Genomic DNA, 55,099 nt, shown 5'->3' on the forward strand with positions numbered 1-55,099 from the left:
CCGCCGCTTCGGGCCTTCGCCATGCGCGAGGGCGTCCAGCCGGGCGGCGCGCTTGCGGCGCTCGCGCGCGACCTACGGGAACGGATCGGCCGGAAGCAGGCCTGACGTGACGAGATAGAGGAAGCCGGTGACGGTCGCCACCGACAGCACCGTCGTGATCAGCACCGAGGCCGAGGCCCGCTCCTGCCAGACATGGTATTGCTGGGCGATGACGAAGACATTGGTCGCCGTCGGAAGCGCGGCGAGAAGCACGGCGGTATGGACCCAGACCGGGTCGAAACTGCCGGCGGCGCCGAGGGCAAGATACATCAGCAGCGGATGGACGACGAGCTTGGCCGGCACGATCACGCCGATCTCCACCGGCACGCGCTTCAGCGGGCGGAGCGCCAGCGTCACGCCCATGGCGAAGAGGGCGCAGGGTGCGGCGGCCTGCGCGAGCGAATCGACGAGCCGCATCATCGCCAGTGGCGGCTGCCAGCCGGCAAGGGCTGCGGCGACGCCGACGAGGGTCGACAGGTTGAAGGGGTGGAGCAGCACCTTGCGTCCGACGTCGCGGGCGAGCGCGAGCGGCGGGCGCCGGTCGCCGCCGGCAAAGGCCATCATCGCCGGCGCCACGGTGAAATGCACCGCATTCTCGAAGCAGAAGATCAGCGCGAGCGGCACCGCCGCCTTCTCGCCGAAGGCGAGCAGGGCGAGGCCGGGACCCATGAAACCGATATTGCCATAGGCGCCGGCGAGTCCCTGCACCGTCGATTCCGCGACGCCGCTGCGGCGCACGAGAAAGGCGATCAGGAAGACGGCGGTGAAGACGACATAGGTCGTCGCGACCGCGGTGACGATGAAGTCGAATCGCTTGAGCTGGTCGACCGGCGTCTTCGACACCAGCTTGAAGAACAGCGCCGGCAGGGCGACATAGATGACGAAGGTGTTGAGCCAGCCGAGCGCCTCGGCCGGCTGCCGGGTGATCCGCGCCGCCGCGACGCCGAGCAGGATCAGCCCGAAGAACGGCAGCACCAGTCCCATCATCTGCGCCATGTCCTGCCGCCCCGTCGTCAGCCGATCTGCATCAGGATCGGAAAGGTCTGCTGGAACCAGATGGCGATGACGCTGACGAGGCCGGAGAGGAAGACGAGGCCGGAGACCACCAGGAGCGCGCCGATGATCTTCTCGACGAGGCCGAGATGGCGGCGGAAACGGACGAGGAACCGCATGAAGCGCGACGAGAAGGCGGCGGCGATCCAGAACGGCACGGCGAGGCCGAGCGAATAGAGCGCGAGAAGCCCCGCCCCCTCGCCGACCGTCTGGCGCGAGGCGGCGACGCCGAGGATCGTCCCGAGCACGGGGCCGATGCAGGGCGTCCAGCCGAATGCGAAGGCAAGGCCCATGACATAGGCGCCGGACAGCGTCGCGGGCTTGCCGCCGCCCTGGAAGCGCGCCTCCCGGCCGAGGAGGCCGATCCGCACGATCCCGAGGAAATGCAGGCCCATGAGGATGATGACGATGCCGCCGATGCGCGAGAGGATATCGGCATACTGGCGAAGCGTCTGGCCGATGGTGGAAGCGCCGGCGCCGAGCGCGACGAAGACGGTGGCGAAGCCGAGCGTGAAGAAAAGGGCCGCGAGGACCACCGCGCGGCGTGCCGCCCGGTCGGCCCTTTCCGCCTCGCCTTGGCGGAACTGGTCGACGGAAATGCCGGCCATGTAGCAGAGGTAAGGCGGCACCAGCGGCAGCACGCAAGGCGAGAGGAACGACAGCGCGCCCGCAAGGATCGCAGTCCAGACGGATATATCGGCAATCGACAACGACACCTCCTTGATGCGCTGCGGACCGCCCTGCCTGGCGCACGGCCCGTCCGAGGCTCTGATAGCGGCAAAGCGTGCGCCGCACCAATCATCTTTTGGCGATGGCGCGATCGCCCAAGGAGACGCGCAGACGCAAGGCGCCATTTTTCGGTTGACCGGGCGGCGTCGAGAATGCATATCTCCGCCCGCTTCCACCAGCCCGACCCGGCTGCCTGAACGGGAGCGCGTAGCTCAGCCGGTAGAGCAACTGACTTTTAATCAGTAGGTCCCGGGTTCGAACCCCGGCGCGCTCACCAAAAAATGAAGTAAAATCAGATATTTATTTAGAATCTTCTACTGATATTGCGACGTGGTGTCATATTGGGTTCCGTATGGGTACAAAAAGGCCGAGCGATCGCGACGGGCACCCTGAGTCGAACTTTTTTGCTTAACGCGCCCCTCCGATCGCGGTTGAGGATATGCCAGCGTGCCGGTCGACGATCCAGTCGGCGGCACAGCCGAGGGCGTTTGCGGTCCTGTAAAGCGAGATCGCGAGGCGCAAGGCGAGAAGACGGCGCAACAGCCAAACGGCCCGCGCGACAACAACGCAGAGGAGGAGAGCGGCTACGGCGGCACGTCGGGGATCATGAATGTCGGGATCTCCCTCCGTTTCGCTTCGCCCATAGCGAACTCGACAATCCTCGCCGCCGCAACTCAGTTCGATGAACGATCCGAACATGCTTTGGCCATGCGCCGGGATGCTGCGGAACGCGGCCAGGCGCGCCCGGGAGAGGGCGCGCGCATTTTGCCTCCTGCATCTCAACGTCGATAGCCGAGGTGGTTGCACCGATGCCGGCAGCGGAATGGCTGGTGGTCGCGAGAACGAGCCTGCCCTTGAGAAGGGTGCGGCGTTTCATCATTGTGCCGCCAGCTTGTCTCGCTCGATAACGGCCGCACCAGCAACAGAATTCGGGCCGCGGTTGCCTCCATCACCTCCGTCACCGATTTGAAGGAAGCCATGGTACCGATAAAGCTCTCCATCAAGTCACGGCCGGCATCGTCGTCCAGCCCGTCCAGTAGCTCCATGACTTCCGGCTTCGTTTTTTGGACAATCAGCCAGGCCATGCGGATTGTGAACGAATATATATTTGCAAGCCCCGGTCATTCGGACTTCGACGTCGGCGTCCGGGCGCGCCACGCCGATGGCGCTGTTCCTAAAGTGACGGCATCTTGACGCCGCTGCCCCGTTCAGGCGGTAGAGGTGTTGATTTCGAGTGGGGACTACCCGGCATCTCCGGCGAGATGTGAGCTGTGTTTAGAGATGTCCCGGGTCTGCGGCGCTGGTCAAGGCCATGCTTTTCTCCTTTCTGCGCCGTGATTCCTCGACATTTCTTCCTTCTGCAGGAAACTCCGGGTGGCCGTTTTCAGTCGCATCGGCAAGCGGTGCATCATGTCCCGGTCGCTTCAATGCGCATCATGTCATAGCCGGGCTCCACATGGTCGGGTGTCTCCGCCATGACGCGGTCGTAGTCGAGGGGGACGTGCATGTGGGTCAGGATTGCCCGTTTCGGGCCGATGCGGTCGATCCAGGAAAGCGACTGCTCGAGCGACAGGTGGCTCGGGTGGAAGGCGTATTGCAGCGTGTCGATCACCAGCGTGTCGAGGCCTGCAAGGCGGGCGAGCGTCGGCGCGGGAAAGTCGCTGACGTCGCTGCAATAGGCGAAGCTGCCGACGCGGAAACCGAGCGAGGTGATGCTGCCATGGATCTGCAGCAGCGGCTCGATGTCGATCGCGCCGCCGGCGCCTTTAATGGTGAGCGGTACTTCTAGATCGTCGATCAGCCGGGCGCTGACGATCGGCGGATACTGGCTGCCGGGCGGCGTGTGCAGGCAGTAGCCGAAACCCTCGCGGATCCGCTCCATCGTTTCCGGCGTCGCATGGATCGGCACCTGACGCTTGTTGTGCAGGACGAAGCCGCGAATGTCGTCGATCCCGTGCAGGTGATCGGCATGGGCGTGGGTGTAGAGCACCGCATCGATATGGCGGACGCCGGCCGACACCATCTGTTCGCGGAAATCGGGGCCGGTGTCGACCACCACCGTCGTGCGTCCGCCGTCCTCGCCGATCCGCTCGATCAAGAGCGAGGCGCGGCGGCGCCGGTTCTTCGGATTGTCGGGATTGCAGGCGCCCCAGTCGCCGGTGATGCGCGGCACGCCCGGGGACGAACCGCAGCCGAGGAGGGTGAAGACCGTCAGGACGGGCACGTCAGACCCTCGGCATCTTCGCGTAGATGCGCAGCGCGTTCTCCGTGGTGATCGCCGAAACTTCGTCGAGGGGCAGGCCCAGCGTTTCGGCGAGAACGCCGGCCGTGTGCGCCACATAGGCCGGCTCGTTGCGCTTGCCGCGATAGGGTTTCGGCGCGAGATAAGGCGCATCCGTCTCGACGAGCAGGCGGTCGCGCGGCAGCCCGCGCGCGATCGCCCGAAGCGCCTCGGATTTCGGAAAGGTAAGGATGCCCGAGAACGAGATGTAGCCGCCGAGCTCGATCCCCGTCCGCGCCAGTTCCTCTCCCGCCGTGAAGCAATGCAGCAGGAACGGGAAGGTACCCTTGCCCGTCTCTTCCTTCAGGATGTCGGCCATGTCGGCATCCGCATCGCGGCTGTGGATGACGAGCGGCAGGCCGGTGCGGCGCGCCGCCTCGATGTGGACGCGCAGGCCCTGCGCCTGGGCTTCGCGCGGCGCGTTGTCGTAGAAATAGTCGAGGCCCGCCTCGCCGATCGCCACCACTTTCGGATGGGCAGACAGCGACTCGAGCTCGTCGGCCGTCACGTCCCCTTCCTCGTCGGCATTGTGCGGATGGGTACCGACCGAACAGTAGACGTCGTCATAGGCCTCGGCGATCGCGCGGATCGCGTCGAAGCGGCGCACGCGCGTCGAGATCGTCACGAGGCGGATGACGCCGGCGCCGCGCGCCCGCGCGACGATCTCGTCCCTCTCGGCGGCGAAATCCGGAAAGTCGAGGTGGCAATGCGTGTCGATCAGCACGTCACGCCTCCGGGGCGATATAGCGCGGGAAGACCGGCGTCGGTGCCGAAAGCGCCGTTCCCGCGACGAGACGGCCCGCTTCGCCGAGCGCGGCGAAACTGCGCCGGTCCGCCGGAACGGCGACGAGGTCGAGCAGCTTGCCTGCCGATTCCGGCATGAAGGGCTGGAGAAGGATGGCGATCTGGCGCACGGTCTCGGCGGTCACGTAGAGGACGGTCGCCATGCGCGCCGGATCCGTCTTCTTGAGCGCCCAGGGCGCCTCGCCGGCGAAATAGCGATCCGCCTCCGAGACCACGGCGATGATGGCGGCCAGCGCGCGGTGGATCTGGAAGCGGCCCATCTCGTCACGCGTCAGCGCATGGAGGGCATCGACGGAGGCGAGCATCGCCGTGTCAGCCGCCGTCAGGCTGCCGCAGTCCGGGATGCGGCCGTCGCAGTTCTTGACGATCATCGAAAGCGAGCGGCTGGCGAGATTGCCGATGCCGTTGGCGAGGTCGGAATTGATGCGGGTGGCGATCCCCTCCTCGCTGTAGCTGCCGTCCTGGCCGAACGAGACCTCGCGCAGGAAGAAGTAGCGGATCGGATCGAGACCGAAATGGGAAACGAGGTTGACGGGATCGACGACGTTGCCGAGCGACTTCGACATCTTCTCGCCCTTGTTGAGCAGGAAGCCGTGGGCGAAGACGCGCTCGGGCAGCGGCACGCCGGCCGACATCAGGAAGGCGGGCCAGTAGACGGCGTGGAAACGGATGATGTCCTTGCCGATGATATGGACATTGGCCGGCCAGTATTTCGCCCGCGGCCCCTCGGGATCGGTGAGGTATCCGGTCGCGGTGATGTAGTTGGTCAGCGCGTCGACCCAGACATACATCACATGGGCGGGATCGTCCGGCACCGGAATGCCCCAGTCGAAGGTGGTGCGCGAGACGGACAGGTCCCTGAGGCCGGAGCGGACGAAGGACAGGATCTCGTTGCGCCGCTCGGCCGGACCGATGAAATCCGGATTGTCCTCGTAGTGCTTCAGCAGCCGGTCGCCATAGGCGGAGAGACGGAAGAAGTAGCTTTCCTCCGCGACCCATTCGACGGGCGTGCCCTGCGGTCCGTAGCGCACGCCGTCGGCGCGCACCTCCGTCTCCTCCTCCTGATAGTAGGCCTCGTCGCGCACCGAATACCAGCCGGCATAGCTGTCCTTGTAGAGATCGCCGGAGGCGACCATGCGCCGCCAGATCTCGGCCGAGGCCTCGTAGTGGCGCGGCTCGGTCGTGCGGATGAAATCGTCGTTGGAGGCGTTCAGGAGCCGGGCCATCTCGCGGAATTCGGCCGAGTTGCGGTCGGCGAGCTCCTGCGGCGTGATGCCTTCCCGCCGCGCGGTCTGCTGCATCTTCTGGCCATGCTCGTCCGTGCCGGTCAGGAAGAAGACATCGCGGCCGTCGAGGCGCTGGTAGCGCGCGATCGCGTCGGTGGCGATCAGCTCGTAGGCATGGCCGATATGGGGCTTGCCGTTCGGATAGGAGATCGCGGTCGTGATGTAGAAAGGCGACGTGTCAGGCATGGCAGGATCGATCCGTCGGGGTCTGTTCGTGTGCGTCCCGTGCTCTTATCGCATTGCAGAAAAGGAGGAAACCGGCCACTGCCAGAAAAGCGGCCGATGCCCGCCTTCCCGTCTCAGGAGGCGAGATCCTGGAGGATGGACATCACCGTCTGCTTGCGGTCGAGATTGTAGGCCTCGGCGATGGAGAGCCGTTCGGTGATGGCGGAGGAGAGACTGGCGAGGCGGCCGGCGCGGTCGAGGTCGCCCGAAAGGGCGGCCTGCCTCGCGGCGGCGGTCAGATGGGTGTCGGCGAGGTCGGTGAAGAAGCCGTGGACGATGTCGTTGTCCTTGGCCGACACCACGTCGGCCAGCGCCAGCATTGCCTTGCGCTGGGCCGGTCCCTCGCCCGCCAGCGCCTTTTCGAACGCCTCGGCGATCTCCAGGCCGCCATGGTTGACGAGCGTCAGCAGCCTTGCGACGCTGCCGCCGGCAGCCGAAAGCGCCCGCCGGACCGGCGCGCGGGCCGTGTCGATGCCGAGATGGGCGGCGGCGGCTTCGAGCGCAGGCGGGGCCAACGGCTCGAGCCGGAGCGGCAGGCAGCGCGAGCGGATCGTCGGCAGCAGCTTGCCGGGCGCATGGGTGATGACGAGGAACATCGCCCGCTTCGGCGGCTCCTCCAGGATCTTCAGGATCGCGTTGGCGGCGCTGCGGTTGAGATCGTCGGCGGGGTCGATGACGACGATCCGCCAGTTGCCGGTGCCGGAGGTCTGCGAGAAGAATTTTCCGGCCCTGCGCACCTCGTCGACCGAGATCGCGCTTTTCGCCTTGCCGGTCTTCGGGTCCACCAAGCGGGTCAGGTGCAGAAGATGATGCGAGGCGCCGGCGACGATCTGGCGCGTCACCGCCGCGTCCGGATCGGGGTCGGTGATGGTCTCCGGGGCGCGGCCCGGGTCGGGATGGTTGAGGACATGGTTGGCGAAGCGGAAGGCGAGCGTCGCCTTGCCGATGCCCTTCGGCCCTTCCAGGAGCAGCGCGTGGTGCCCCTTGCCCGACCGATAGCTCTGCGCGAGGAAGCGCTCGGCCGCCCCATGGCCGAACAGGCGGGTGTTTTCCGCCGGCGCGATCGCGCCGTCGATCAGATCCTGCGCCTCGCCGCTCATTGCGCCGCCTTCGTCGCCGCTTCGCGCATCAAGACCCGTTCGAGCAGCGGCCGGACGACCGCCATCACGCTGTCCGCCACGACGGCGGGAGGAGCTGTCGCGTCGATGACGGCGCAGCGGTCCGGCTCGCGGGCGGCGATGTCGAGGAAGGCTTCGCGCCGCTTCTCATGCGTGTCGAGTTCCTCCTTCTCGAAACGGTCGAGCCCCCCCTCGCCGCCCGTCACGGCCGTGCCCAGCCGGCTTCGGACCCGCTCGAGGCCCTCGGCCGCCGGAAGGTCGAAGATCAGTGTGCAGTCCGGCCGGACGTCGTCGACCGCGACGCGCTCGAGCGCATCGATGAAGTCGGGATCGAGATTGCCGGTCACGCCCTGGTAGACGCGCGAGGAATCCATGAACCGGTCGCAAAGAACGATCTTGCCGTTCTCCAGCGCCGGGCGGATGACCTCCTCGATATGGTCGTTGCGCGCGGCAGCGAAGAGAACGGCCTCCATGCGGACGCCGCAGGCCTGTGCCGCGCCGGAGAGCAGCACATGGCGCACCGCCTCGGCTCCTGCCGATCCGCCGGGTTCGCGCGTCGTCAGGACGTCGTGGCCGAGCGCGCGCAGGCTCTCGCCGAGCAGCCGGATCTGCGTCGACTTGCCGGCGCCCTCCCCGCCCTCGAAGGTTACGAACAATCCGTTATCGACCGGCACATCGGCTCCCGTGGCTGGCGGAGGATGCCTTCCGCCGCAAACGTCATCCATCACCACCGCCAGAAGGCGGCAAGCTCGACCAGCGCGTCGACCGCGCGGCGGGTCAGCGACCCGGCCTCCACGGCTGCCGCCGCCTGCAACGGCGTCTCCTTCAGAAGCCGCTCGCCGCTGTAGATCCGCAGGGCTCCGACCTTTTGGCCCGCGGCGACCGGGACGGTCAATGGCCCGCGATAGACGATCTCGGCGCGAAGGCCGCCGGATGCGCCGCTCTCGACCAGGACATCGACCGGCTCCGGCGACACCAGCGCCACGCTGCCGGAGGCTCCGCCATAGACGCTCGCCTCGCCGATCACCTCATTGGCGGCAAAAACCGTCTTTTTCGTGAAGCCGGTGAAGGCCCAGTCGAGCAGTTTGCGCGTGTCGCCGAGGCGGGCCTTCTCGTCCGGAAATCCGGCGAGGGCGGCAAAGACCCGCCGCCCGCCGCGCTCCGCCGAAACGACGGTGGAATAGCCGAAGCCCTCCGCATAGCCTGCCGCAAGCCCGTCGACGCCGGTCGTCCCCGCAAGCAGCGGATTGCGGTTGCGCTGGCGGATGCGGTTCCACTCGAAATCCGGCTCGGCATAGTGCGCGTAACCCGCGGGAAAGTTCAGCCGGATGTGTTGTGCCAGCGTGACGAGGTCGCGCATGGTGACCGCATTGCCGTCGGCCGGCAGCCCGGTTGCGTTGACGAAACGGGCGCCTTCCAGCCCGAGCGCGCGCGCCTCCTCGGTCATGCGCGCGGCAAAGCGCGTCTCGTCGCCTTCCATACCCTCGGCAAGGATGATGCAGGCATCGTTGGCGAACTGGACCGTCACGGCGCGGACGAGATCGGCCACCGCGACATCGGAGTTGAGCTTGGCGAACATGGCGGCGGTCCCCGAGGGCGCCCCGCCCGTGCGCCAGGCATGCTCGCTGACCCGGAAGGCCGTTTCCGGCGTGATCTCACCCTTGTCGATCGCGGCAAAGACCACGGCCATCGTCATCAGCTTGGCGAGCGAGGCGGGCGGCACGACTTCGGTTTCGGCGCGGGAAAAAAGCACCGTGCCGCTCTCGTCGTCGATGACATAGGCCTGTTTCGCCCTGATCTCCGTCAGCGGAGCGACCGTGGCGGTCTGGGCGGCGGCGCCACTGGCGAGCCCCAGGCCGAGGACGGCGATCGAGAGCAATGTTGCGGCCCGCATGGGACGTCGTTCCCCCGTCTTCGCATCCCGCCTCCGGCGCAAAGGCACGGCCGCGCGGGAAACGCAACTTTCGTCACGCGCGATCAGCGCGCGCCGTCGCGCTTGGAAAGCTGCCTCAGGCCGAATGCCGCAACGCCCGCCGAGGTCAGAGGATCGGCGGAAACGAGCACGGCATCAAAGGCGTCGCCGCCCGTCGCGACGCGGGCATCGAGTTCGACATAGGCGGACGCATAGGCGGCACCGCCCGGCACCGGCACGAATTGCGGACGCGGCGCCGGGACAGGACCGATCTCGGGCAGGCTGATCGTCATCACGGCGCCCGCCGCCATCGCTTCGGTCGCCCGGACGGCCGGGGTCGGCACCTCGTCGACCAGCGCCGTGACCGGCACGCCGCTCTCCAGCATCGATTTCGGCGGGATCGTCAGCACGTCCTCGCGCGGCGCCATGCGCGCGACCTGCTTTCGCAAGGGCTCGTTCGAGGCCACCATCACGCCGGTCGCGATCTGGCCTTCCGGAATGACCGAGGGCGTGCGGTCGCCCTTCTTGACATAGGACGCCATCAGGTAGGGCATGTCATGCCCGTCGAGCGGCGCGCGGCCGACATACTGGACCCGGACCTTCGCCGTCCCTTTACGCTTCATGTCGAGGAGATCGGCGGTTTTCGACGACACGTCGATCACGCGGCCATATTCGTAAGGGCCGCGATCGTTGACGCGTACGACGACGGAGGCGCCGTTTTCGAGATTGGTGACGCGGGCATAGCTCGGCAGCGGAAAGGTCGGGTGGGCGGCCGAGAGATGATACTTGTCGTAGACCTCGCCATTGGCGGTGAGCCTGCCGTGGAAGGCCGAGCCATACCAGGAGGACATGCCGACCCTGTCATAGCCGGGCTCCTCCTTCGGCGTATAGGTCTTTCCCTTGACGACATAGGGCTTGCCGACCTGGAAGCGCCCGCCGCCCTTCGGAATGTTCTTGCCGTCGGCCACCCGGGGGCTTGCCTTCACGCCATAGATCGATTCCGCGAAATATTCCTTCGACCGCTTCTTCGGCGGTGCTTCCACGGCCTGCTTGGCGGATCCGCAGGCCGCCAGCGTCATGCACATTGCCGGGATGGCCACCAGGCGCAGACCGTTCGCCACCATTACCCTGCCCCTACTCGATACCATTTGCCCCACGCGCCACTCGATACTCTCGCCGCCCGGCAACGAGACCCGCGATGCCGGCAAACTGCCGGACGTCCGCATGGCCTGCGCCACGAACCGTAACATTTGACTAAAAATGACAGCTTCATGGCCGAAATGCGAACGGCGCCGCGCCGGCACGACCGCAATCTTATCGTATGGTTACTAAAGGGTTAACGGGGGGCTCCGCCCATAACCGCAAACCGGGAGCCGCTACATCCACCCGCCTCGACGGGGAGGCCTTAACCATCCGTCCCCTCCGCGATCCTTTCCGGCGTCCCGTCGACGGAAGACCGGGTCGTCCTTCGTCTCTTCGCGTCGACCCGCCTATCGCTCCCAGTCCTCCGGCGCCGGCTTGTCCACGAGGCCGAGCTTGCGGTCGAGTTCGATCAACTGCTGTTCGGAAAGCCGCAGGTCGAGGCTGACGGAGCCGTCCTCGTTGTCGTCGCGATGGTCGACGATGGCGTTCGAATAGATCCAGGAGAGATGCTGCATCGCCTCCGGCGCGAGCCGCACCGTGGTCTGCGTCAGCACGCCCGACATCCGCCGGCCGACCTCGTCCATCAGCGTCTCGATCCCCTCGCCGCTGATGGCGGAGACGGCGATCGTGTTGCCGCTCGCGTCTGCCTTTTCCATCAGCGCATCATGCTGTTCCGGCTCCAGCCGGTCGATCTTGTTCCAGACCTCGATCATCCGCTCGCCGCGCGCCTTCTCGTCGATGCCGAGATCGGCGAGGATGCGGGTGACGTCGGTCGCCTGGGCGATGTTGTCGGGATCCGAAAGGTCGCGCACATGCAGGATCAGGTCGGCCTCCAGCACCTCCTCGAGCGTGGCGCGGAAGGCCGCGACGAGATGGGTCGGCAGGTCCGAGATGAATCCGACGGTGTCCGAGAGGATCACCGTGCGCCCGTGCGGCAGCTTCATTCGGCGCAGCGTCGGGTCGAGCGTGGCAAAGAGCATGTCTTCGGCCAGCACACCTGCCCCGGTCATCCGGTTGAACAGCGTCGACTTGCCGGCATTGGTATAGCCGACCAGCGCCACGATCGGGTGCGGCACCTTGCGGCGCTTGGCGCGGTGAAGCTGGCGCGTCCGGCGCACCTGCTCAAGTTCGCGCTCGAGCCGGACGATCCTGTCCTGCAGGAGCCTCCGGTCGGCCTCGATCTGGGTTTCGCCCGGGCCGCCCATGAAGCCGGCGCCGCCGCGCTGGCGTTCGAGGTGGGTCCAGCTGCGCACCAGCCGGCCCTTCTGGTAATTGAGATGGGCAAGCTCGACCTGCAGCGTGCCTTCCTTGGTCGAAGCGCGCCGCCCGAAGATCTCGAGGATCAGTCCGGTGCGGTCGATGACCTTGGCGTTCCATTCCTTCTCGAGGTTGCGCTGCTGTACCGGCGTCAGCGGATGGTCGACGATGACGAGGCCGCAATCGCCCTCGACCAGCGCGTGGCCGATCTCCTCGATCTTGCCGGAGCCGATAAGCGTGCCGGGCTTCGGCTGGGCAACGGGGACGATCGCGCCGTAGACGACCTCGAGATCGATCGCGCGCGCAAGGCCGACCGCCTCTTCCAGCCGGCTCTCGTCGGACCGCAGCGTCACCGTCTCCGCCGCCTTCCGTCCAGACGGCTTCACCACCGGGACGATGACCGCGGCGCGCATGTCGTCGCGCTTGCGTTCCAGTTCAGGAATGATGGAGGCTAGCGTCTTCTGCGATGCCTTGCTCACGAAGCGCTGTCTTCAGCCTCGAACATCTGCAGCGGCTGCCCGGGCATGATGGTCGAAATGGCATGCTTGTAGACGAGCTGCGAATGGCCGTCACGGCGCAGAAGCACGCAGAAGTTGTCGAAAGATGTCACGACGCCCGTCAGCTTGACGCCGTTGATGAGGAAGATCGTGAGGGAAATTTTCTGCTTGCGGACCGTGTTGAGAAAGAGATCCTGCAAGTTCTGAGAACGTTCCGCCATGGCGCCGCTTCTTTCTTATTGAAGCCGGCCTGGAACGACCGGTTGTTCATGTCAAAAAATCCGGCGCATCCAGCCGTCCCCGAGCGCCGGACTCTTGGGTATCAAATCGTCAAGTTTTCCGCAATGTCGAAAACGGACATCGATGGCATGCGATAGAAATCGCGGAGTTGCGGCAAAGGGCGGATTCCCGGCCTGAGCACCGGTTACACGCCGAGCGACTTCAGCTTCCGGTGCAGCGCGGAACGCTCCATGCCGACGAATTCGGCGGTGCGGGAGATGTTGCCGCCGAAACGGTTGATCTGCGCGATCAGATAGTCGCGCTCGAACATTTCCCGCGCCTCGCGCAGCGGCAGCGTCATGATGTGCTGGTGGCCCTCGGAAGAAATTTTCGGCAGGGTGTCGCCGACCTCCGCCGGCAGCATGTCGGCGCTGATCGGTGTCTCCGGCCCGTCGCTGCGCGCGAGAATCATCAGCCGCTCGATATTGTTGCGCAACTGCCGGATGTTGCCCGGCCAGTCATGCGCCTGCAGCACGGCGAGCGCGTCGTCGCCGATCTTGCGGCCGCGGATGCCGGCCTGCTCGCTGATCTGCCGCATGAACATGTCGACGAGGAACGGGATGTCCTCGCGCCGCTCGGCGAGCGCCGGCACGCGGATCGGGATCACGGCGAGGCGATGGTAGAGGTCCTCGCGGAAGGCCCCTTCCGCGATGTGGCTTTCGAGGTTGTAGGCCGTCGACGAGATGATGCGCACGTCGACCTTGACCCGCTTCGAGCCTCCGACGCGCTCGAACTGCTGGTCGACGAGCACGCGCAGGATCTTGTTCTGCGTCTCGCGCGGCATTTCGCCGACCTCGTCGAGATAGAGGATGCCGCCATGGGCCTCCTCCAGCGCGCCGGTGCGACGCGGCTGCCCGGACGTCCCTTCCGTGCCGAAGAGGGCGATCTCCATGCGCTCGGGCGTGATCGCCGCGGCGTTGAGCGCCACGAAGGGTCCGCCGGCGCGCGACGACTTGCGGTGGATCATCCGCGCCACCAGTTCCTTGCCGGAACCGGACGGCCCGTGGATCATCACGCGGCTGTTGGTCGGGGCCACCTTTTCGATGTTCTGGCGAAGCTGCGACACGGCGACCGAGGTGCCGATCAGTTCGACCGGGTCGCCGGAGCGCTTCTTCAGCTCCGTCACCTCGCGCTTCAGCTTGGAGTTTTCCAGCGCCCGCTCGGCGATCAGGATCAGCCGGTCGGCCTTGAACGGCTTCTCGATGAAATCATAGGCGCCACGGCGGATTGCAGAGACCGCCGTCTCGATGTTGCCGTGGCCGGAGATCATCACGACCGGCAGGTCCGGATGGCGGCTCTTGATCTCGTCGAGAAGCGCAAGCCCGTCGAGGCGGCTTCCCTGCATCCAGATGTCGAGGAAGACGAGGCGCGGCAGCCGGTCGCCGATCGCGACCAGGGCGCTGTCGCTGTCGAAGGCCGTGCGCGTCTCGTAGCCTTCGTCCGACAGGATGCCGGACACGATGTCGCGAATGTCTTCCTCGTCGTCGACAACCAGAATGTCAGCAGCCATGGGTCATGTCCTGTCCTGTTTTTCGCTTTCGGCGGTGGGAGCGCCGCCAGACGGCAGTATCACGCGGATCATCGCGCCGCGGCCGGCGTCGAAATCCGCCGGGGCATCGTGCAGCTCGAGCTGCCCGCCGTGATCCTCGACGATCTTCTTGACGATGGCGAGGCCGAGGCCCGTCCCCTTCTCCCGCATCGTCATGTAGGGTTCGAGGATGCGGTGCCGGTTCTCGGTCGGCAGGCCCTTGCCGTTGTCGATGATGTCGACGGTGATCAGACCCGTCGCCTCGTCGAGCCGCGAGCGCACCATCACCTTGTGTTCGTCGCGACCCGCATCGGCCGGCAGCGCCTCGATCGCCTCGACGGCGTTCTTGACGATGTTGCCGAAGGCCTGGCCGAGCATCCGCCCGTCGAACATGCCTTCGAGCGGCTCGTCACCGAAGTCGCGGATGAAGGCGATGTGATTGTTGCCCATCTCGCGCAGGAACACCGCGTCCTTCAGGATCGCGCGGAGATCCGCCTTCTCCTTCGCCGGTTTCGGCATGCGCGCGAAGGACGAGAACTCGTCGACCATGCGGCCGATGTCCTCGACCTGGCGGACGATCGTGTCGGTGCACTGGTCGAAGACGGTTCGGTCGTCCGGATTGATCTGCTTGCCGTAGCGACGCTTCAGCCGCTCGGCCGAAAGCTGGATCGGCGTCAGCGGGTTCTTGATCTCGTGGGCGATGCGTCTGGCCACGTCGGCCCAGGCGGTCGAACGCTGGGCGATGACGAGATCGGTGATGTCGTCGATCGTGACCACATGGGATTCCTTGGCGTCGCGCGATTCCTCGCGCGTCACCTGCACGTTCAGCGTCCGCTCCTTGCCGCCGCGCATGATGTTGATCTGGCGGTGGTGGTCCGAGCGGTGGCGTGTTGCAGCCTCCGTCAACACCGCGTCGATCTCCGGCGCGAGCTCGCCGAGCGGCTGGCCGATCACCTTGTCGGCAGAAAGCCCGAGCAGGTCCTCGGAGGACGGGTTGATGATCGTGATGCGCCGATCCTCGCCGACGCCGATCACGGCCGCGGTGACGCCCGACAGCACCGCCTCGATGAAGTGGCGCCGCTGGTCCATCTCGTCCTTGGCATGGATGATCTCGTCGCGCTGCGTGCGGATCTCGGCGATCATCTTGTTGAAGGTGCGCGACAGGCTGCCGACGTCGCCATCGACGGCGCGCACCGGGACGACGACGCTCAGATTGCCGGTGGCGACGCTGTCGGCCGCGCCGATCAGCAGGCGGATCGGCCGCACGATCCGGTCGGCAACCGCGATCGCGGCCCAGATCGCCGCCAGCAGCACGATCAGCGCGAAGCCGAGATAGAGGACGCCGAAGGCAAGCTGCAGCGACATGCGGCTAGCCTGGAGCGACCGGTATTCGGCGGCATTCTCCTCCATCAGCCGCATCGAATCCATCACGCCGGCATCGACGGTGCGCACCGTGTAGAGATAGGCGCCCTCGATGGCGTTCAGCGGAATGACCGCGCCGACGAGGTTGGTGATGCCGGGCGGGATCAGCGTCGGCTGGCCGGCAACGGTGCGCTCGAGCGCGTCGCGCGGGATGGCCGGCAGCGGCATCTCCGTCGGGATGTTCGCCTGGATGATCGCCGAGCCGTCGGCGCGCACGAGAAAGGCGCCGAGCATGCCGCGTCCCCGCGCCTGCCGGGTCATCAGTTCGATGAAGCCGGTGCGGTCGAGGCTGTAGATCTGGCGGTTGCGGTCGAGGTCGTTCGCCATCGAGGCCGTCTGGCCCTGGAGGTAGCTGGCGTTCTCGAGCACATAGGCCTTGGCGACGCTGAGCGAGGAATTGACAATCGACTGCGTGCGCAGCGAAAACCACCGGTCGAGGCCGACGTCGAGCGTGATCGAGGCGAAGATCGCGACGAGGATCGCCGGCGTGATTGCCACAATCGAGAACAGGGCGACGATGCGCACATGCAGCCGGGCCGCGGCCCGCCCGCGCGATCGCGCCCGCATCAGGCGGACGATCTCGCGGGTGATCAGGTAGATCAGGCCGATGACGAAGACAGCGTTGACCGAGGCGAGCGTGAAGACGATGTTGGTCTCGGGGCGGATCGGCGTCAGGCCGAGCAGGACCACAAGCGACACGGTGGCGCAGATCAGCGCGCCGATCGCGAGAATGAGGCCGGGCAAGGCGAAGGAGGCGCGGCGATCATGAGCGCCCGCCTGTCCGTCCTCGCCCGACATCGCCACGGCCATGCCATCCGCCATCTGATCGCAACCCTTCTGCGGCCCGTTGCCGGACCGGCCACCGCGCGCCGGAGTGCACCGTTCAGACCGGTGAATCGCCTCTATGCCCCGCACCTGTTCGAAGCAAGGGAATGTGGCGAAAATGCAACTATTGTTGCAACGAAGTCACGCGGACCGCGAGCTGCGATAGACGGAAACGCCGAGTTCGCGGATCTTCTTGCGCAAGGTGTTGCGGTTGAGGCCGAGGAGGTCGGCGGCCTTGATCTGGTTGCCGCGCGTCGCCGTCAGGGCGGCGAGGATCAGCGGATACTCCATTTCGGCAAGCACCCGGTCGTAAAGGCCGGACGGCGGCAGGGAATCGCCGAAACCCGCGAAATACTGGCGCATGTTCTCCTCGACCGCCTGGGAGATCGTCAGCGCGCCCGAGCGCGAGGAGACTTTCTCGATCGGGCTGTCGGGGATGTCGGAGCGCAACTCGCTCTCGATGATCTCCCGGGTGATGACGTCCTGCGGATAGAGGGCGGTGAGCCGGCGCACCAGGTTTTCCAGCTCGCGGACATTGCCCGGCCAGGGATGCGCCTTCATCAGCTCCAGCGCCTCCTGGTCGAAGCGCTTGGCGTCGAGCCCTTCCTTTTCCGCCTGCTGGACGAAATGACGGACGAGGTCAGGAATGTCCTCGGCCCGGTCCCGCAGCGGCGGCAGACGCAAGGGGACGACGTTCAGGCGATAGTAGAGGTCTTCGCGGAAAAGCCCCTGATTGATCGACTGTTTCAGGTCCTTGTTGGTGGCGGCGACGATGCGGACGTCCGAGCGGATCGGCGTGCGGCCGCCCACAGTCGTATATTCGCCCTGCTGCAGCACGCGCAGGAGCCGGGTCTGCGCATCCATCGGCATGTCGCCGATCTCGTCGAGGAAGAGCGTCCCGCCCTCGGCCTGTTCGAAGCGGCCGGTCGAGCGGTTCTGCGCGCCGGTGAAGGCGCCCTTCTCGTGGCCGAAGAGTTCCGATTCGATGAGGTCGCGCGGGATCGCCGCCATATTGATCGCGACGAAGGGACCGTTGCGGCGCTTGCCGTAGTCGTGCAGCGCCCGGGCGACCAGCTCCTTGCCCGTTCCCGATTCGCCGGTGATCATCAGTGTCAGGTCGGTCTGCATCAGCCGCGCCAGCACGCGGTAGATTTCCTGCATGGCGGCGGAGCGGCCGACAAGCGGCATGCCGTCCTGGCTGTCGTCCTCCATCGGCACCGGCCGGCGCTTCGGCTCCGACAGCGCCCGGCCGATGATGGCGATCAGCTCCGTCAGGTCGAAGGGTTTCGGCAGATAGTCATAGGCGCCCTTCTCCGACGCCTTGATCGCCGTCATGAAGGTGTTCTGCGCGCTCATCACCAGGACCGGCAGTTCGGGCCGCGCCTTCTTGATGCGCGGCAAGAGGTCGAAAGCGTTCTCGTCGGGCATGACGACGTCGGTGACGACGAGGTCGCCGTCGCCGGCCGCGATCCAGCGCCAGAGCGTCGCGGCATTGGAGGTGATGCGGACATCGTAGCCGGCGCGGCTCAGCGCCTGGTTCAGCACCGTGCGAATGGCCGCATCGTCGTCGGCTACGAGGATCGTGGCGCCGGTCATCTCGGTTATCCTTTTGTCGTCGGGAGGTCGCCGTCCTCCACCGCCTTGCCCTTGGAGGCCGGAAGCAGGACGCGGAACGTGGTGCGGTGGCTCTGGCTGTCGCATTCGACGATGCCGCCATGGCCGCCGATGATCTTGGCAACCAGAGCGAGGCCGAGGCCGGAACCGTTCGTCTTGGTGGTGATGAAGGGATCGAAGAGATGCGGCAGGAGATCCGAGGGAACGCCCGGGCCGTTGTCGTGCACGCAGAATTCCAGCGGCAGCGAGATCTTCTCGCGCGTTCCGGCGACCGAGAGGCGGATGCCGGGGCGATAGGCCGTCGTCAGCTGGATCTCGCCGTCCGGCTTGTCGCCGATCGCCTCGGCTGCGTTTTTCACGAGGTTGAGGAAGACCTGCACCAGCTGGTCACGGTTGGCGAAGACCGGCGGCAGCGAGGGATCGTAATTCTCGGTGATGCGGATCTTGCGGGCGAAGCCCGCCTTGGCGATCGCCTTCACATGGTCGAGCACCGAATGGATGTTGAGCGGTACCCGGTCGACAGGCCGCTCGTCGGAGAACACCTCCATCCGGTCGACGAGCGAGACGATCCGGTCCGTCTCGTCGCAGATCAGCCGTGTCAGCGCCCGGTCCTCGTCGCCGACCGCCGTTTCGAGAAGCTGGGCTGCGCCGCGAATGCCCGAAAGCGGATTCTTGATCTCGTGCGCCAGCATCGAGGCAAGGCCGGTCACCGAGCGGGCGGCGGCGCGGTGGGTCAGCTGGCGGTCGATCTTGTCGGCCATCGAGCGTTCCTGGAAGACGATGACGACGCTGCCGGGCTCCGAGATCACCGGCGCGACATAGAGGTCGACCAGCTTGTCGGCGCCGAGCCGCGGCGAGGACAGGTCGACCCGGTACTCGTTGACCGGCGCGCGGCGCTCGCGCACCTGCTCGATCAGCGTCAGCAGCGGACTGCCGAAGGGGATGAAGGCGCTGATCGTGTGGCGCGCCAGATAGTTGGCGCTGACGCCGAAGAATGATTCCGCTTCCCAGTTGGCAAAGGCGACCAGTCCGTTCTCCTTGACGAGGATCACCGGATTCTGGATGGCGTTCAGCACCGCCATCGGCAGCGCCGCCTTCTTGTCCTCGTCCCTGACCATCCTGCTCACGCCGCCTCCGCCGGTTGTCCGAAATCCGCGCCGTCGGCGATCGCCGCCGTCACGCGCCGCAGCACCGTCGCCGGATCGGTCGAGGTCATGATCGCGGCCTTCTCGGCGGCCGCGAGCATCGGCGCGAAGCGTTGCATGTACCAGCCGAGGTGCTTTCTGGCATGACGGAGGCCGGCCTCGATGCCATAGAAGGACAGCATCGCCTCGTAGTGCTCGGCGACGAGGCGCGCCATGGCGGCGCGGCCGGGCACCGTTGCGGCGCCCGCGAGCCAGGCGGCATGCCATGGACGTCCCTGGCAGGCACGCCCGACCATCACCGCATCCGCACCGGAACGGGCGAGGATCTCCTCGGCATCCGCGCGGCTGTCGACATCGCCATTGGCGACGAGCGGCACGGACACCGCCTCTCGCACCGCGCGGATCGCATCCCAGTCCGCCCTGCCGGTATAGAACTGCATGCGGGTGCGGCCATGCACCGTGATCATCGCCACCCCGGCCGCCTCGGCGCGGCGCGCGATCTCGGGCGCGTTGATCGACTGCGCGTCCCAGCCGAGGCGCATCTTCACCGTGACCGGAACGGAGACAGCCTTGACCGTCGCCTCGATCAGCGACAGCGCGTGGTCCGGCTCGCGCATCAGCGCCGATCCCGAGTAGCCGCCCGTCACCTTCTTCGCCGGGCAGCCCATGTTGATGTCGATGATGTCGGCGCCGTTGTCGGCGGCAATCCGGGCGGCCTGCGCCATCCAGCACGCTTCCCGCCCGGCCAGTTGCACGATATGAGGACGGATGCCGCTGTTTTTCAGGCGTGCCCAGGATTCGCTCGCATGGCCCGCGAGTTCACGGCTCGCCACCATTTCCGTGACGACGAAGCCGGCGCCGAAACGCCAGGCAAGCGCGCGGAACGGCAGGTCCGTCACTCCGGACATCGGCGCGAGCGCCACCCGGTTGCGGATCTCGATATGGCCAACCCGGAACGACGATGCTAAACCCTGTCTTTGCAAATGCTTATCTTTCGGGCATATCGAATGTCTGCACTATTTTTAGACATCAATTTCTGGCTTGCCAAGTGATTTTAGCAAAGCTGGATAAAAATTCCGCAGCAACTGGCCATGCCTCTTTCTTCACGCTAGAGGTCGGTCGCGAACGATTTCGTCAGGGAACCCGGAGCGCCGATGCAGCAAGATGACGACATCTCCTGCGCCGTGGTGGTCGTGGCCGCCGGCCGGGGCGAGCGGGCGGGCGCGCCGGAGGAAGGGCCGAAACAGTATCGCCGCATCGGCGGGCGGCCCGTCATCTCCCATACGCTCGACGTCTTCGCCCGCTGGCCGCACACGCGCGACCTCGTCGTCGTCATCCATCCCGACGACGAGGCGCTTCTTTCGTCGGCGATCGCCGAGATGCGGCACGCGGCCGCCGTCCGCTTCGTCCATGGCGGGCCGACGCGCCAGGCCTCGGTGCTGGCCGGGCTCGAGGCTCTTCGCGACGCCCCGCCGCGCTATGTGATGATCCAGGATGCCGTGCGCCCCTTCATCGACCACGAACTGCTGGAGCGCACCCGCCTCGCCTTCCGCATGGGTGCCACCGGCGTGCTTCCGGCGGTGGCCGTCGCCGACACGCTGAAGCGCAGCAACAGCCTGTCGATGGTGACGGAAACCGTGTCGCGCGCGGGCCTGTTCGCCGCGCAGACGCCGCAATCCTTCACCTATGACGCGATCGTCGAGGCCCACCGGCGCGCGCGCGATTCGGGCGCGCGCGATTTCACCGACGATGCCTCGATCGCCGAATGGGCGGGGCTGCCGGTGCTCCTGATCGAAGGGCTCGCCGACAATGTCAAGCTGACGCTCAGAGGAGACCTCGTCATGGCCGACGAACGGCTGAAAGCCTCCGCCCTTCCCGACGTGCGCACCGGCAACGGCTATGACGTGCATGTCCTCGTCGACGGCGAGGGCGTGACGCTCTGCGGCGTGTTCATTGCCCACGACCAGGCGCTGCAGGGCCATTCCGATGCCGACGTCGCGCTGCACGCGCTGACCGACGCGCTGCTCGCGACCTGCGGCGCCGGCGATATCGGCGACCATTTCCCCCCGTCCGATCCGCAATGGCGCGGCGCGGCGTCGACGATCTTCCTCGACCATGCGGCGAAGATCGTGCGCGAACGCGGCGGCACGATCATGAATGCCGACGTGACGCTGATCGCCGAGGCGCCGAAGATCGGCCCGCACCGCCAGGCCATGCGCGAAAACCTTGCCGCCTGCCTCGACATCACGCTCGACCGCTGTTCGGTCAAGGCGACGACCAACGAGAAGATCGGCTTCGTCGGCCGCCGCGAGGGGATCGCCGCCATCGCCACAGCGACGGTCGTCTATCCGGCGAGGACCGTCCGGTGAGCCCGTTTCCGCCCGATATCCTCGCCCGCGCCAAGGCGCTCGTCGCGCTTTGCGCAGAGCGCAAACTGCTGGTCGCGACGGCCGAATCCTGCACCGGCGGCTTGATCGCCGCAGCGCTGACCGAGGTCACCGGTTCCTCCGCCGTGGTCGACCGCGGCTTCGTGACCTATTCGAACGCGGCGAAGATGGAACTGATCGGGGTCGAGGCGGCGACGCTTGACGCGTTCGGCGCGGTGTCGCGGCAGACGGCGGTCGAGATGGTGTCCGGCGCGCTCTGCCGCTCCTCGGCCGATATCGCTGTCTCCGTCACCGGCATCGCCGGGCCTGGCGGAGGAAGCGCGCAGAAGCCGGTCGGGCTCGTGCATCTGGCGGCAAGGCGGCGCGGCGGCGCGGTGATCCATCGGGAAATGCGCTATGGCGACATCGGCCGGGCGGAGGTACGCCTCGCGACGCTTGGCACCGCCCTCGATCTCCTCTCCGAGGCTGCGCTTCAGGAGGTGTAGATCCGGTCGGCGCGCGCTTCGAAGGCCTCGGAGAACATGCGGAAGGCGCGGTCGAACATCGATCCCATCAGCGCGCCGAGGATGCGGCTCTTGAACTCGTAGTCGATGAAGAAATGGACCTCGGAGGTCGTCTCGCCCAAGGGCGAAAACCGCCAGCGATTGTCGAGGTAGCGGAACGGCCCGTCGATATATTTGACGTCGATCGCCCGCTCCGGCCGGTTGATCAGCACCTGCGTGGTGAAGGTTTCCCGTATCGCCTTGTAGCCAACGGTCATCTCGGCGATCAGCAGCGCCTTGTCGTCACGCTCCTTGCGCGAGCGAACGGTCAGGCCCTCGCAAAGCGGCAGGAATTCGGGATAGCGCTCGACATCGGCGACGAGGTCGAACATCTGCTCGGCGGTGTGGTTGACGCTGCGGCGTGTCTCGAACTGGGGCATGGAACGCAGTTAATGACGCTGCCCGAGAAGGACAAGAAGATTGTCGCCCTCCGCGTAGGATTTCAGCGGGATGACGGGAATATCGGGACGATGTGCCGCAATCATGGCCAGGATCTCCGGCACCTCGACGGCATCGAAATTCCAGATGTAGCGCAGGAATTCAAGGTCGATCTTCTCCGTGCATCCGTCCGCCATTTCCGGCCGTGACCGTCCGCGATAGCGCCACCAGCGCCTGAGAACGCCTGACAGCGCGACGCGGCGCGGCGGACAACGGAAAATGATGAGATCTGCCCGGGCGAGACGGACGGGCAGGCTCCCCGGGCTGTTGCCATCCATGATCCAGCGTGGCTCAGCCGCCGCATCGGCGATGAGCCGGCCGATCTCCGGTCGCGGCCGCAGGCGCCAGCCCGGACGCCAGAAGAAATCCCGATCCATCGACAGGTAGCGCAGGTCGAGAGACCGCGCGAGTGCCTGCGCCAGCGTGCTCTTGCCCGTCCCGGCATTGCCGATCACGAGCATGCGTTCAGCTTTCGCAAGGTGCGCGATGGCGTCTTTTTCGTCCACGAGGTTGAGATCCGACAACAATTGCGTCGGCACGATCACGTCCCCTTCCGGTCAAAGAGAAAAAAGCGGGCCACGGCGCCTGCCATGACCCGCCCGTTGGCGTCTGTGGGATACGTCTATTCGGCAGCGGCAACCAGCAGCTTCCGGTCCCGCGCGGCCTTCAGCCGGGCAAAATCGTCGCCGGCATGGTGCGAGGAGCGCGTCAGCGGGCTCGACGACACCATCAGGAAGCCCTTGGTATAGGCGACGGTCTCGTAGGACTTGAACTCGTCCGGCGTGACGAAGCGCTCGACCTTGTGGTGCTTGCGGGTCGGCTGCAGGTACTGGCCGATCGTCAGGAAGTCGACATCGGCTGTGCGCAGGTCGTCCATGAGCTGGAGCACCTCGTTGCGCTCCTCGCCGAGGCCGACCATGATGCCGGACTTGGTGAACATCGACGGATCGATCTCCTTCACCCGCTGCAGGAGCCGGACGGAATGGAAATAGCGCGCGCCCGGGCGCACCGTCAGGTAATTGCCGGGTACCGTCTCCATGTTGTGGTTGAAGACATCCGGCTTTGCGGCGACAACACGCTCGAGCGCGCCGGGCTTTTTCAGGAAGTCCGGCGTCAGGATCTCGATCGTTGTCAGCGGCGAGGCGGCGCGGATCGCCCGGATCACCTTCTCGAAATGCTCGGCACCGCCGTCGTCAAGATCGTCGCGGTCGACCGAGGTGATCACGACGTGGGAGAGGCCCATCTCCTTCACGGCCCGGCCGACGCTCTCCGGTTCGTCCGGATCGAGCGCGTTCGGCCTGCCGGTCGCGACGTTGCAGAAGGCGCAGGCGCGGGTACAGATCTCGCCCATGATCATGAAGGTCGCGTGCTTCTTGTCCCAGCACTCGCCGATGTTCGGGCAGCCCGCCTCCTCGCAGACGGTGACGAGCTTGTTGGTCTTCACGATCGAACGGGTTTCGAGATAGCCCTTCGACATCGGCGCCTTGACGCGGATCCAGTCGGGCTTCGGCAGCACCTCGGTGTCGGGCCTGTGCGCCTTTTCCGGATGGCGGACGCGCTTTTCGCCCTCTTGGGCCGGAGACGCGGTACGGTCGAGAATGGTCACCATGTCGAAACAGTCCTGTCGCGATGCCGCGCTCTCATGGCGGCCTTCGACCTATATAGACGGTCCGACGACAAATGTCAGGCCGCCCACGGCAGAGCGGCCCGTCAAATTCGCAGGTTTTGTAAAAAATTTTCACACTTCCCTATCGCCGGACGGCCCTGCCGATGGCGATTAGGATGCAGGCGCCGATGAAGCCGACGATCAGGTAGACGATCAGGCCCGTACCGGTATAGATCCCGGCGACGCTGAGGACGAAGTTCAGCGCGGCCGCGCCGATGATGCCGAGGATGATGTTCATGAACAGCCCCATGTTGCTGTTCATGAACTTTTCCGCCAGCCAGCCGGCCAGACCGCCGACGACGATGGCACCGATGAGGCCCACACCGTTCAGATCCATGGAAATCTCCTTTGGGTTCAATTTCAACGCTTTCACAACGCGATGAACCCAGAAATGTTCCAGAGCCGTCAGGCATTCAGCGCCCGGCCATAGGCGTCGAGCACGCTTTCCTTCAGCGTTTCGGAGATGGTCGGATGCGGGAAGATCGTGTGCATCAGTTCCTCCTCCGTCGTCTCGAGGTTCATGGCGACGACAAAACCCTGGATCAGCTCCGTGACCTCGGCGCCGACCAGATGGGCGCCGATGAGTTCGCCGGTCTTCCTGTCGAAAATCGTCTTCACCAGGCCCTGGTCCTCGCCGAGCGCGATCGCCTTGCCGTTGGCGACGAAGGGGAAACGGCCGACACGAATGTCGCGGCCCTGCTCCTTCGCCTTCGCTTCCGTGAGACCAACGGAGGCGACCTGCGGATGGCAGTAGGTGCAGCCGGGGATCTTCGCCTTGTCCATCGGATGGACATTCGGCAGGCCGGCGATCTTTTCGACGCAGATGACCGCCTCATGCTCCGCCTTGTGCGCCAGCATCGGCGGGCCTGCGACGTCGCCGATCGCATAGATGCCAGGAACGCTGGTGCGGCCGTAGCCGTCGATCTGGATGAAGCCGCGATCCGTCTTCACGCCGACCGCCTCGAGCCCGATGTTCTCGACATTGGCCTGCACGCCGACGGCCGAGATCATCCGGTCGGCGGTGATCGTCACAGTCGAGCCGTCCTTCTTCTCGACGGTCGCGGTGATGGAATTGGCGCCCTTCTCCACCTTGGCGACCTTGGCCTCGAGATGGATCTTCATGCCCTGCTTCTCGAACTGCTTCTTCGCCAGCGCGGAGATCTCCGCATCCTCGACCGGCATGACCTGGCCCATCACCTCGACGACGGTCACGTCGACGCCCATGGTGCGGTAGAAGGAGGCGAATTCGATGCCGATCGCGCCCGAGCCCATGACCAGCAGCGACTTCGGCATCTCCTCCGGCTTCATCGCCTCGAAATAGGTCCAGATCAGCTTGCCGTCCGGCTCGATGCCGGGCAGCGCGCGCGGCCGGGCGCCGGTGGCGAGGATGATGTGCTTGGCCGTGTAGGTGCCCTCGCCGAGCGTGTTCTTCGGCTGCGGCGCCTGCGGCTGCACCGCCGGCTTGGAGGATTTGCCGACGACGATCTCGCCGGGCTTGGTCAGCTTCGCCTCGCCCCAGATGATGTCGACCTTGTTCTTCTTCATGAGAAACCCGACGCCGCCGTTCATGCGGGTGGCGATGCCGCGCGAACGGGCGACGATCGCCTTCAGGTCCGGCGTCACCGCCCCCTCGATCCTGATGCCGTAATCGCCCGGATGCTGGGCATAGTGCAGGATCTCGGCCGAACGCAGCAGCGCCTTGGTCGGGATGCAGCCCCAGTTGGAGCAGATGCCGGCGAGGTGCTCGCGCTCGACGATCGCCGTCTTCAGCCCGAGCTGGGCGGCGCGGATCGCGGCGATATAGCCGCCGGGGCCGGAGCCGATCACGATGAGGTCGTAGGTCTGAGCCATCTGGTGTTCCTGCCTTTGTCAGATGCGGCCGTTGCCGCTTATGGTCGTCGTCACAGTCCGAGCATCATGCGGACCACGGGTTCGAGGCCACGTCCGATCGCCCGCGTATTCTCCGCGTCGAGATGGACGCCGTCGAGCGGCGTCGTTTTTGCCACCGACCCCGCATCGAAGAAGCCGCACTCCTCCTCGTCGGCGAGATCAGCATAGAGCGAGGCCAGCATCGCCGATTGCTCGACGCCGCCGGAAAACATCGCGGCGAACTGGCTGTTCGCCGTTTCGCAAAGCGGCGGCGGTGACACGATGAGGATGTCGGGAATGTCGTAGTCGAACGGCCAGACATGGTGACGCACTAGCCGGATCAGCCGCGCCATGCCCTGCGCCGAATCGGAGGCGCGGCCCGCAACGACCGGCTTCATGTCGTTGGCGCCGAGCAGGAGGATGACGAGATCGAGCGGCGCGTGGGTCTGGAGGAGCGTCGGCAGGGTGCGCGCGCCATTGCGGTCGCAATCGGCGAGGTGGTCGTCGAAGGCGGTGGTCCGACCGTTCAGCCCCTCGGCGATGACGTTGACGCCGGACCCAAGCGCAGCTTGGAGCACCGAGGGCCATCGATCCTCATAGGCATGCCGCCCGAGCGTTTCGGCGCTGTAGCCCCAGGTGAGGCTGTCGCCATAGCAGAGGATGGATTTCATCGGCGACCTCATCCAGAGTTACGAACGAATGGCCATGGCAGCTTTTCAATTTCCACGGATGGCCAGATTTCACCATGCCCCACATCCGATAACGCCGAAAGGACAAGCCATCGACTAACGAGCACGGTCAGGATGCAGGGTACACCGCAGAAAGCGCCGACGACGATCGCTTCGATCAGAAAGGCATCGTCGCCTTTGATGTAAGACGTCGCGACCACCAAAGCGACAAAGGCACCAAGAATCAAGATGACGAGCAACGAATGCCCGATACCAAGCACCCGGTTTCTTGCCTTGCAAAACTGCGCAATGAACGAGGCCAAACCCGCTGCGACCGCGACAGGAAAGACATTGAAGCCAATAGCGCTGAACATCTGCCCGTCTGATATGAACTGATCCATTCCGACTAAAGCGAAGACAAACAGTCCAAGCCAAAATGCGATAATGCCAGCGACCCCTGAAAAAAACGTCGCAAAAAGCGACACACCCAATGCCTGGAGCACTCGACCAGCCAAGGGTGCCGCTTTTTGCTCTTCGCTCATCGCCTTGAGATGCCTCAGACCAGCATCGCCATCGGGTTCTCGATGTAACGCTTGAACGCGCCGAGCAATTCGGCACCCAAGGCACCATCCACGGCACGGTGGTCGGTCGAGAGCGTCACTGTCATCACCGTGGCGATCACCATCTGCTTGTTCCTGACGACCACGCGCTCCTCGCCCGCGCCGACCGCGAGGATCGTCGCATGCGGCGGGTTGACGACGGCGGCGAAGTCCTTAACGCCCATCATGCCCATGTTGGAGACCGCCGTCGTGCCGCCCTGGTATTCCTCGGGCTTCAGCTTGCGGTCCTTGGCGCGCTTGCCGAGATCCTTCATCTCGTTGGAGATCGCCGACAGGCTCTTCGTCTCGGCCGCGCGGATGATCGGCGTGATCAGGCCGCCGGGGATCGACACGGCGACGCCGACATCGGCGTGCTTGTGCTTGACCATGTTGGTCTCGGTCCAGGAGACATTGGCATCCGGCACGTCGCGGAGAGCCAAAGCGAGCGCCTTGATCACCATGTCGTTGACCGAGAGCTTGTAGGCCGGCTTGCCGTCCCGCTCCGGCGCGGCCGCGTTGATCTGGGCGCGCAGCGCCAGCAGCGCGTCGAGCTCGCAATCGACCGAGACGTAGAAATGCGGGATGGTCTGCTTCGATTCCTGCAGCCGCTTGGCGATCGTCTTGCGCATGCTGTCATGCGGAACGAGGTCGTAGGAGCCCGCGGCGAAGTTCTTCAGCACCGCCTCGTCGGACATGCCCTTCGGCGCCGGCGCCGGGGCGCTCGCAGCCGCAGGTGCCGCTGCCGGCGCGGCGGGCTTCGGCGTGCCGCCGCTGACCGCCGCCTTCTCGATATCGCTCTTGACGACGCGGCCATGCGGACCGGAGCCGCTGATCGCGGTCAGGTCCAGGCCGGCTTCCTTCGCGAGCCTGCGGGCGAGCGGCGAGGCGAAGATTCGGTTGCCGTCGGCGGAAACCGGGGCCGGGGTCGAGGCGGCCGGCGCCGTGTCGGCGACCGGCTTGGCGGCCTCCTTCGACGGCTCGGCCACCTTCGGCGCGTCGGCGGCAGCGGGTGCGGCCTTCTCCCCGCCGGAGACGGCGGCCGAGACATCCTCGCCGTCGGCGGCGAGCACGGCGATCAGCGCATTGACCTTGACGCCCTCGGTGCCGGCCGGGACGACGAGCTTCGCCACGACGCCCTCATCGACAGCCTCGACTTCCATCGTCGCCTTGTCGGTCTCGATCTCGGCGATGACGTCGCCCGACTTGACCGTATCGCCTTCCTTGACCAGCCACTTGGAGAGGTTGCCCTCCTCCATCGTCGGCGAGAGGGCGGGCATGGTGATGTTGATCGGCATGGTTGCTGCCCTCCCCGGTTACTTCTTGTAGCAGACGGTCTTCACCGCCTCGACGACCTCGCCGACCGTCGGCAGGGCGAGCTTCTCGAGGTTGGCCGCATAGGGCATCGGCACATCCTTGCCGGCGATCGTCAGGATCGGCGCGTCGAGATAGTCGAAGGCCTGCTGCATCACGCGGGTAGCGATCTCGCTGCCGACGGAGGACTGCGGGAACCCTTCCTCGACGGTGACGAGGCGGCCGGTCTTCTTCACCGATTCGATCACCGCCGGCAGGTCCATCGGCCGGATGGTGCGAAGATCGATGATCTCGACGTCGATGCCGTCCTTCTCAAGCTCGGCGGCCGCCTTGACCGCATAGGTCATGCCGATGCCGAAGGAGACGATGGTCGCGTCCTTGCCCGTGCGGTGGATGCGCGCCTTGCCGATCGGCAGGACGAAATCGTCCATCTTCGGCACGTCGAAGGAATGGCCGTAAAGGATTTCGTTCTCGAGGAAGACGACCGGGTTCGGATCGCGGATCGCCGCCTTCAAGAGGCCCTTCGCATCCGCCGCCGTGTAGGGCATGACGACCTTCAGGCCGGGAACATGGCTGTACCAGGCGGCGTAACACTGCGAGTGCTGCGCGCCGACGCGGGCGGCGGCCCCGCTCGGGCCGCGGAACACGATCGGCGCGCCCATCTGGCCGCCGGACATGTAGAGCGTCTTTGCCGCCGAATTGATGATGTGGTCGATCGCCTGCATGGCGAAGTTGAAGGTCATGAACTCGACGACCGGCTTCAGGCCCGTCATCGCCGCGCCGACGCCGATGCCGGCAAACCCATGTTCGGTGATCGGCGTGTCGATGACGCGGCGCGCGCCGAACTCCTGCAGCAGGCCTTGCGTGATCTTGTAGGCGCCCTGGTATTCGGCGACCTCCTCGCCCATGACGAAGACGTCGTCGTCGCGGCGCATCTCCTCGGCCATAGCGTCGCGCAATGCCTCGCGCACGGTGGTCGAGACCATCTCGGTGCCGGTGGGGATCGCCGGATCGGCGGGCACCTCGGCCTTCGGCTGCGCCGGAACGGGGGCGCTCGCCGAGCCCGTCTCCGTCGGCTTTTCGGCCTGCTCGACCTGGGGCGCCCGTTCTTCCCTCGCCTTCGGCGCGGAAACGTCGGCGGCGCTTTCGCCGTCCTGCAGCAGGACGGCGATCGCCGTGTTGACCTTGACGCCCTCGGTGCCGGCCTCGATCAGGAGCTTGCCGATGACGCCCTCGTCGACCGCCTCCACTTCCATCGTCGCCTTGTCGGTCTCGATTTCGGCGATGACGTCACCGGAGACGACCTTGTCGCCCTCCTGCTTCAGCCATTTCGACAGCTTGCCTTCTTCCATGGTCGGCGACAGGGCAGGCATCAGGATTTCTATCGACATCGTTCCTCACCTAGTGTGTTGACCGGGACCCTCGCAGGCCTCTGGCCGCGCCCCCGCCCTCGTTCATGCTGTTTTACGCCAGTCGCGCCGTCTTTGCCATCACACCGTCACTGCGCCGAAATCTTCAGCCAGAGGAGCGCGACGAGGCCGGCGACCAGCGCGACGATCGAAATCACCTGCCCGGCCCGGTACCACAACGGCAAGGGGCCGAACCTTGCTTCCCGCTCGAGTGCGGCGCGGCGGCGCGCCGACGATCCGTCCAGATAGCGGGCGAAGGATCGCCCGTAGTCCAAGAGGCTTGCCGCCACATGCCAGAAGAACCAGCCGAACAGCGCAATCGCCGCGACGACGAGCGCGAGACCGTAAAGATCGATCGACGCGCCCATCCGCGGAAATCTGCCCTAGAGCAGGATGTCGGTGTAGAGCTCGGCGGGATCCGGCTCCGGATCCGACTGGGCGAAATCGGCGCTGTCGGCGACGATGTCGCGGATGTCCTTGTCGATCGCCTTCAGCTCGTCGTCGTTCGACCAGCCGCGCTCAAGAAGCCGCGCCTTTACCTGCTCGATCGGATCGTGCTCGGAGCGCATTTTCTGCACCTCGTCCTTGGTCCGGTACTTGGCCGGATCGGACATGGAATGGCCGCGATAACGATAAGTCAGCATTTCGAGGATGATCGGCCCCTTGCCGGAACGGCCATGCTCGACCGCCTCGTCGGCGGCCGCCTTGACCGCGCGCACGTCCATCCCGTCGACCTGGAAACCGGGAATGCCGAAGGAGAGGCCGCGCTGGGAGAAATCGGTCTGGGCCGAGGCGCGCGACACGGAGGTGCCCATGGCGTAGCGGTTGTTCTCGATGATGTAGACGACGGGCAGCTTCCACAGCGCCGCCATGTTGAAGCTCTCGTAGACCTGGCCCTGGTTGGCCGCGCCGTCGCCGAAATAGGTGAGCGAGACATTGTCGTTGCCGCGATAGCGGTTGGCGAAGGCAAGGCCGGTGCCGAGCGAGACCTGGCCGCCGACGATGCCATGGCCGCCGTAGAAATGCTTCTCCTTGGAGAACATGTGCATCGAGCCGCCCTTGCCGCGCGAATAGCCGCCGCGCCGGCCGGTGAGCTCGGCCATGACGCCGCGGGGCGTCATGCCGCAGGCGAGCATGTGGCCGTGGTCGCGATAGCCGGTGATGACCTCGTCGCCTTCCTTCAGCGCCATCTGCATGCCGACGACGACGGCCTCCTGGCCGATATAGAGGTGACAGAAGCCGCCGACGAAGCCCATGCCGTAAAGCTGTCCCGCCTTCTCCTCGAAGCGGCGGATCAGCAGCATGTCGCGATAGGCCTTCAGTTCCTGATCGCGGTCGAATTCGGCGATGGCGGGGCCATTCGTCTCTTTTCTCGGGGACCGGGCGGTGGATTTGCGGCTGGAAGCGGTCGCGGTCTTTCGCGGTGCCATTCGTACCCTCCCTAGGTAGCGGCCTGTGATGCTACCATAGGCAAAGTCGCACGCAACAGCAATGCCATATTTGCATGGCTTCCATGACGCACAAACCGCTGAATTTCCAACAGGAATTTGAATTAACCGAATTTCGGTTAATTAGAACCCGCATGAAAGATGACGATCTCGTCGGGCCGCGAGAGATTGAGCGCGAACCGCGCCTTCTCGTCCAGTATGTCCCTCTCGATCGAACCGTCGCTCATCAGAGCGACTTCCTTCTCCAGCGTCTTGCGCGCCTCGACCAGTTCCGCAAGGCGCGCCTCGCGCACCGCCTGCCGGCGCTTCAACTCCTCCGTCGCCTTCAGGCCGAAGGCGCCATGAACCGAATGATAGCCGAAATAGCAGAGAAACGCAGCCGTCAGCAGCGGCACGACGAAACGACCGAGATAACGCTTCTTATGATGCTTGGTCCACATGGAAGCCCTTGACGCAGAACGCTTCTTGAACGTCCTTTATCGCGAAAATTGCTTAACCAAGCGTTTCCGCGCGAGCTCTCCGATGATGGCGGTCCTCCCGCGCCTTGCGAAACATCCTCGTGATGCGCAGGAGAGCGCGGAAACGGCAACGGGGCCGCCTTTCGAAAAGACGGCCCCGTCGCGATGTCAAAGGTCTGCGATCGGCGGCCGGTGATCAGCCCTTGATGATCGAGCGGCCGGCATAGGTCGCCTGGATGCCGAGCTGTTCCTCGATGCGGATCAGCTGGTTGTACTTGGCGGTGCGGTCGGAGCGGGCGAGCGAGCCGGTCTTGATCTGGCCGCAGTTGGTGGCGACCGCCAGGTCGGCGATCGTCGCATCCTCGGTCTCGCCGGAGCGGTGCGACATGACGGCGGTGTAGCGGGCCTTGTGCGCCGTCTCGACCGCGTCGAGCGTCTCGGACAGCGAGCCGATCTGGTTCACCTTGACGAGGATCGAGTTGCCGACGCCCATCTTGATGCCGTCGCGCAGGCGGGCGGAATTGGTGACGAACAGGTCGTCGCCGACGAGCTGCACCTTCGAACCGATCTTGTCGGTCAGCGACTTCCAGCCGTCCCAGTCGTCCTCGGCCATGCCGTCCTCGATCGAGAAGATCGGGTACTTGCCGGCGAGCTCGGCGAGATAGTCGGCCATCGCCTCCGGCTCCAGCACCCGGCCCTCGCCGTCGAGATGGTACTTGCCGTCCTTGAAGAATTCCGTCGAGGCGCAGTCGAGCGCGATATACATGTCCTCGCCCGGCCTGTAGCCGGCCTTCTCGATCGACGTCATGATGAAATCGAGCGCCGCCGGAGCGGAGGCGAGACCGGGAGCGAAACCGCCCTCGTCGCCGACATTGGTGTTGTGGCCGTCGCTCGCGAGCTGCTTCTTCAGCGTGTGGAAGACTTCGGAGCCCATGCGCACCGCGTCGCGGATCGTGTCGGCGCCGACCGGCACGATCATGAATTCCTGAAAGTCGATCGGGTTGTCGGCATGCGCGCCCCCATTGATGATGTTCATCATCGGCACGGGGAGAACATGGGCGTTCGGGCCGCCGACATAGCGGTAGAGCGGCAGGCCGGCGGCGGTGGCGGCGGCCTTGGCGACGGCGAGCGAGACGCCGAGAATGGCATTGGCGCCGAGGCGCGACTTGTTGTGCGTGCCGTCGAGCTCGATCATCGTGCGGTCGACCTCGATCTGGTTTTCCGCCTCCAGCCCGCCGACCGCGTCATAGATCTCGCCGTTGACGAACTCGACGGCCTTCTCGACACCCTTGCCGAGATAGCGTTTGCCGCCGTCGCGCAGTTCGACCGCTTCATGCGCGCCGGTCGAGGCGCCCGAGGGAACGGCGGCGCGGCCGAAGCTGCCGTCTTCGAGATGCACATCGACCTCGACGGTCGGATTGCCGCGGCTGTCCAGAATCTCACGTCCGATGATGTCGATGATGGCCGTCATGATCTCTTTCCTGCTGGTTTTGGGTCAAAATCCGAGCCTGTCATAGTTCAACGCCCGGAAAATACAATGGCGCGGGAGGGCAAACGGGGAGGCCGGCCCGGCGTTCAAGAAAAATTCACGAAGCCGTCGCGCTCAGCCCTTGGCGATCGCGTCGAAGGCGAGCAGCGTCTCCAGGAGGCGCGGCATGTCTTTGAGATGGACCATGTTCGGGCCGTCGGACGGCGCGTTGTCCGGATCCTCGTGCGTCTCGATGAAAACGCCGGCGACACCGACGGCGACCGCCGCCCGCGCCAGCGTCTCGACGAACTCGCGCTGGCCGCCGGATGCCTCGCCCTGGCCGCCCGGCTGCTGCACCGAATGGGTCGCGTCGAAGACGACGGGCGCGCCGAGCCCCGCCATGATCGGCAGCGAGCGCATGTCGGAGACCAGCGTGTTGTAGCCGAAGGAGGCGCCACGCTCGCACAGCAGCACGTTGGGATTGCCGCTTTCCGTCAGCTTGGCAAGCACGTTCTTCATGTCCCAGGGGGCGAGAAACTGGCCCTTCTTCACGTTGATCGCGCGTCCGGTCTTCGCGGCGGCGACGAGCAGGTCCGTCTGGCGGCAGAGGAAGGCGGGGATCTGCAGGATATCGACGGTCGGGGCGACGAGAGCGCACTGCTCTTCCGTGTGGATATCCGTCAGCACGGGAAAACCGTAGGTCTCCTTGAGATCGGCAAACACCTCCATCGCCGTTTCGAGGCCGATGCCGCGCCGCCCCTTCAGCGAGGTCCGGTTGGCCTTGTCGAAGGAGGATTTGTAGACGAGTCCGATGCCGAGCGCGCCGCAGATCTCGACGAGCTTGCCGGCGATCATGAAGGCATGGTCGCGGCTTTCCATCTGGCAGGGACCGGCAATCAGCGACAGCCGGCGATCCTGAGCGAAGGAGACGGCGGCGGAGCCGCTGCCGACGGTCACAGTGGAATGGGGCTTCATGTGTCTTCTCCAAATACGAACAGGCATCCCTGCCCGGCTTCAGCGGGAACGAGCAGAGTGTTCGCCTTCTCGATGAAGGCGACGGAATTGCGTCGCAGCAGCGCGGCCGTCGCGGCAGGATCGCCAACGCGGAAGCGCAATGCGTGGCCGCGCAATCCCCGCGAGTGGCTGGTGGTGCGCCGGCCGAACCGGGCGGCCATCGCGTCCGGATCGAGGACGCTGAGAACGGTTCCGCCCATGCGAAGGCCGAGCCCCGTGCCATCGGCGCCGGCCACCGTTCCGAGCACCGATTGAAGCACGTCACCGAAGTCTTCGGGATGCGGTTCGGACAGGATGACTTCAGCGAGGCCTGATGCGCCGTTCGCATGGCTTTCCAGCGCGGCGCGATCAGCCGGAAGCGCTTTCAGCCGCTGGCAGGCAAAGACGAGAAAATCGGGAGAGCGCAGGTCGGCGCAAAAGGCAAGGCGGAAGCGTGCCTCCTCCTGCGTGCCGTCCGGAAGGCGCACGGGCCGCGAGAAATCGAGGATATCGCCACCGGAAAGGCCGAGCGCGCGATAGGCGGCGTCATCGCCGGCCGCATCCGCGGACCGGAGAGCGAGGCCTGAGAACCCGTCGTCGCCGCGACGGAAGCGGAAAGCGAGATCGCGGGCGACGAAGGCGTTGCCTGCGCGGGCCGCGGCGCGCGCGACCGCCGGATCGGCGATGGCAAGCGGCTCGAGATAGGTCCCGTCCGCGAGGAAGACGCAGCAATTCTCGGTCCCGAACGGATGAAGCGCATCGGCGGCGACGGTGAAACCGAGCGCGGCGAGCCGTGCCCGCGCGACGGGAAGCGCCGGAACCGGCAGAACGAGGTGATCGATCACGCGGGGACCTGCGGCGGTCATCGGCCGTCATCCTCCATCATCGCCGGGCGTGACACTGCCGGAAGGGCCGTCACAGATAGGCCGCCAGTTTCGGCACGATCGGCAGATAGGGCGCCTCGAACAGGTCCTCCCGGTCGAAGCGGCTGCCGGTGCGCGTCACGCGCACCATGCGGCAGCGCTCGTCATCCAGCATGATCGGCACCAGCAGCGCGCCGCCGGAGACGATCTGTTCCGAAAGCGCGCGCGGCAGGCTGGAAAAGGCGGCCGTCACCAGAATGCGGTCGAAGGTCCCCTCGCCGGCGAGCCCCTGCGATCCATCGGCATGCCGGACGATCACGTTGCGCAGGCCGACGGCCTCCAGGTTCTTCTGTGCCTCGTTGACCAGCGTGCGGTAGCGGTCGATCGTCAGCACCCGCTCGACCACCCGTCCCATCACCGCGGCGGTGAAGCCGCTACCGGTGCCGACCTCCAGCACCCGGTGGCCGGGGCGCACGTCGAGGGCGGCGATCATGCGCACCGCCATGTCGGCGCCTTCCATGAACGACCCGCAGTCGAGCGGGATCATCCGGGAGGAGAAGGCGTCCGACTGGTAGTCGAACGGGGCGAAGAGCGTGCGGGGCGTCTGCTCGACGGCATTCAGCAGGCCCTTGCCGACCGACCCCTCCCCCCTCAGGCGGAGAAGCAGCGCCGCAAGTCCTTCCTGTGCCGCCTGTTGCAGTTTCAATCCGCGATCCCTTTCAGCGCGCGCGCGACGCGGTCGAGCACGGTGTAATCCGTCAGGTCGAGCTTCAGCGGCGTGACCGAGATCGCCTTGTCGCGCACGGCGCGCACGTCGGTGCCGGCGCGGAAATCGCCGAAGCGCTCGCCGAAGCGCAGCCAGTAATAGGGATGGCCGCGCCCGTCGGAGCGCTCGTCGATCGTCAGCGCGAAATCGAGCTTGCCCTGCGTCGTCACTTCCGTTCCCGTCACCTCGTCCGGATCGCAATCCGGGAAATTGAGGTTGAGGAAGGTGCCGTCCGGCAGGTCGATGTCCATCAGCTTGCCGAGCACGGCGGCGGCGTGGGCCTCGGTCGTCTCCCAGCGCACCGGCGTGCCATGGGCGGCGGTAAAGGCCTGGCTCAGCGCGAAGGAGCGCACGCCCTGGAGCGTGCCCTCGATCGCGCCGGCGACGGTACCGGAATAGGTGATGTCGTCGGACATGTTGGCGCCGACATTGACGCCGGAAAGGATCAGGTCCGGCTTGACGTCGAGCACCTTGCGCACGCCCATGATGACGCAGTCGGTCGGCGTTCCGCGAAGCGCGAATCGCTTGTCGGCGACTTTGCGCAGGCGCAGCGGCTCGGACAAGGTCAGCGAATGGGCAAGGCCGCTCTGGTCCGTCTCCGGCGCGACGATCCAGACGTCGTCGGACAGGCTGAGCGCGATCCGCTCCAGGACCGCAAGGCCTTCCGCGTGGATCCCGTCGTCATTGGTCAGAAGAATTCTCATGTCTCTCCCTCGGTCCGGCGGCATCCGCCCCGGCGCCGCTCCTCAATCGATGCGTTCGATGCGTGTGATGCCACCCATATAGGGCAGCAGGACGTCGGGCACGGTGACCGTGCCATCAGCGTTCTGGTAGTTCTCGATGACGGCGATCAGCGTCCGGCCGACGGCGAGGCCCGAGCCGTTCAGCGTATGGACGAAGCGCAGCGTCTTGCCGTCGGCCGCGCGATAGCGGGCATTCATGCGCCGCCCCTGGAAATCGCCACAGACCGAGCAGGACGAGATCTCGCGATAGGTGTCCTGCCCCGGCAGCCATACTTCCAGGTCGTAGGTCTTGCGCGCGCCAAAACCCATGTCGCCGGTGCAGAGCGTCATGACACGGTAATGCAGGCCGAGCCGCTTCAGCACCGTCTCGGCGCAGGCCGTCATCCGCTCGAGTTCCTCGACCGAACTTTCCGCATCGGTGATCGAGACCATCTCGACCTTGTTGAATTGGTGCTGACGCAGCATGCCGCGCGTGTCACGGCCGGCCGATCCCGCCTCGGAGCGGAAGCAGGGGGTCAGCGCGGTGAAGCGCAGCGGCAGCCGCGCGCCCTCGAGGATCTGGTCGCGCACGAGGTTGGTCAAAGGCACTTCCGCCGTCGGGATCAGCCAGCGGCCGTCGGTCGTGCGGAACAGGTCTTCCGCGAACTTCGGCAGTTGTCCGGTGCCGAACATGGCGTCGTCGCGCACCATCAGCGGCGGCTGCACCTCGGTATATCCATGCTCGCGCGTGTGCAGGTCGAGCATGAACTGGCCGAGCGCTCGCTCCAGCCGGGCGAGCTGTCCCTTGACGATGGTGAAGCGCGCGCCAGCGATCCGCGCGGCATTTTCGAAGTCGAGCCAGCCGAGCGCTTCACCGATCTCGAAATGTTCGCGCGCCGGATGGGTCCAGCCGGGCTTCTCCCCGACGACGCGGGCGACGACGTTGCCGCTTTCATCCGCGCCGACCGGCACGTCGTCGAGCGGGAGGTTCGGAAGCCTGGCCAGCGCATCGGTGAGGGCGGTCTCGACGGCGCGCGTCTCTTCCTCGGTCGCCGGCATGCCGGTCTTCAGCTCCGCGACCTCGGCCTTCAGCGCCTCGGCGCGGTCCAGTTCCTTGCGCGCCATCGCGGCGCCGATCTCCTTGGAAGCGGCGTTGCGGCGCGACTGCATGTCCTGCAGCGCCTGAACCAGCATACGCCGGCGCTCGTCGAGGGCGATGAGGTCGGCGGCCTGCGGTGCTGCACCGCGCTTTGCGAGCGCGTCATCGAGCGCAGCGGCGTTCTCGCGAATCCATTTGATGTCGAGCATGGTCTTTCCGGATCAGCAAATCCGGAAGAGGCCCGCCAGACACGGGCGTCTTCCGAAAGGTGTTAGTCCCGCTCGGCGAGTTCACGCGCAGCGTCGGCCTCGGCCCGCTGCTTTTCGACCATCCGCGCGGTGTAGATCGAGATCTCGTAGAGGAGCATGGCGGGGATCGCAAGGCCGATCTGGGAGACGGGATCGGGCGGGGTCAGGATGGCGGCGGCGATGAAAGCGATCACGATCGCGTATTTGCGCTTCGCCTTCAGGTCCTCCGAGGTGATGAAGCCGACGCGGGCGAGAAGCGTGGTGATCACAGGAAGCTGGAACACGAGGCCGAAGGCGAAGACCAGCGACATGATCAGGCTCAGATATTCAGAGACCTTCGGCAGGAGCTGGATCGCCACCTCGCCATTGCCGCCGCCCTGCTCCATCGACAGGAAGAACCACATCACCATCGGGGTGAAGAAGAAATAGACCAGCGCGCCGCCGATGAGGAACAGGATCGGCGAGGCGATAAGAAAAGGAAGGAAGGCGGCGCGCTCGTTCTTGTAGAGGCCCGGCGCGACGAACTTGTAGACCTGGGAGGCGATGATCGGGAAGGCGAGCACCAGCGCGCTGAACATCGCCACCTTGATCTGGGTGAAGAAGAATTCCTGCGGCGCGGTGTAGATCAGCTCGACATTGCGGTGGGAGAGACCCGCCCAGCTCACCGCCCACTTGAAGGGCTGCACCAAGATGTTGAACAGCTGCTTGGCGAAGAAGAAGCAGACGAGGAAGGCGACGAAAAAGGCGCCCACCGCCCAGATCAGCCGGGAGCGCAGTTCGATCAGATGCTCGATCAGCGGCTGCGGCTTGTCCTCGATCTCGCTGGTCATGCGTCACCCTTCGGTTCTGGTGTCTTCGGCTTGCGCGCGCGCGGCTTCGCCGGGGCCAGGACGGCGGCGGCGTCGACCGGGGCGGTTTCCACCGGGGTCTTTCTCGGCTTGCGCGCCGGCTTCGGCGGGGCCGCGACGGTCGTCTCGGCAACCGCCGGTGCGGGCTGGGTCACGGCGATGCCGCCCGTAGCGGCGGCCTGGGCCGTGCCGTTGACGGGAGCGGCCTCGGGGATGCGCGGAGAAGCGGGCGTCGCGAACTTGTTCGCAACCGAAGGCGCCGGAGCGGGTATGGCCGGCGCCGTCGCCGCAGGCGATACCGTCGATGCCGGAACGGGGGTCGGCGCGGCCATCGGCGCCGGCGCCGGATCGACATCCGGCACGGTCTCGGCAAAGGCCGTCTCGTTGCCGGACGCGGGCGCGGCCGGATCCGGAACGAGCCCTTCCGTCGCGGACGGAACGGTCGGCGCCGGTGCCGATGTCAGCTTCGCCTCGGGCGCCGTCGCCTTCTGCAGGTCCGCCTTGAGCTCGTTGCCCATCTGGCGCAGCGGGTTCATCGCATCCCGGAGAGAATTGACTGGATTGAGGCTCTTCGCCTCGCCGATGGTCTTGCGGACCTCGTCGAGATCGGCTTCCTTCAGCGCCTCGTCGAATTGCTGGCGGAAGTCGCCCGCCATGGCGCGGAGCTTCGCCATCGTCTTGCCGAAGGCCCGGAGCATCGGCGGCAGGTCCTTCGGACCGACGACGACGATCATGACGATGGCGATGACGACCAGTTCCGTCCAGCCGATATCAAGCATGTTCTGCGCTCCGAACGCCCCAGACGGCCCGGCGCGACGCGACGACAGGAGCCGCGCGCCGTCGGGCCGGAACCGGTCTCACTTCAGCGGACTTCGTCGGACTTGTGCTCGACAGTCTTGGCGTCGACGCCCTTGGCGGCGGCGGTGTCTTCCTCGCCCATGCCTTTCTTGAAGTTCTTGATGCCCTTGGCGACGTCACCCATGAGCTCGGGGATCTTGCCGCGCCCGAAGAGCAGCAGAACCACGACCAGAACAATCAGCCAATGCCAGATACTGAAGGAACCCATCACCTTACTCCTTGCAACCGTTCACCCGTCTTCGGATCCTCGCATGTCGGATTTCAGGCGCGGCGCCGAAAAATCGACAGGTTAAGGAGAGCCTAAGAGTTTCGCTCGTCTTTTTCAAACAGCATTATGTCTCGCTCGTTAACGGAAAGCGTGACGTCACGCAATCCTTGCGGCAGGAGATCGGCGCGAATGCGGGCCCGCACCCGCTGCTCGCCATCGGGCACTGCGAGTTCCAGGAGCTCGACCACGCCGAGGAAGCGCCGGGCGACGATGCGCGCCGGGATCGCGCCGCCCTCGGGCCGGACCGTGACCGAGGAGAGCCGCACGGCGGCGACCAGTGGCTGGCCCTCGGGATGGGCGCCCGCATCGACGGTGCCCACCGGCGTCGCCGCCCTGCCCCTGAAGACCTCCGTCTCGAACTCGTTGATCTCGGAAAAAAATCCGGCGGCGAAAAGGCTCGCGGGGCGGCGGTAGAGGTCGTCGGCGGTGCCCTGCTGCACCAGGCATCCCCCCTTGAGGAGCGCGATGCGGTCGGCCATGCGCATCGCCTCCTCCGCGTCATGGGTGACGACGATGGCGGTCGCGCGTGATTCCCGGAGAATGGCGAGCGTGTCGGCGCGGATCGCATCCTTCAGCCGCGAATCGAGGCCGGAGAACGGCTCGTCCATCAGCAGGACGCCGGGCCGCGGCGCCAGCGCGCGGGCGAGTGCGACGCGCTGCTGCTCGCCGCCGGACAGGACATGGGGATAGCGGTCGGCATAGTGCGACAATCCGACGCGCTCCAGCGCCGCGCCCGCCTCGGAAACGGCCTGCGCCTTCGGCAGGGCCGTCAGCCCGAAACGCACGTTTTCGAGAATCGTCATATGGGGAAAGAGCGCGAAATCCTGGAACATCAGCCCGACGCCGCGCCGCTCCGGCGGGACGAAGACGGAGGGGCCGGACATTTCCTGGTCGTTGAGCAGGACGCGGCCTGATTCCTGCACCTCGATGCCGGCGGCGATCCGAAGCAGCGTGGTCTTGCCCGAGCCGGACGGGCCGAGAAGGCACAGCACCTCGCCCGCCTCCGCCGCCAGCGAGATGCCGCGGATGGTCGGCCGGCCGTGATAGCTGTGGCGGATGTCGTCGAAGGCAAGCCGCGCGGCGAACGTGACCCCCGCCGTGCGCCGCGTCTTCGCGGCGCCCTGTCTCTGCGGCTCGGAACCCATGACCTTCACCCGTATCGCTTCACCCGCCGGCTTCGCCTGCATCGCCTCGACACGGGAAAGCGGACTGTTCACATCAGGATTTCTCTTCCGCCTCTTCGCCCATGGGTGTCAAGAGCCCGAGCTCCTCGAGGTCCGCCCGGCGGATCGGATCCTCGTCGGCCTCGAAGTCGTCGTGGTCGGCGGGTATCGGCACATGAAAGGCGGCCGGAATGCGCCCCGCGAGCAGCCCCGCCGCCTTCAGTTCCTCGATGCCCGGGAGGTCGCGCAGGTCCTCGAGGCCGAAATGGTCGAGGAAGGCCCGCGTCGTGCCGAAGGTCACCGGCCGCCCCGGCGTGCGGCGCCGGCCGCGAAACCGCACCCAGCCCTCCTCCATGAGCACATCCAGCGTTCCCTTCGAGGTCTGAACCCCGCGGATGTCCTCGATCTCGGCGCGGGTCACCGGCTGGTGGTAGGCGATGATCGACAGCACCTCCAGCGCCGCGCGCGACAGCTTGCGGACCTCGCCGTCGTCCCGCCCGAGCGAGAAGGCGAGGTCGGCGGCCGTGCGGAAGGCCCAGTGGTCGGCGACCTGGACGAGGTTGACGCCGCGCGGCGCGTAGAATGCCTTGAGCGTCAGCAGCACCTTGCGCGCCGAGATGCCCGCCGGAAGATGGGTGGCGATCGCGGCCTCGGACACCGGCATCGCCGAGGCGAAGACGAGGGCCTCGGCGATCCGCGTCGCCTCCGCCAGCCGGCGCGCGTCGGCCGCGGCCGCCCGGGCCTCCTCCGCGTCGTCGAAGGCGGCGAAGCGGCCCTGCCCCGCCTCACCCGTCATGCCCGGCCTCCAGCGCCGCGATCTCCTCCTCGGTCATCGGCTTCGCGCCGCGCCGGACATAGATCGGCGCGAAAGCACCCTCCTGGCGCAGGTCGATGCGGCCTTCGCGCGCGAGTTCCAGCGAGGCGGCGAAGGAACTGGCGATCGCCGTCGCGCGCTCCTCGGGCGTCGTCATGTAATCGATGAGGAAACGGTCGAGCGCGGTCCAGTCGGTCGCCGCGCCGGTCACCTTGGCAAGGAGAAGCCGCGCCTCGGCGAGCGACCAGACCTTGCGCCTCGCAATCGTCACCTGACTGACGGCGGTGCGCTGGCGAAGGCCCGCATAGGCCGACAGCAGATCGTGGAGCGTCGCCTCGAAGGGCGGCCTCTGCGGGCCACCCAGAACCTCCGGCGCGCCCCGCGCGAACACGTCGCGGCCGAGCCGGGCGCGGTCGACGAGCTTCGCCGCCGCCTCGCGCATCGCCTCCAGCCGCTTCAGCCGGAACGCCAGCGCGGAGGCGAGTTCCTCGCCGGACGGCTCGTCGCCGCGCGGCGCCTGCGGGATCAGCAGCCGCGACTTCAGGTAGGCGAGCCAGGCGGCCATCACCAGATAGTCGGCGGCGAGCTCCAGCCGGACGCTGCGCGCCTCCTCGACGAAGGCGAGATACTGTTCGGCCAGTTCCAGCACGGAAATCCGCGCGAGATCGACCTTCTGCGTGCGGGCGAGGTGCAGCAGAAGGTCGAGCGGACCCTCGAAGCCGGCGATGTCGACGACGAGCGCCTCGTCGGCGGACAGGGTCTCGCCGACATCCCAGGGCTCGCCGGCCGATCCGGCGGGCCGTGCGTCCTGCGGCGTTCGTCCCGTCTTGCTCACGACTCACTCGTCTCCGGCCGGACATCGCGATGGCGGGACGATCGCGCTCCCTGCCCGGCGATCGGCATCATACGGCAGATTTGTCCGTTCTCCGAGTCGGCGCGCGACGATTGACCGTCTCAGGCCATCGGAAACAGGGCATCGAATTCGAGCCTAAGCGCCGTCTCGTCGGCGTCGTCCGGCGGGGAAAAGGCCGCTTCCGCTGCCCGGACGCGACGCAGCCGCTCGCCGGAGAGCACAGGCGCGACGGCGGCGACCTGGAGCATTTCCTCCATGATGCCGTGGCAGTGCAGCACGATGTCCAGGCCCGCGCCGATGATGCCCTCGGCCCGCGCGCGGATGTCGCCGGCGAGCGCGTTCATCGACACGTCGTCGGAGAGCAGCAACCCGTTAAAGCCGATCCGGCCGCGGATGATCTCGCTGACGACCTTCTGGGAGGTGGTGGCCGGCCGGTCGGGATCGATCGCGCTGTAGACGACATGGGCGGACATCGCCATCGCCTCGTGCCGCAAGGCCCGGAACGGCGCGAAGTCATGGGCGTCGAGGTCATCAAGGGACACGTCCACCACGGGAAGAAGGTGATGCGAATCGACGACGGCGCGGCCATGGCCCGGCATGTGCTTCATCACCGGCAGCATGCCGCCCGCCTTCAGGCCGTCCGCCGCCGCCTGGCCGAGCGCCGCGACCATCTGCGGATCGTGGCCGTAGGCCCGGTTGCCGATGACGTCGCTGCTGCCGGGCACCGGCACGTCGAGCACGGGCAGGCAGTCGACGCTGATGCCGAGGCGCATCAGGTCGAAGGCGTGCAGCCGCGACATCAGCCAGGCGGCACGAAGGCCGGCCGCCCGATCCTGCCGATAGACCGCACCGATGGCGGCGGCGTTCGGATAGTGCGGGAGAAGCGGCGGCCGGATGCGCTGGACGCGCCCGCCCTCCTGGTCGATGAGGACCGGCGCCGAAGGGTTGCCGATGCTGTCGCGCATGGCGGCGGTCAGGTCGGCGATCTGCGCCGCCTCGCCTATGTTGCGGCCGAAGAGGATGAAGCCCCAGGGACGCTCGCCGGCGAAGAAGTCTTTTTCTTCCGCCGTCAGCGTCAGGCCCTTGCAGCCTGAAATAAATGCTTTCGCGTCGCTCATGATGACACCATGGAAAAGATCGGGCGGCGCGATGACCCCGGCCCCTTGCGGGCCGGCGGCGCCCTTGTCCGGATTGTCGGGGGACCGTTTCGACGCGTTCCGGGCGACGGATCGTCCGGAACGCGTGGTCCGTGTTGCGTCTGAAGCGCCGTGCGGGACGGTTTTGGCAGGCCGCTCCTGAACCACGCCCGGCGAACACCGGTTCGCCGGAAATGCTCTTTTTTTGCGCTCCTGCATTCTCCGGACGTCACATCCGATCCGGATTTAACGGGAGATGCTCTATCGGGTGACGAGGCAGCTTCCGCCGGCACTCTTCAGTTTGGCGCAGAGGCTGTTCGCCTCCTCGCGGCTGCCGGCGGGAATGCGCACGCGGTAATAGGTGCCCTTGCCGGCGACGTCGGCGCGACGGATGTCGACGCCACGGCCGCCGATGACGCCGCCGAACTTGCGCGCCATGTTGTCGTAGGACCGCTGGGCCTCGGCCTCCGACGGCAGCGAGGCGATCTGCACGACATAGGTTCCGGCCGGCAGTGCCGCCGGCGGCGGCTGCAGTGCCGCCACTTCGGTCGGCGCGGCCTCAGCCGACGCCTCAGGCGCCGCCGTCCGCGTCACCGTTCCCTGATCCGTCACCCGGCCGACCACGTTGACCGGCTGGTCGGAGGGGCGTGACTGCGGCACCGGCGTCGCGGCGACCGGGGTCGTCGTGACGTTGCGCACCGGCGGCTCGCTGCCGATCTCGGCGCTGGCGATCTGTTCGAGTGCCGCGGACGAATCGGCGACGGCTTCCGCCGAGGCGGTCGTCGCCGTGGTCACCGAAGCCGAACCGGCGGCGGCGATATCGGCAAAGCCGCCCTCGTCCGTCGCATCGGCAACGGCCGGCTGGACCGGGGCGGTACCTGCGGCCGGAGCCGGCTCCTCGCGGGCGACCAGCGTCCCATCCGGCTTGACGATCATCGTCTTCACCTTGCGCGGGGAAACGGCGGCAGGCTCCTCCTGCGACGGCGCGGCAGCCGCACCGTCCTCGGCATCGTCCGGCAGCAGCCGTGCATTCTCGGCGCTGTCCACGGGCGTCGCGGCCATTCCTTCGCTGGAAAATTCTTCGCCGCCTTCGAGCGGCAGGGTTTCCGGCGTCAGCGTGCGCTGCACGACGTCGACCGGCTCCTCGTTCGAGGAGAGCAACGCCTCCTGTCGCGGCGCATCCTCGGTCGCTCCGGCCACCCGGTCATAGACGGCCTTGTCCTGGTTCGGAACGGTCTTGCCGCCCCGTTCGTCGGGAACGACCTTGACCGGGTCCTTGTCGGCGAGGATGACCCGCGGCGCGCTGGAACCCGACCCCGGCGTCGAACCGCCAAGGAAGGCATAGACACCGCCGCCCGCAAGAAGGGCGATCCCCGCGACGCAGGCGGCGAGCGCGAGCACCCGCCGGCGACGGGTGCGTCCCTCGCCGAAATCCTCGTCCGCGCCGTAGCCCGGCTGGAGATGCTGCCGGGCGACCGAAAGATCGTCCGGCCCGCCCTCGGCGAAGGAGCGGCGGAAATCCTCCTCCATCACCTTCTCGAAATCGGCGAAATCGTCGGCCGGTTCCGCCCGGCCATGGCTGACCGGCGCCAGACGGCCCGTCGGCTCGAAGCCGCCCTGCGGGCTCGCCTTCACCTCGATCTTCTGCGGCCGGGCACGCGCCGTCTCGAAGAGATGCGCCATCTCCGCATCGATATCGAGGTCGTAGTCGGTCTGCGGCGCCGGGGGACGCTCCTTCTCGACCGGCGGCAACTGCGGGATGTCGAGGTCGGCGACGGGCGCGATCGATTCGTCGGCCTCCGAAATCATCGTCGGATCGAAAGGCAGCGGGCTTTCCACCGGCTCCTCGACGACGTGCCGGCGATCGGTGTAGTCGGCGACCGTATAGGCCACCGGGGACGGGCTCTCCCCCGCCGGATCGGCCAGCATCTCCTGCGTCGTCAGGTCGAGATCGTCCATGGAGAGGTCGAGTTCGACATGGGAGAGGTCGATCTCGAAATCCTCGAGATCGATTTCCGGCTCGGCTTCCGCCGCCAGCACCGGATCGGCCGCCAGTGCCTCGAAGGAGGCGTCCGGCTGCGGCTCGAAGACGGTTTCACTGACAGGCGCGGCCGCCGGCTCTTCCGCCACGGGAGCGACCTCGGCGACGACGGGCGGCTCCGCCGGGCGCGTGACGGTGGTCGAGCCGCCGGAAACGGTCGGCGTCGCCCGGCTGAAGGACGCGACGAAGGGATAGGCGCTCTTGCGCGTGCCTGCCGCCGCCGGAGCGGCCTCGCGGGGCATGGCCTGCGGCGCGGGACGGACCGGCTGCGGCACGGGAAAGCGCTCGACATCGGCGAGCAGGGGATCCGCCCGCCTCTCAGAAGCGGCGGCTGCGACCTCCTCCGCTGCCGGAAGCATGGACATGGAGGGCGCGACAGCAATCGCCTCGGTCACCACCTCGGGCGGGGCAACCTCTTCAGGCTGGGCGACATATGCTTCGGAGCGGAGCACGGGTGGCGCAAGCGGAGCCGGCTCCAGGACCTGTTCCGCGGCGGCGGCCGTGAAAATCGACTGCTCCAGTTCCCGCTCCAGATCGCCGACATCATACTCCGCTACCCCGACCGTCTCGGCCGGCAAAGGTGTCAATTGGGCGACAGGTGCGACATCCGCGGGCGAGGCGGCAAACACGTCGACGGCCGCGATATCCGCAGGCGAGGCGGCAGGCGCCTCGACGGGCCGCTCTTCGCGCGGGGCGGGTTGCGCAGCGACGGCGACCGGCGCGTCATAGCCGTCGAACGCCGCCAGCAGTTCCGCCTCGAGGTCGATCGTCGGCTGCGCATCGAACGCCGCACGATGGCGCTTGAGCTCCTCGAGCTGTTGCGTCGCGGGGCGGGCGTCGAAGCTGACGATGCGCGCGAGCTCGCTCAGCGGATCGTCGTCTGCAAGATGATCCTGCTTGTTGTAATCGCCACGCGCGAATTGTTTGTCTGCCATCGTCTCCACTCGCTACTGCCAGCAACGCACTGCCAGAGCTTTGTGGGAAAATAGTGACTGCTATCGCATCTCTTCCGGTGCGGCGACGCCTGTTATGGCAAGACCCGACTTCAAAACCGAGGCAACAGCATTCACCAGCCCAAGTCTGGCAATACTCAATTCTCTGTTTTTATCGTTAATAAACCGTAAGTCCGGAGTCTCTTTACCTTTGTTCCAGTGCGCATGGAAGGCGCTGGCGAGGTCGTAGAGATAGAAGGCGATGCGATGCGGCTCCTGCGAGAGCGCAGCAGCTTCGACCACGCGCGGAAATTCCGCAATCTTTGCAACGAGTTGCAATTCGTTCGGATCGGCGATCAGCAAGGCACGGGCCGCAAGATCGATCGTGCGGACGTCGAGATCGGGAAAGGCCTCGGCGGCCTGCCGGAACACCGAGGCGCAGCGCGCATGGGCATATTGCACGTAGAAGACCGGATTGTCCTTCGACTGCTCGGTCACCTTGGCGAAATCGAAGTCGAGCGGCTCGGAGTTCTTCCGGTAGAGCATCATGAAGCGCACCGCGTCGCGCCCGACCTCGTCGACGACGTCGCGCAGCGTGACGAAATCGCCGGACCGCTTCGACATCTTCACCGGCTCCCCGTCGCGGTAGAGCTTGACGAGCTGGCAGAGAAGGACGGTGAGCTTCGCCCTGCCCTCCGACACCGCCCGCGCGACCGCCTCCAGCCGCTTGACATAGCCGCCGTGATCGGCGCCGAGCACGTAGATCATCTCGTCGTAGCCGCGGTCGTACTTGTCCTTGAAATAGGCGACGTCGGCGGCGAAATAGGTGTAGGATCCGTCAGACTTGATCAGCGGCCGGTCCATGTCGTCGCCGACCTCGGTCGAGCGGAACAGCGTCTGCTCGCGGTCCTCCCAGTCCTCCGGCAGCTGCCCCTTGGGCGGCGGCAGCGTGCCCTTGTAGACATGGCCCTTGAAGGTGAGGTCGTTGATCGCCGTGCGGATCGCCGCCGCATCGTTGGCGTGCAATGTGCGCTCCGAATAGAAGACGTCGTGCACGACATTCAGCGCCTCAAGGTCGTCGCGGATCATCGCCATCATTGCGTCGATGACCCGGTCCCTGACGAGCGGCATCCACTTGTCTTCGGGCATCAGCGTCAGGCTAGCACCGTATTCGGCGGCGAGCGCCTCGCCGACCGGCACGAGGTAATCGCCCGGATAGAGCCCGGCCGGAATTTCCCCGATCGCCTCGCCGAGCGCCTCCCGGTAGCGCAGATAGGCCGAGCGCGCCAGCACGCCGATCTGCGAGCCGGCATCGTTGATGTAATATTCCTTGGTCACGTCGAAGCCGGCAAAGGCGAGCAGGTTCGCCAGCGCATCGCCGACGACCGCGCCCCGGCAATGCCCGACATGCATCGGCCCTGTCGGATTGGCGGAGACATATTCCACATTGACCCGCCGGGAGGCGCCCGCCGCCGAACGGCCGAAATCGCGCCCCGCGGCGATCACGCCGGCAAGGAAGCGCTGCCAGTAGGCGACCGAGAGCTTTAGATTGATGAATCCGGGACCCGCGACGGTCACTTCGGCGATGTCGTCGTCCCGCCGCAGCGCTTCTGCGATCAGCTCGGCGAGCGAGCGCGGATTGGTGCCGAGAGGCTTGGCGAGCACCATGGCGGCATTGGTCGCGACGTCGCCATGGGCGGGATCGCGCGGGGCCTCGACGCCGACCCGGGCGAAATCGACGGAGGCGCGCCTGTCGATGACGATGTCGAGGGTTTCCAGGGCGGCCTTGACCCGCTCTGCCATGTCGGTGAAGAGGTTCATCGCGTGTGTCCGTCGGTTCGGAAGGGGAGCCTGCGAGGCCCGGCGTCAGACCGCCCGGCCGGCCCGGTCGAGCCGCGCTTGCTATCGCAAATCCGGCGTATGGTCAAACAGCCGCCGGTGCACGCTCACCGCATAGGTGTCGGTCATGCCGGCGAGATAGTCGCCGACATGGCGCGCCTTGGCAGGTTCCGCCATGCCGGCGATCTGGTCGATCCAATGGTGATTCTGCATCAGCAGCGGATCGGCCATGAACGCCCGGTAGAGGTCGACGACGATCGACGCCGCCGCCTGCCGCACGCGCATCACCTCCGGGTGCCGATAGATCCGCGTCATCAGCAACCTCTTGATCGCGCGGTCCGTGTCCGCCATCGCCTCCGAGAAGGTCGCAATCGGCGCGCCGGCCAGGCGCACCTCGGCCGCGCTTTGCGGACGGTGCTGCCCAAGCCGCGCCTGCGAGACCGAAATGACGTCCTCGACCATGGCGGTGATCTGCCGGCGCATGATCTCGTGGGTGAAGCGCGCGGCTTCCAGCCCGGGATAAAGCGCCCTCACCTCACCCATCAGCCGCGCAAGAAACGGGATCTCCTCCAGCATGTCGAAGGAGAGGAAGCCGGAGCGCAGGCCGTCGTCGATGTCGTGGGTGTTGTAGGCGATGTCGTCGGCGATGGCCGCGACCTGTGCCTCGAGGCTCGCATAGGTGGCAAGTTCCAGGTCGTGCAGGGCGCAGTAGTCGAGGATCGGCTGCGGCACAGGTCCGCGCGTTCCCGCGCCTTCAGGCGTCAGCAGCGGCCCGTTGTGCTTGACGAGCCCCTCGAGGCTCTCCCATGTCAGGTTGAGCCCGTCGAATTCGGCGTAGCGGCGCTCGAGCTTGGTGACGATCCTCAGCGACTGGGCGTTGTGGTCGAAACCGCCATAGGGCTCCAGCATCTCGTGAAGCGCGTCCTCGCCGGTATGGCCGAAGGGGGTGTGGCCGAAATCATGGACGAGCGCCACGCCTTCGGCGAGATCCTCATCGAGCCGGAGCGCGCGGGCGAGCGCCCGGGCGATCTGGGCCACCTCGATCGTATGGGTCAGCCGGGTGCGGTAATGGTCGCCGTCGGCGGCGATGAAGACTTGGGTCTTGTGCTTCAGCCTGCGAAAGGCGGTCGTGTGGACGATGCGGTCGCGGTCGCGCTGGAAATCCGAGCGCGTCAGGCTCGCCGTCTCGGGGTAGAGGCGCCCGCGCGTCGTCCAGGGATCGGAGGCGAAAACCGCCCGCTCGCCAGTGCCGAAACCGAGCGCATGTCTGTCCAGGGTCATTTCCCACCTGTCGCCGTACCGTCCCATTGACGCGGCTCGACCGCCTTCATACCTTTAGGAGGCGCAACAGGAAAGTGCGGTGCGGCCTTGCGGTTCCATGCCCGCGACACGTCCGGCGAAAGCCTGTACTGCAACCGTTGCGCCTGTAACCTTTCGCCAACCCCCGGGCCTTGAACCCGGCAGGAGCTTCCTCATGAGCGAGACCCCCGTTACCCTCTCCGCCGCCGCCGCGAAGCGCATCGCCGCGATCCTTGACGCCGAAGACGGAAAGAACGCCATGCGCGTCTCCGTCGAGGGCGGCGGCTGTTCCGGTTTTTCCTACAAGTTCGATCTGGTCGACGGGGCGCAGGCCGACGACCTGGTGCTCGAACGTGACGGAGCGCGTGTCTTCGTCGACAGCCTGTCGCTCGTCTACATGGACGGTTCCGAGATCGACTTCGTCGACAATCTTCTCGGCCAGTCCTTCCAGATCCGCAATCCGAACGCCGTGGCGAGCTGTGGCTGCGGCACGAGCTTTTCGATCTGAAAACGGAGGAGGCCCGCATCCGGAGCACCGACGCTTCGGATGCGCGGCAGGCACGGCTAAAACCCGTCGACCATGATGTTTCGGATTTTTGTTATGTATCAAGCCATTGGAAAAAATGGCTCCCCGGGCCGGATTCGAACCGGCGACCTGTCGATTAACAGTCGAATGCTCTACCGCTGAGCTACCAGGGAACATCTGCGCCGCAGAAGTGAGGCTGCTAATACAAATGCTTTTTCGATTTGCCAAGCCATAATCTCAAAAAAAATGCGTTGCGGTTGCCAAGTCTGTGGATTGATCCCATTTCCCTCGCATGACACACGGGAAGGACGGCATGGCGACGGCGAAGAAACAACCCCGGTTCGGGATCGATTCCCGCAGCGGACGGATCCTGCTCGGCACCTTCAGCGTCGGCTTGCCGCAATCCAGGCCGATGCGGATTGCGACCGGCTGCGCGCTGGTCGCCGGCGGCACGCTCGGCTTCCTGCCGATCCTCGGCTTCTGGATGGTGCCGCTCGGCCTCCTCGTCCTCTCGCACGACATCCCCGCCGTCCGCCGCAGGCGCCGCCAGGTGTCCGTCTGGTGGGCACGCCGCCGCGCGCCGCGCAAGGACGGCGACCGCGCCGCCGGCCGATAGCCTGTTCGCTCCTTCTCGCCCCTTTTGCGCCGGATCGGCATTGCAGCAGGAAGCGGGCGTGAAAAAAGCAGCGCAGCCGAGGAACCCCCTTGCACTCCGCCTGTAATCATTCTAAACCGCCGCCACCGTCCGAGATCAAGGGCGCGTGAGGCCTCGTGGCGGAGTGGTGACGCAGAGGACTGCAAATCCTTGTACCCCGGTTCAATTCCGGGCGAGGCCTCCAATAAATTTCACCAATGAAAACAAAATCTTATGCTTTAGCAATAGGCCCGTTTGCGCTCGTGTACGTCACGCGCATGTTGCCCTGGAATTCCCTGTAATTTCAACGGAGGACCGACACTCTCCGCAAATCCACGCAACATGGAATGCAACATATTGCAGGCGTAGGCTGGGAGGAGTCACGCGCAGGAGCGAGGTTGAAAGCGAGGGAGCGTTTTAGCAAAATCGCAGAAAAAGTGGACACGTTCGCGAAAGAGGGGCAAATTTCTCTGGAATTGTGATTTCAACCACACGTCCTGATCTGTCGCTGAGAAACGCATGGAAACTGTATTTTTCCAAGAAAACGGAATAGTCGTAACTCCAACGTTGGTTCGCATTCATGGCCGCACGTTTCCGATATCTCATATAACGTCGTTGAGAATTGGCGGATATAGAGACCATGGACGATCAACGCGACAATACTTTCTTTACCTTTCTCTTACGTTTTTGTTCATTGCGCTCTTTAGCGCCATTGCGCTTGGAAATCAGAGTAGCAACTCCCCCATTTATATTGTTTTCGCTCTGGGACTGCTAATCGGAGGATTTCTGGGCGTTTCAACGCTTATCGGCTGGCTTATTCCAACGGTTTTAGGCGGGGTGTTCGGCCGTCGAGGGCATTATCTCACTTTGGACATGACGAGTGGTCGGCCGGTGGCTATTGAAGGCCTTGGCGATGATGCCCTTGCTCGTGCACAGGCAGCCATTGAGAGAGCTATGACGGGCGCAAGCACATAGTGTTCGTTCCAGCCGCTTAGTGCCGACGTTACAAGCGGTTCATGCTTACAACCGGAACAATCTGTAGCAGCTTCCCATTCGACCCCATTACCTTACAGGAATACGACGATCGCCGATAGCGAACGCCATTCCCGCGAAGACGATTGCCGTGATGACGATATGGGGTGCTCGCGACCGGCGGCTGGAAACCTCTCCATTGAGTAAGGGGAATCGAAATGTCGAACACTGAGACTGGAAAGGCTCATCTGTTGTACGTCAGGTGCGGCCGGATAGCAGCCGGGTCGAAATCTCCGCAAGCCGATTCTGTTTTCTTTTGTGCCCCCAATACGACAGTCGCGACACATGTGAAAATGTCGGCCAAGAATCCCAGCAGCGCTTGATTGACCAGACGATGCACGCGATCCGAAATCAGGTGAAACGGATCGCTTCTACGCCGCGTTGTCGAGCGCGACGCCTTTTGCCTCCCGAAACGTGATGAATCTGAACCTCTGTTTCAAAGAGGACGGTTTGCGATGCGATTGGAGATTGCATTACGCGACGATTTTCATGGACACGGTCTCCGGCGGTCCGAGCATGGAACGAAAGATCCGGCACAGGCGCGGCGTCTGCCGGCACGCCCGTCGATCGACCATAGAGGCTCACGCTTGGATGCCGGCGATTCGGCCGGTCGTGTCAGCGGATGCGGCCCTGATGCCGCCGAAGCCGTGGTCCTTCGGGGCATGATCGCTGCGTCACCCGGCTGCGACAGGGCGGGATTTCGGATGTAAGAGCGATCCTCGAAAGACGCAAGCCTGATGCGGCGTCAGGCCCTTAGCCCTAAACCGTCTCCTTCTTCTTCGGTGCCGGCGCCGTCCCGGAGCGTTTGGGTGCCAGCAGCGCGCGCAGGGAGCCGATCCTGTCCTTGACCAGCGGACGGAAGCGGGTGGCGCGGAAAGGCATGTCGTCGTAGCCATAGCCTTCCGGGCCGTCGTCGCGGCCGCGGTCGAGTTCAAGCAGTTTCACGCCGATGAAGTCGCCGTCGATATAGTGCGAGAACGGTCCGACCCAGCGGATCGTGTAGATCTGCCCCTTTCGGATGCCCTGGTCCTTGCTGACATGCTTGAACCTGTCGTCGATGCAGACGACCTTCTGGCCGACATGGAATTCGGTCACGTCCTGTCTCCCCTCACCGATGCACGCTGCCCTTGCCGCGGGGCGCAGCATGTCGTTCAAGACGGCCTTTTTCAAGTCATGCCGGGCTTTTGGCGGGCTTGCGCGACGCTGGCAGGAATTTCGTCACGGGAAAGGAACTTTTTCCTCCCCAACCGGTTCCGGTTCTCAAGAGGACAATACCATGTATCCCGAGGAAGAACCGAAAAAGCCGGCGGAGATCCGCTGGCTGATCCCTGTCGAGATCGAGACGGGCCGGCATATGCGCCGCGTCGTCCACGGGCCGATGGAGGCGCTGAACTGCCTTGTCCAGCAATGGCCGCAGCGCGAGGGCAGTCACTACCTCAACGCCAAGCAAAGATGCATCGATTCGATGAACCGCGTGTGTTCGGCCGAACTCGCGCGCGAGGCCTTCATCAATGCCTCGCTCGAGGCGCTCGTCGCCATCAGGCCGGTCCGCCCGCCGCAAGCCGACAATACGGCCGCCGACGGCGGAAGCACCGCCTGACATGTGACCTCGCGGCGGGGTTGTATCCTACCGCCGCCCCCGATGCCGTCAGAGCCGCCCGGTTTTCAGCCGACGAAGGCCCGTTCGATGACGAATTCGCCCGGCTTGTTGTTGGCGCCCTCGGTCAGTCCTGCCTCTTCCAGCAGTTGCTTGGTTTCCTTGAGCATCTCCGCCGAGCCGCAGATCATCGCCCGGTCGGTCGCAGGATCAAGCGGCGGCAGGCCGAGATCGGCGAAGAACTTGCCGTTGCGCATCAGGTCGGTGATCCGGCCCGTAAAGGCATGGGGCTCGCGGGTCACCGTGGCGTAGTGCCTGAGCTTGCCGGCGGCAAGCTCGCCAAGGAATTCGTGGTTCAGCACCTCTTCGACCAGATCGACGCCGTATTTGAGTTCGGCGACTTCCCGGCAGGTGTGGGTCAGGATAACCTCGTCGAATTTCTCGTAGGTCTCCGGATCGCGGATGAGGCTGGCGAAGGGGGCGATGCCGGTTCCGGTCGAGAACATGTAGAGCCGCTTGCCCGGTGTTAGCGCGTCGAGCACCAGCGTGCCCGTCGGCTTCTTGCGCATCAGCACGGTGTCGCCGGGCTTGATCGCCTGCAGGTGCGAGGTCAGCGGCCCGTCGGGGACCTTGATCGAGAAGAATTCCAGCTCCTCGTCCCAGGACGGACTGGCGACGGAATAGGCGCGGTAGATCGGCTTGCCGTCCACCATCAGGCCGATCATGGCGAACTCGCCGGAACGGAAGCGGAAGGAGTCCGGCCGGGTCATGCGGAAACGGAACAGCCGGTCGGTATAATGCGTCACGCCGAGCACCGTCTCGGCGAAAACGCCGGCAGGCAGGGTCGCCGCGAAATCCTCAGTCTTGGCCGGAGCATTCATGATCGATCGTCGTCCTTCAAACATGACATCCATGGTCAGGAAGAGTGACTAATCCCGACCCTGGTCAAAGGAAAGCATTTTGCTTCCAATTCGTGGCGTTTTGCCGCAAACGCCTTGCTTCAGCCTGTCGACAGCCTGTCGACGCTGGCACCGCGTCAGGAGACGCGCCGCCAGCTGTAGGAACCGGCGGCCGCGGCCGGCCGGGCGGTCGGCTGGTAGTGCTGGTCGATGCCCGGAAGCCGGCCCTCGGCAAGCCGCTTCAGCGCT

The 55,099-nt window shown here is 65.8% G+C and carries 56 protein-coding genes and 3 tRNA genes (2 of these 59 running past the window's edge); 10 read left to right on the top strand and 49 right to left on the bottom strand.

Translation table 11 applies throughout. The features are described from left to right. Nucleotides 1-105: the 3' portion of a UbiH/UbiF family hydroxylase gene (locus tag ACEVQ6_RS10920; RefSeq protein ID WP_374889007.1), read on the top strand. 1,107 nt of this gene lie to the left of the window's left edge; only the last 105 of its 1,212 coding nucleotides appear in the window; its start codon lies beyond the left edge, outside the window; it ends in the stop codon at nt 103-105. Here ACEVQ6_RS10920 and ACEVQ6_RS10925 read toward each other — a convergent pair. After that, nucleotides 73-1,035: an AEC family transporter gene (locus ACEVQ6_RS10925; protein ID WP_374889008.1), complete on the bottom strand. Its 963-nt coding sequence runs from the start codon at nt 1,033-1,035 to the stop codon at nt 73-75. The genes ACEVQ6_RS10920 and ACEVQ6_RS10925 overlap by 33 nt on opposite strands. A 17-nt stretch (nt 1,036-1,052) precedes the next feature. Then, entirely contained in the window at nt 1,053-1,802 is a 750-nt protein-coding gene (locus ACEVQ6_RS10930; protein ID WP_374889009.1) for a cytochrome c biogenesis CcdA family protein, read from the bottom strand. Between the two features lie 220 nt (nt 1,803-2,022). Between ACEVQ6_RS10930 and ACEVQ6_RS10935 the strand changes: the two genes are divergently transcribed. Both ACEVQ6_RS10935 and ACEVQ6_RS10940 read left to right on the top strand, forming a co-directional pair. After that, nucleotides 2,023-2,098: transfer RNA gene (locus tag ACEVQ6_RS10935), tRNA-Lys, on the top strand. A 170-nt stretch (nt 2,099-2,268) separates the two neighbouring features. Beyond that, nucleotides 2,269-2,613: a hypothetical protein gene (locus ACEVQ6_RS10940; protein WP_374889010.1), complete on the top strand. Its 345-nt coding sequence runs from the start codon at nt 2,269-2,271 to the stop codon at nt 2,611-2,613. Here the strand turns inward: ACEVQ6_RS10940 and ACEVQ6_RS10945 are convergent. The 15 genes from ACEVQ6_RS10945 to dusB form a co-directional block, all read right to left on the bottom strand. Beyond that, complete coding sequence (locus tag ACEVQ6_RS10945) at nt 2,601-2,906, bottom strand: hypothetical protein (RefSeq protein WP_374889011.1); 306 nt, start codon at nt 2,904-2,906, stop codon at nt 2,601-2,603. The genes ACEVQ6_RS10940 and ACEVQ6_RS10945 overlap by 13 nt on opposite strands. A 323-nt stretch (nt 2,907-3,229) precedes the next feature. Beyond that, nucleotides 3,230-4,045, bottom strand: coding sequence for an MBL fold metallo-hydrolase (locus ACEVQ6_RS10950; protein ID WP_374889012.1), 816 nt, complete (start codon nt 4,043-4,045; stop codon nt 3,230-3,232). Nucleotide 4,046: 1 nt separating this feature from the next. Continuing rightward, nucleotides 4,047-4,826: a TatD family hydrolase gene (locus ACEVQ6_RS10955; protein WP_374889013.1), complete on the bottom strand. Its 780-nt coding sequence runs from the start codon at nt 4,824-4,826 to the stop codon at nt 4,047-4,049. Nucleotide 4,827: 1 nt separating this feature from the next. After that, complete coding sequence (gene metG, locus ACEVQ6_RS10960) at nt 4,828-6,378, bottom strand: methionine--tRNA ligase (protein WP_374889014.1); 1,551 nt, start codon at nt 6,376-6,378, stop codon at nt 4,828-4,830. 113 nt (nt 6,379-6,491) lie between these two features. Continuing rightward, nucleotides 6,492-7,517 carry a DNA polymerase III subunit delta' gene (locus ACEVQ6_RS10965; protein WP_374889015.1) on the bottom strand — a complete coding sequence of 342 codons (1,026 nt, stop codon included), beginning with the start codon at nt 7,515-7,517 and terminating at the stop codon, nt 6,492-6,494. Further along, nucleotides 7,514-8,260, bottom strand: a complete 747-nt coding sequence (gene tmk, locus ACEVQ6_RS10970; RefSeq protein ID WP_374889016.1) for a dTMP kinase — start codon at nt 8,258-8,260, stop codon at nt 7,514-7,516. Before tmk ends, ACEVQ6_RS10965 begins: the two co-directional genes overlap by 4 nt. Further along, nucleotides 8,260-9,429, bottom strand: a complete 1,170-nt coding sequence (locus ACEVQ6_RS10975; protein ID WP_374889017.1) for a D-alanyl-D-alanine carboxypeptidase family protein — start codon at nt 9,427-9,429, stop codon at nt 8,260-8,262. Before ACEVQ6_RS10975 ends, tmk begins: the two co-directional genes overlap by 1 nt. An 83-nt stretch (nt 9,430-9,512) precedes the next feature. Next, on the bottom strand, nt 9,513-10,595 hold the full coding sequence (locus ACEVQ6_RS10980) for a septal ring lytic transglycosylase RlpA family protein (RefSeq protein ID WP_374889018.1): 1,083 nt from the start codon (nt 10,593-10,595) through the stop codon (nt 9,513-9,515). Nucleotides 10,596-10,937: 342 nt separating this feature from the next. Continuing rightward, the gene (gene hflX / locus ACEVQ6_RS10985) at nt 10,938-12,260 is read right to left on the bottom strand and encodes a GTPase HflX (protein ID WP_374889198.1); all 1,323 of its coding nucleotides are present in this window, start codon (nt 12,258-12,260) and stop codon (nt 10,938-10,940) included. Between the two features lie 62 nt (nt 12,261-12,322). Then, nucleotides 12,323-12,565, bottom strand: a complete 243-nt coding sequence (gene hfq / locus ACEVQ6_RS10990) for an RNA chaperone Hfq (protein WP_374889019.1) — start codon at nt 12,563-12,565, stop codon at nt 12,323-12,325. 203 nt (nt 12,566-12,768) lie between these two features. Continuing rightward, on the bottom strand, nt 12,769-14,133 hold the full coding sequence (gene ntrX / locus ACEVQ6_RS10995) for a nitrogen assimilation response regulator NtrX (protein ID WP_374889020.1): 1,365 nt from the start codon (nt 14,131-14,133) through the stop codon (nt 12,769-12,771). Between the two features lie 3 nt (nt 14,134-14,136). After that, nucleotides 14,137-16,395, bottom strand: a complete 2,259-nt coding sequence (locus ACEVQ6_RS11000) for a sensor histidine kinase NtrY-like (RefSeq protein ID WP_374889021.1) — start codon at nt 16,393-16,395, stop codon at nt 14,137-14,139. Between the two features lie 144 nt (nt 16,396-16,539). Further along, the gene (gene ntrC / locus ACEVQ6_RS11005; protein ID WP_374889022.1) at nt 16,540-17,994 is read right to left on the bottom strand and encodes a nitrogen regulation protein NR(I); all 1,455 of its coding nucleotides are present in this window, start codon (nt 17,992-17,994) and stop codon (nt 16,540-16,542) included. Nucleotides 17,995-17,999: 5 nt separating this feature from the next. Then, on the bottom strand, nt 18,000-19,130 hold the full coding sequence (locus ACEVQ6_RS11010; RefSeq protein ID WP_374889199.1) for a two-component system sensor histidine kinase NtrB: 1,131 nt from the start codon (nt 19,128-19,130) through the stop codon (nt 18,000-18,002). Nucleotides 19,131-19,135: 5 nt separating this feature from the next. Then, entirely contained in the window at nt 19,136-20,161 is a 1,026-nt protein-coding gene (gene dusB / locus ACEVQ6_RS11015; protein ID WP_374889200.1) for a tRNA dihydrouridine synthase DusB, read from the bottom strand. 150 nt (nt 20,162-20,311) lie between these two features. Here dusB and ACEVQ6_RS11020 point away from each other — a divergent pair, with 150 nt between their 5' ends. Together ACEVQ6_RS11020 and ACEVQ6_RS11025 are read left to right on the top strand one after the other, a co-directional pair. After that, complete coding sequence (locus ACEVQ6_RS11020; protein WP_374889023.1) at nt 20,312-21,526, top strand: bifunctional 2-C-methyl-D-erythritol 4-phosphate cytidylyltransferase/2-C-methyl-D-erythritol 2,4-cyclodiphosphate synthase; 1,215 nt, start codon at nt 20,312-20,314, stop codon at nt 21,524-21,526. Beyond that, nucleotides 21,523-22,029: a CinA family protein gene (locus ACEVQ6_RS11025; protein WP_374889024.1), complete on the top strand. Its 507-nt coding sequence runs from the start codon at nt 21,523-21,525 to the stop codon at nt 22,027-22,029. The genes ACEVQ6_RS11020 and ACEVQ6_RS11025 overlap by 4 nt, the downstream gene beginning before the upstream one ends. Here the strand turns inward: ACEVQ6_RS11025 and ACEVQ6_RS11030 are convergent. From ACEVQ6_RS11030 to ACEVQ6_RS11165, 28 genes are all read right to left on the bottom strand, one after another. Then, on the bottom strand, nt 22,017-22,466 hold the full coding sequence (locus ACEVQ6_RS11030) for a type II toxin-antitoxin system RatA family toxin (protein WP_374889025.1): 450 nt from the start codon (nt 22,464-22,466) through the stop codon (nt 22,017-22,019). The genes ACEVQ6_RS11025 and ACEVQ6_RS11030 overlap by 13 nt on opposite strands. Before the next feature lie 9 nt (nt 22,467-22,475). Continuing rightward, nucleotides 22,476-23,069 (bottom strand): AAA family ATPase, encoded by a 594-nt coding sequence (locus ACEVQ6_RS11035; protein ID WP_374889026.1) that lies wholly within the window; start codon nt 23,067-23,069, stop codon nt 22,476-22,478. A gap of 77 nt (nt 23,070-23,146) precedes the next feature. Then, complete coding sequence (lipA, locus tag ACEVQ6_RS11040) at nt 23,147-24,133, bottom strand: lipoyl synthase (protein WP_374889027.1); 987 nt, start codon at nt 24,131-24,133, stop codon at nt 23,147-23,149. A gap of 139 nt (nt 24,134-24,272) precedes the next feature. After that, complete coding sequence (locus ACEVQ6_RS11045) at nt 24,273-24,527, bottom strand: GlsB/YeaQ/YmgE family stress response membrane protein (protein WP_374889028.1); 255 nt, start codon at nt 24,525-24,527, stop codon at nt 24,273-24,275. A 68-nt stretch (nt 24,528-24,595) separates the two neighbouring features. After that, entirely contained in the window at nt 24,596-26,041 is a 1,446-nt protein-coding gene (lpdA, locus tag ACEVQ6_RS11050; RefSeq protein ID WP_374889029.1) for a dihydrolipoyl dehydrogenase, read from the bottom strand. A gap of 50 nt (nt 26,042-26,091) precedes the next feature. Then, the gene (locus tag ACEVQ6_RS11055) at nt 26,092-26,730 is read right to left on the bottom strand and encodes an SGNH/GDSL hydrolase family protein (RefSeq protein ID WP_374889030.1); all 639 of its coding nucleotides are present in this window, start codon (nt 26,728-26,730) and stop codon (nt 26,092-26,094) included. An 8-nt stretch (nt 26,731-26,738) separates the two neighbouring features. Further along, a complete protein-coding gene (locus tag ACEVQ6_RS11060) occupies nt 26,739-27,269 on the bottom strand; it encodes a hypothetical protein (protein ID WP_374889031.1) in 531 nt (176 codons plus the stop codon). A gap of 14 nt (nt 27,270-27,283) precedes the next feature. Continuing rightward, nucleotides 27,284-28,621: a pyruvate dehydrogenase complex dihydrolipoamide acetyltransferase gene (locus tag ACEVQ6_RS11065; protein ID WP_374889032.1), complete on the bottom strand. Its 1,338-nt coding sequence runs from the start codon at nt 28,619-28,621 to the stop codon at nt 27,284-27,286. A gap of 18 nt (nt 28,622-28,639) precedes the next feature. Then, nucleotides 28,640-30,028 carry a pyruvate dehydrogenase complex E1 component subunit beta gene (locus tag ACEVQ6_RS11070; protein WP_374889033.1) on the bottom strand — a complete coding sequence of 463 codons (1,389 nt, stop codon included), beginning with the start codon at nt 30,026-30,028 and terminating at the stop codon, nt 28,640-28,642. 107 nt (nt 30,029-30,135) lie between these two features. Further along, a complete protein-coding gene (locus ACEVQ6_RS11075; protein ID WP_374889034.1) occupies nt 30,136-30,414 on the bottom strand; it encodes a hypothetical protein in 279 nt (92 codons plus the stop codon). A gap of 15 nt (nt 30,415-30,429) precedes the next feature. Beyond that, nucleotides 30,430-31,476: a pyruvate dehydrogenase (acetyl-transferring) E1 component subunit alpha gene (gene pdhA, locus ACEVQ6_RS11080; protein ID WP_374889035.1), complete on the bottom strand. Its 1,047-nt coding sequence runs from the start codon at nt 31,474-31,476 to the stop codon at nt 30,430-30,432. Between the two features lie 137 nt (nt 31,477-31,613). Further along, the gene (locus ACEVQ6_RS11085; RefSeq protein WP_374889036.1) at nt 31,614-31,934 is read right to left on the bottom strand and encodes an FtsB family cell division protein; all 321 of its coding nucleotides are present in this window, start codon (nt 31,932-31,934) and stop codon (nt 31,614-31,616) included. A 214-nt stretch (nt 31,935-32,148) separates the two neighbouring features. Further along, the gene (gene eno, locus ACEVQ6_RS11090; RefSeq protein WP_374889037.1) at nt 32,149-33,423 is read right to left on the bottom strand and encodes a phosphopyruvate hydratase; all 1,275 of its coding nucleotides are present in this window, start codon (nt 33,421-33,423) and stop codon (nt 32,149-32,151) included. 132 nt (nt 33,424-33,555) lie between these two features. Next, complete coding sequence (kdsA, locus tag ACEVQ6_RS11095; RefSeq protein ID WP_374889038.1) at nt 33,556-34,395, bottom strand: 3-deoxy-8-phosphooctulonate synthase; 840 nt, start codon at nt 34,393-34,395, stop codon at nt 33,556-33,558. After that, nucleotides 34,392-35,279 (bottom strand): VOC family protein, encoded by an 888-nt coding sequence (locus ACEVQ6_RS11100; RefSeq protein WP_374889039.1) that lies wholly within the window; start codon nt 35,277-35,279, stop codon nt 34,392-34,394. The genes kdsA and ACEVQ6_RS11100 overlap by 4 nt, the downstream gene beginning before the upstream one ends. 49 nt (nt 35,280-35,328) lie before the next feature. Continuing rightward, the gene (locus tag ACEVQ6_RS11105; protein WP_374889040.1) at nt 35,329-35,982 is read right to left on the bottom strand and encodes a protein-L-isoaspartate(D-aspartate) O-methyltransferase; all 654 of its coding nucleotides are present in this window, start codon (nt 35,980-35,982) and stop codon (nt 35,329-35,331) included. Next, a complete protein-coding gene (gene surE / locus ACEVQ6_RS11110) occupies nt 35,979-36,746 on the bottom strand; it encodes a 5'/3'-nucleotidase SurE (RefSeq protein ID WP_374889041.1) in 768 nt (255 codons plus the stop codon). The genes ACEVQ6_RS11105 and surE overlap by 4 nt, the downstream gene beginning before the upstream one ends. Nucleotides 36,747-36,788: 42 nt before the next feature. Then, on the bottom strand, nt 36,789-38,072 hold the full coding sequence (serS, locus tag ACEVQ6_RS11115; protein ID WP_374889042.1) for a serine--tRNA ligase: 1,284 nt from the start codon (nt 38,070-38,072) through the stop codon (nt 36,789-36,791). Nucleotides 38,073-38,134: 62 nt separating this feature from the next. Next, nucleotides 38,135-38,941, bottom strand: coding sequence for a twin-arginine translocase subunit TatC (tatC, locus tag ACEVQ6_RS11120; protein ID WP_374889043.1), 807 nt, complete (start codon nt 38,939-38,941; stop codon nt 38,135-38,137). Next, entirely contained in the window at nt 38,938-39,738 is an 801-nt protein-coding gene (gene tatB, locus ACEVQ6_RS11125) for a Sec-independent protein translocase protein TatB (protein WP_374889044.1), read from the bottom strand. The genes tatC and tatB overlap by 4 nt, the downstream gene beginning before the upstream one ends. A gap of 83 nt (nt 39,739-39,821) precedes the next feature. Beyond that, a complete protein-coding gene (locus ACEVQ6_RS11130; RefSeq protein ID WP_374889045.1) occupies nt 39,822-40,025 on the bottom strand; it encodes a twin-arginine translocase TatA/TatE family subunit in 204 nt (67 codons plus the stop codon). A gap of 92 nt (nt 40,026-40,117) precedes the next feature. Next, nucleotides 40,118-41,230, bottom strand: coding sequence for an ABC transporter ATP-binding protein (locus ACEVQ6_RS11135; protein ID WP_374889201.1), 1,113 nt, complete (start codon nt 41,228-41,230; stop codon nt 40,118-40,120). Nucleotides 41,231-41,303: 73 nt separating this feature from the next. After that, entirely contained in the window at nt 41,304-42,044 is a 741-nt protein-coding gene (gene scpB, locus ACEVQ6_RS11140) for an SMC-Scp complex subunit ScpB (protein ID WP_374889046.1), read from the bottom strand. After that, nucleotides 42,034-42,819 (bottom strand): segregation and condensation protein A, encoded by a 786-nt coding sequence (locus tag ACEVQ6_RS11145; protein WP_374889202.1) that lies wholly within the window; start codon nt 42,817-42,819, stop codon nt 42,034-42,036. Before ACEVQ6_RS11145 ends, scpB begins: the two co-directional genes overlap by 11 nt. A gap of 197 nt (nt 42,820-43,016) precedes the next feature. After that, nucleotides 43,017-44,033 carry a beta-N-acetylhexosaminidase gene (gene nagZ / locus ACEVQ6_RS11150; protein ID WP_374889047.1) on the bottom strand — a complete coding sequence of 339 codons (1,017 nt, stop codon included), beginning with the start codon at nt 44,031-44,033 and terminating at the stop codon, nt 43,017-43,019. A 279-nt stretch (nt 44,034-44,312) separates the two neighbouring features. After that, entirely contained in the window at nt 44,313-47,027 is a 2,715-nt protein-coding gene (locus ACEVQ6_RS11155) for an SPOR domain-containing protein (protein WP_374889048.1), read from the bottom strand. 60 nt (nt 47,028-47,087) lie between these two features. After that, entirely contained in the window at nt 47,088-48,845 is a 1,758-nt protein-coding gene (gene argS / locus ACEVQ6_RS11160) for an arginine--tRNA ligase (protein ID WP_374889049.1), read from the bottom strand. 81 nt (nt 48,846-48,926) lie between these two features. Then, the gene (locus ACEVQ6_RS11165) at nt 48,927-50,144 is read right to left on the bottom strand and encodes a deoxyguanosinetriphosphate triphosphohydrolase (protein WP_374889050.1); all 1,218 of its coding nucleotides are present in this window, start codon (nt 50,142-50,144) and stop codon (nt 48,927-48,929) included. Nucleotides 50,145-50,337: 193 nt separating this feature from the next. Here ACEVQ6_RS11165 and erpA point away from each other — a divergent pair, with 193 nt between their 5' ends. Next, nucleotides 50,338-50,670, top strand: coding sequence for an iron-sulfur cluster insertion protein ErpA (erpA, locus tag ACEVQ6_RS11170; protein WP_374889051.1), 333 nt, complete (start codon nt 50,338-50,340; stop codon nt 50,668-50,670). Nucleotides 50,671-50,786: 116 nt separating this feature from the next. Here the strand turns inward: erpA and ACEVQ6_RS11175 are convergent. Then, nucleotides 50,787-50,861 (bottom strand) — tRNA-Asn (locus ACEVQ6_RS11175). A 140-nt stretch (nt 50,862-51,001) separates the two neighbouring features. On the opposite strand from ACEVQ6_RS11175, the gene ACEVQ6_RS11180 reads away from it, so the two are divergent. From ACEVQ6_RS11180 to ACEVQ6_RS11190, 3 genes are all read left to right on the top strand, one after another. Next, on the top strand, nt 51,002-51,304 hold the full coding sequence (locus tag ACEVQ6_RS11180; protein WP_374889052.1) for a hypothetical protein: 303 nt from the start codon (nt 51,002-51,004) through the stop codon (nt 51,302-51,304). Between the two features lie 149 nt (nt 51,305-51,453). Next, nucleotides 51,454-51,527 (top strand) — tRNA-Cys (locus ACEVQ6_RS11185). A gap of 314 nt (nt 51,528-51,841) precedes the next feature. Next, the gene (locus tag ACEVQ6_RS11190) at nt 51,842-52,297 is read left to right on the top strand and encodes a DUF6232 family protein (RefSeq protein WP_374889053.1); all 456 of its coding nucleotides are present in this window, start codon (nt 51,842-51,844) and stop codon (nt 52,295-52,297) included. Between the two features lie 816 nt (nt 52,298-53,113). Here the strand turns inward: ACEVQ6_RS11190 and ACEVQ6_RS11195 are convergent. Further along, complete coding sequence (locus tag ACEVQ6_RS11195; RefSeq protein WP_374889203.1) at nt 53,114-53,500, bottom strand: CAP-Gly domain protein; 387 nt, start codon at nt 53,498-53,500, stop codon at nt 53,114-53,116. Between ACEVQ6_RS11195 and ACEVQ6_RS11200 the strand changes: the two genes are divergently transcribed. Continuing rightward, nucleotides 53,499-53,954: a DUF982 domain-containing protein gene (locus ACEVQ6_RS11200; protein WP_374889054.1), complete on the top strand. Its 456-nt coding sequence runs from the start codon at nt 53,499-53,501 to the stop codon at nt 53,952-53,954. The genes ACEVQ6_RS11195 and ACEVQ6_RS11200 overlap by 2 nt on opposite strands. 65 nt (nt 53,955-54,019) lie before the next feature. On the opposite strand, the gene ACEVQ6_RS11205 is transcribed toward ACEVQ6_RS11200, so the two are convergent. Beyond that, a complete protein-coding gene (locus ACEVQ6_RS11205; RefSeq protein WP_374889055.1) occupies nt 54,020-54,832 on the bottom strand; it encodes a ferredoxin--NADP reductase in 813 nt (270 codons plus the stop codon). Between the two features lie 155 nt (nt 54,833-54,987). Next, nucleotides 54,988-55,099, bottom strand: partial view of a DUF934 domain-containing protein gene (locus ACEVQ6_RS11210; protein WP_374889056.1) — the 3' portion only. It continues 392 nt past the right edge of the window; 112 of the gene's 504 nt are visible here — the last part of the coding sequence; the start codon falls outside the window, past its right edge; the stop codon is at nt 54,988-54,990.

The sequence above is a fragment of the Ensifer soli genome (assembly GCF_041928815.1).
Lineage (GTDB): Bacteria > Pseudomonadota > Alphaproteobacteria > Rhizobiales > Rhizobiaceae > JBHFEI01.

What these genes read in the sequence shown, in the direction of transcription:
- hflX (WP_374889198.1), bottom strand. Translation starts at nt 12,260, where the DNA reads ATGCGCGCCGCGGTCATCGTCCCGGTGGTGAAGCCGTCTGGACGGAAG.
- ACEVQ6_RS11030 (WP_374889025.1), bottom strand. Translation starts at nt 22,466, where the DNA reads ATGCCCCAGTTCGAGACACGCCGCAGCGTCAACCACACCGCCGAGCAG.
- ACEVQ6_RS11060 (WP_374889031.1), bottom strand. Translation starts at nt 27,269, where the DNA reads ATGAGCGAAGAGCAAAAAGCGGCACCCTTGGCTGGTCGAGTGCTCCAG.
- ACEVQ6_RS11130 (WP_374889045.1), bottom strand. Translation starts at nt 40,025, where the DNA reads ATGGGTTCCTTCAGTATCTGGCATTGGCTGATTGTTCTGGTCGTGGTT.
- ACEVQ6_RS10965 (WP_374889015.1), bottom strand. Translation starts at nt 7,517, where the DNA reads ATGAGCGGCGAGGCGCAGGATCTGATCGACGGCGCGATCGCGCCGGCG.
- ACEVQ6_RS11155 (WP_374889048.1), bottom strand. Translation starts at nt 47,027, where the DNA reads ATGGCAGACAAACAATTCGCGCGTGGCGATTACAACAAGCAGGATCAT.
- ACEVQ6_RS11205 (WP_374889055.1), bottom strand. Translation starts at nt 54,832, where the DNA reads ATGAATGCTCCGGCCAAGACTGAGGATTTCGCGGCGACCCTGCCTGCC.
- ACEVQ6_RS11200 (WP_374889054.1), top strand. Translation starts at nt 53,499, where the DNA reads ATGTCGTTCAAGACGGCCTTTTTCAAGTCATGCCGGGCTTTTGGCGGG.
- ACEVQ6_RS11135 (WP_374889201.1), bottom strand. Translation starts at nt 41,230, where the DNA reads ATGGGTTCCGAGCCGCAGAGACAGGGCGCCGCGAAGACGCGGCGCACG.
- tmk (WP_374889016.1), bottom strand. Translation starts at nt 8,260, where the DNA reads ATGGATGACGTTTGCGGCGGAAGGCATCCTCCGCCAGCCACGGGAGCC.
- ACEVQ6_RS11045 (WP_374889028.1), bottom strand. Translation starts at nt 24,527, where the DNA reads ATGGATCTGAACGGTGTGGGCCTCATCGGTGCCATCGTCGTCGGCGGT.
- ACEVQ6_RS10925 (WP_374889008.1), bottom strand. Translation starts at nt 1,035, where the DNA reads ATGGCGCAGATGATGGGACTGGTGCTGCCGTTCTTCGGGCTGATCCTG.
- serS (WP_374889042.1), bottom strand. Translation starts at nt 38,072, where the DNA reads ATGCTCGACATCAAATGGATTCGCGAGAACGCCGCTGCGCTCGATGAC.
- ACEVQ6_RS11000 (WP_374889021.1), bottom strand. Translation starts at nt 16,395, where the DNA reads ATGGCGGATGGCATGGCCGTGGCGATGTCGGGCGAGGACGGACAGGCG.
- ACEVQ6_RS11055 (WP_374889030.1), bottom strand. Translation starts at nt 26,730, where the DNA reads ATGAAATCCATCCTCTGCTATGGCGACAGCCTCACCTGGGGCTACAGC.
- argS (WP_374889049.1), bottom strand. Translation starts at nt 48,845, where the DNA reads ATGAACCTCTTCACCGACATGGCAGAGCGGGTCAAGGCCGCCCTGGAA.
- hfq (WP_374889019.1), bottom strand. Translation starts at nt 12,565, where the DNA reads ATGGCGGAACGTTCTCAGAACTTGCAGGATCTCTTTCTCAACACGGTC.
- lipA (WP_374889027.1), bottom strand. Translation starts at nt 24,133, where the DNA reads ATGGTGACCATTCTCGACCGTACCGCGTCTCCGGCCCAAGAGGGCGAA.
- ACEVQ6_RS11195 (WP_374889203.1), bottom strand. Translation starts at nt 53,500, where the DNA reads ATGCTGCGCCCCGCGGCAAGGGCAGCGTGCATCGGTGAGGGGAGACAG.
- surE (WP_374889041.1), bottom strand. Translation starts at nt 36,746, where the DNA reads ATGAGAATTCTTCTGACCAATGACGACGGGATCCACGCGGAAGGCCTT.
- ACEVQ6_RS11075 (WP_374889034.1), bottom strand. Translation starts at nt 30,414, where the DNA reads ATGGGCGCGTCGATCGATCTTTACGGTCTCGCGCTCGTCGTCGCGGCG.
- lpdA (WP_374889029.1), bottom strand. Translation starts at nt 26,041, where the DNA reads ATGGCTCAGACCTACGACCTCATCGTGATCGGCTCCGGCCCCGGCGGC.
- erpA (WP_374889051.1), top strand. Translation starts at nt 50,338, where the DNA reads ATGAGCGAGACCCCCGTTACCCTCTCCGCCGCCGCCGCGAAGCGCATC.
- ACEVQ6_RS10945 (WP_374889011.1), bottom strand. Translation starts at nt 2,906, where the DNA reads ATGGCCTGGCTGATTGTCCAAAAAACGAAGCCGGAAGTCATGGAGCTA.
- kdsA (WP_374889038.1), bottom strand. Translation starts at nt 34,395, where the DNA reads ATGAAGCCCCATTCCACTGTGACCGTCGGCAGCGGCTCCGCCGCCGTC.
- ACEVQ6_RS11190 (WP_374889053.1), top strand. Translation starts at nt 51,842, where the DNA reads ATGGAAACTGTATTTTTCCAAGAAAACGGAATAGTCGTAACTCCAACG.
- ACEVQ6_RS10980 (WP_374889018.1), bottom strand. Translation starts at nt 10,595, where the DNA reads ATGGTATCGAGTAGGGGCAGGGTAATGGTGGCGAACGGTCTGCGCCTG.
- ACEVQ6_RS11070 (WP_374889033.1), bottom strand. Translation starts at nt 30,028, where the DNA reads ATGTCGATAGAAATCCTGATGCCTGCCCTGTCGCCGACCATGGAAGAA.
- ACEVQ6_RS11085 (WP_374889036.1), bottom strand. Translation starts at nt 31,934, where the DNA reads ATGTGGACCAAGCATCATAAGAAGCGTTATCTCGGTCGTTTCGTCGTG.
- ACEVQ6_RS11010 (WP_374889199.1), bottom strand. Translation starts at nt 19,130, where the DNA reads ATGGTCAGGGACGAGGACAAGAAGGCGGCGCTGCCGATGGCGGTGCTG.
- ACEVQ6_RS11065 (WP_374889032.1), bottom strand. Translation starts at nt 28,621, where the DNA reads ATGCCGATCAACATCACCATGCCCGCCCTCTCGCCGACGATGGAGGAG.
- pdhA (WP_374889035.1), bottom strand. Translation starts at nt 31,476, where the DNA reads ATGGCACCGCGAAAGACCGCGACCGCTTCCAGCCGCAAATCCACCGCC.
- metG (WP_374889014.1), bottom strand. Translation starts at nt 6,378, where the DNA reads ATGCCTGACACGTCGCCTTTCTACATCACGACCGCGATCTCCTATCCG.
- ACEVQ6_RS10975 (WP_374889017.1), bottom strand. Translation starts at nt 9,429, where the DNA reads ATGCGGGCCGCAACATTGCTCTCGATCGCCGTCCTCGGCCTGGGGCTC.
- ntrC (WP_374889022.1), bottom strand. Translation starts at nt 17,994, where the DNA reads ATGACCGGCGCCACGATCCTCGTAGCCGACGACGATGCGGCCATTCGC.
- nagZ (WP_374889047.1), bottom strand. Translation starts at nt 44,033, where the DNA reads ATGAGCGACGCGAAAGCATTTATTTCAGGCTGCAAGGGCCTGACGCTG.
- ACEVQ6_RS11165 (WP_374889050.1), bottom strand. Translation starts at nt 50,144, where the DNA reads ATGACCCTGGACAGACATGCGCTCGGTTTCGGCACTGGCGAGCGGGCG.
- tatC (WP_374889043.1), bottom strand. Translation starts at nt 38,941, where the DNA reads ATGACCAGCGAGATCGAGGACAAGCCGCAGCCGCTGATCGAGCATCTG.
- tatB (WP_374889044.1), bottom strand. Translation starts at nt 39,738, where the DNA reads ATGCTTGATATCGGCTGGACGGAACTGGTCGTCATCGCCATCGTCATG.
- scpB (WP_374889046.1), bottom strand. Translation starts at nt 42,044, where the DNA reads ATGACGGGTGAGGCGGGGCAGGGCCGCTTCGCCGCCTTCGACGACGCG.
- ACEVQ6_RS11020 (WP_374889023.1), top strand. Translation starts at nt 20,312, where the DNA reads ATGCAGCAAGATGACGACATCTCCTGCGCCGTGGTGGTCGTGGCCGCC.
- ACEVQ6_RS11100 (WP_374889039.1), bottom strand. Translation starts at nt 35,279, where the DNA reads ATGACCGCCGCAGGTCCCCGCGTGATCGATCACCTCGTTCTGCCGGTT.
- ACEVQ6_RS11180 (WP_374889052.1), top strand. Translation starts at nt 51,002, where the DNA reads ATGGCGACGGCGAAGAAACAACCCCGGTTCGGGATCGATTCCCGCAGC.
- eno (WP_374889037.1), bottom strand. Translation starts at nt 33,423, where the DNA reads ATGACGGCCATCATCGACATCATCGGACGTGAGATTCTGGACAGCCGC.
- ntrX (WP_374889020.1), bottom strand. Translation starts at nt 14,133, where the DNA reads ATGGCTGCTGACATTCTGGTTGTCGACGACGAGGAAGACATTCGCGAC.